The sequence below is a fragment of the Halobellus salinus genome, assembly GCF_014646875.1.
GTDB lineage: Archaea > Halobacteriota > Halobacteria > Halobacteriales > Haloferacaceae > Haloquadratum > Haloquadratum salinum.
This window is the reverse complement of the sequence record NZ_BMOC01000003.1, coordinates 1-55167: the sequence shown is the minus strand read 5'-3', so window position 1 is coordinate 55167 and position 55167 is coordinate 1. Positions and strand designations below refer to the sequence as shown.

Annotated in this window: 58 protein-coding genes, 1 tRNA gene and 1 pseudogene (1 of these 60 only partly in view); 21 read left to right on the top strand and 39 right to left on the bottom strand. The window is 66.9% G+C overall.

The window, feature by feature from the left end:
* From IEX72_RS03695 to IEX72_RS03685, 3 genes are all read right to left on the bottom strand, one after another.
* Positions 1-213, bottom strand: partial view of a M28 family peptidase gene (locus IEX72_RS03695; protein ID WP_188786041.1) — the 5' end (the start) only. 1524 nt of this gene lie to the left of the window's left edge; the window shows 213 of its 1737 coding nt (coding positions 1-213); its start codon is at positions 211-213; the stop codon falls past the left edge of the window.
* A 40-nt stretch (positions 214-253) separates the two neighbouring features.
* A complete protein-coding gene (locus IEX72_RS03690) occupies positions 254-1024 on the bottom strand; it encodes an SDR family NAD(P)-dependent oxidoreductase (protein WP_188786040.1) in 771 nt (256 codons plus the stop codon).
* 97 nt (positions 1025-1121) lie between these two features.
* Positions 1122-1886 carry an IclR family transcriptional regulator gene (locus IEX72_RS03685; RefSeq protein ID WP_188786039.1) on the bottom strand — a complete coding sequence of 255 codons (765 nt, stop codon included), beginning with the start codon at positions 1884-1886 and terminating at the stop codon, positions 1122-1124.
* A 360-nt stretch (positions 1887-2246) separates the two neighbouring features.
* Between IEX72_RS03685 and IEX72_RS03680 the strand changes: the two genes are divergently transcribed.
* On the top strand, positions 2247-3017 hold the full coding sequence (locus IEX72_RS03680) for an SDR family NAD(P)-dependent oxidoreductase (protein ID WP_188786038.1): 771 nt from the start codon (positions 2247-2249) through the stop codon (positions 3015-3017).
* Between the two features lie 215 nt (positions 3018-3232).
* Here IEX72_RS03680 and IEX72_RS03675 read toward each other — a convergent pair whose 3' ends face one another.
* The 8 genes from IEX72_RS03675 to citZ all read right to left on the bottom strand — a co-directional run bounded on the left by IEX72_RS03675 (position 3233) and on the right by citZ (position 10485).
* Positions 3233-4222: an ornithine cyclodeaminase family protein gene (locus IEX72_RS03675; RefSeq protein ID WP_188786037.1), complete on the bottom strand. Its 990-nt coding sequence runs from the start codon at positions 4220-4222 to the stop codon at positions 3233-3235.
* 218 nt (positions 4223-4440) lie between these two features.
* Positions 4441-6081, bottom strand: coding sequence for a thermosome subunit beta (gene thsB / locus IEX72_RS03670; protein WP_188786193.1), 1641 nt, complete (start codon positions 6079-6081; stop codon positions 4441-4443).
* 366 nt (positions 6082-6447) lie between these two features.
* The gene (locus IEX72_RS03665) at positions 6448-6621 is read right to left on the bottom strand and encodes a hypothetical protein (RefSeq protein ID WP_188786036.1); all 174 of its coding nucleotides are present in this window, start codon (positions 6619-6621) and stop codon (positions 6448-6450) included.
* Positions 6622-6726: 105 nt separating this feature from the next.
* Complete coding sequence (locus IEX72_RS03660) at positions 6727-7227, bottom strand: redoxin domain-containing protein (RefSeq protein WP_188786035.1); 501 nt, start codon at positions 7225-7227, stop codon at positions 6727-6729.
* A gap of 193 nt (positions 7228-7420) precedes the next feature.
* Positions 7421-7501 (bottom strand) — tRNA-Ser (locus tag IEX72_RS03655).
* A 27-nt stretch (positions 7502-7528) separates the two neighbouring features.
* Positions 7529-7729: a hypothetical protein gene (locus tag IEX72_RS03650; RefSeq protein ID WP_188786034.1), complete on the bottom strand. Its 201-nt coding sequence runs from the start codon at positions 7727-7729 to the stop codon at positions 7529-7531.
* Complete coding sequence (gene ilvA / locus IEX72_RS03645) at positions 7729-8937, bottom strand: threonine ammonia-lyase (RefSeq protein WP_188786033.1); 1209 nt, start codon at positions 8935-8937, stop codon at positions 7729-7731. Before ilvA ends, IEX72_RS03650 begins: the two co-directional genes overlap by 1 nt.
* 408 nt (positions 8938-9345) lie before the next feature.
* The gene (gene citZ / locus IEX72_RS03640) at positions 9346-10485 is read right to left on the bottom strand and encodes a citrate synthase (RefSeq protein ID WP_188786032.1); all 1140 of its coding nucleotides are present in this window, start codon (positions 10483-10485) and stop codon (positions 9346-9348) included.
* A 101-nt stretch (positions 10486-10586) separates the two neighbouring features.
* On the opposite strand from citZ, the gene IEX72_RS03635 reads away from it, so the two are divergent.
* Positions 10587-11807 (top strand): potassium channel family protein, encoded by a 1221-nt coding sequence (locus IEX72_RS03635; protein ID WP_188786031.1) that lies wholly within the window; start codon positions 10587-10589, stop codon positions 11805-11807.
* A 25-nt stretch (positions 11808-11832) separates the two neighbouring features.
* On the opposite strand, the gene IEX72_RS03630 is transcribed toward IEX72_RS03635, so the two are convergent.
* Complete coding sequence (locus IEX72_RS03630; protein ID WP_188786030.1) at positions 11833-12123, bottom strand: DUF7536 family protein; 291 nt, start codon at positions 12121-12123, stop codon at positions 11833-11835.
* A 227-nt stretch (positions 12124-12350) separates the two neighbouring features.
* On the opposite strand from IEX72_RS03630, the gene IEX72_RS03625 reads away from it, so the two are divergent.
* Together IEX72_RS03625 and IEX72_RS03620 are read left to right on the top strand one after the other, a co-directional pair.
* Positions 12351-13307, top strand: a complete 957-nt coding sequence (locus IEX72_RS03625) for a succinylglutamate desuccinylase/aspartoacylase family protein (protein WP_188786029.1) — start codon at positions 12351-12353, stop codon at positions 13305-13307.
* Between the two features lie 5 nt (positions 13308-13312).
* Positions 13313-14440, top strand: coding sequence for a pyridoxal-phosphate dependent enzyme (locus IEX72_RS03620; RefSeq protein WP_188786028.1), 1128 nt, complete (start codon positions 13313-13315; stop codon positions 14438-14440).
* 12 nt (positions 14441-14452) lie between these two features.
* Here the strand turns inward: IEX72_RS03620 and IEX72_RS03615 are convergent, their stop codons facing one another.
* The 4 genes from IEX72_RS03615 to IEX72_RS03600 all read right to left on the bottom strand — a co-directional run bounded on the left by IEX72_RS03615 (position 14453) and on the right by IEX72_RS03600 (position 18180).
* On the bottom strand, positions 14453-15256 hold the full coding sequence (locus IEX72_RS03615) for a protein-L-isoaspartate O-methyltransferase family protein (protein ID WP_188786027.1): 804 nt from the start codon (positions 15254-15256) through the stop codon (positions 14453-14455).
* Between the two features lie 171 nt (positions 15257-15427).
* Positions 15428-16081: a protein-L-isoaspartate O-methyltransferase gene (pcm, locus tag IEX72_RS03610; RefSeq protein ID WP_188786026.1), complete on the bottom strand. Its 654-nt coding sequence runs from the start codon at positions 16079-16081 to the stop codon at positions 15428-15430.
* 49 nt (positions 16082-16130) lie between these two features.
* Entirely contained in the window at positions 16131-16790 is a 660-nt protein-coding gene (locus tag IEX72_RS03605) for an HVO_0476 family zinc finger protein (protein ID WP_188786025.1), read from the bottom strand.
* 151 nt (positions 16791-16941) lie between these two features.
* Entirely contained in the window at positions 16942-18180 is a 1239-nt protein-coding gene (locus tag IEX72_RS03600; RefSeq protein WP_188786024.1) for an outer membrane protein assembly factor BamB family protein, read from the bottom strand.
* An 84-nt stretch (positions 18181-18264) separates the two neighbouring features.
* Here IEX72_RS03600 and IEX72_RS03595 point away from each other — a divergent pair, with 84 nt between their 5' ends.
* On the top strand, positions 18265-19500 hold the full coding sequence (locus tag IEX72_RS03595; RefSeq protein WP_188786023.1) for a PQQ-binding-like beta-propeller repeat protein: 1236 nt from the start codon (positions 18265-18267) through the stop codon (positions 19498-19500).
* A 138-nt stretch (positions 19501-19638) separates the two neighbouring features.
* Here the strand turns inward: IEX72_RS03595 and IEX72_RS03590 are convergent, their stop codons facing one another.
* The gene (locus IEX72_RS03590; protein ID WP_188786022.1) at positions 19639-20598 is read right to left on the bottom strand and encodes an aminopeptidase; all 960 of its coding nucleotides are present in this window, start codon (positions 20596-20598) and stop codon (positions 19639-19641) included.
* Between the two features lie 181 nt (positions 20599-20779).
* Between IEX72_RS03590 and IEX72_RS03585 the strand changes: the two genes are divergently transcribed.
* Positions 20780-21844 (top strand): type II glyceraldehyde-3-phosphate dehydrogenase, encoded by a 1065-nt coding sequence (locus IEX72_RS03585; protein WP_188786021.1) that lies wholly within the window; start codon positions 20780-20782, stop codon positions 21842-21844.
* A gap of 69 nt (positions 21845-21913) precedes the next feature.
* Positions 21914-22582: a DUF2391 domain-containing protein gene (locus IEX72_RS03580; RefSeq protein ID WP_229663726.1), complete on the top strand. Its 669-nt coding sequence runs from the start codon at positions 21914-21916 to the stop codon at positions 22580-22582.
* 99 nt (positions 22583-22681) lie between these two features.
* Here IEX72_RS03580 and IEX72_RS03575 read toward each other — a convergent pair whose 3' ends face one another.
* The 3 genes from IEX72_RS03575 to gap form a co-directional block, all read right to left on the bottom strand.
* On the bottom strand, positions 22682-23176 hold the full coding sequence (locus tag IEX72_RS03575; protein ID WP_188786020.1) for a metallophosphoesterase: 495 nt from the start codon (positions 23174-23176) through the stop codon (positions 22682-22684).
* 98 nt (positions 23177-23274) lie between these two features.
* Positions 23275-24516 (bottom strand): phosphoglycerate kinase, encoded by a 1242-nt coding sequence (locus IEX72_RS03570; RefSeq protein ID WP_188786019.1) that lies wholly within the window; start codon positions 24514-24516, stop codon positions 23275-23277.
* Positions 24517-24616: 100 nt separating this feature from the next.
* A complete protein-coding gene (gene gap / locus IEX72_RS03565; RefSeq protein ID WP_188786018.1) occupies positions 24617-25666 on the bottom strand; it encodes a type I glyceraldehyde-3-phosphate dehydrogenase in 1050 nt (349 codons plus the stop codon).
* A 215-nt stretch (positions 25667-25881) separates the two neighbouring features.
* Here gap and IEX72_RS03560 point away from each other — a divergent pair, with 215 nt between their 5' ends.
* On the top strand, positions 25882-26406 hold the full coding sequence (locus IEX72_RS03560) for a CinA family protein (protein WP_188786017.1): 525 nt from the start codon (positions 25882-25884) through the stop codon (positions 26404-26406).
* 197 nt (positions 26407-26603) lie between these two features.
* On the opposite strand, the gene IEX72_RS03555 is transcribed toward IEX72_RS03560, so the two are convergent.
* Complete coding sequence (locus IEX72_RS03555) at positions 26604-27098, bottom strand: hypothetical protein (RefSeq protein WP_188786016.1); 495 nt, start codon at positions 27096-27098, stop codon at positions 26604-26606.
* Positions 27095-27682 (bottom strand): DUF7344 domain-containing protein, encoded by a 588-nt coding sequence (locus IEX72_RS03550; protein ID WP_188786015.1) that lies wholly within the window; start codon positions 27680-27682, stop codon positions 27095-27097. Before IEX72_RS03550 ends, IEX72_RS03555 begins: the two co-directional genes overlap by 4 nt.
* 432 nt (positions 27683-28114) lie before the next feature.
* Between IEX72_RS03550 and IEX72_RS03545 the strand changes: the two genes are divergently transcribed.
* The 5 genes from IEX72_RS03545 (at position 28115) to IEX72_RS03525 (ending at position 31716) form a co-directional block, all read left to right on the top strand.
* Positions 28115-28762 carry a hypothetical protein gene (locus tag IEX72_RS03545; protein WP_229663725.1) on the top strand — a complete coding sequence of 216 codons (648 nt, stop codon included), beginning with the start codon at positions 28115-28117 and terminating at the stop codon, positions 28760-28762.
* Between the two features lie 15 nt (positions 28763-28777).
* Positions 28778-29479 carry a DUF1102 domain-containing protein gene (locus IEX72_RS03540; RefSeq protein ID WP_188786014.1) on the top strand — a complete coding sequence of 234 codons (702 nt, stop codon included), beginning with the start codon at positions 28778-28780 and terminating at the stop codon, positions 29477-29479.
* 3 nt (positions 29480-29482) lie between these two features.
* Positions 29483-29956: a hypothetical protein gene (locus IEX72_RS03535; RefSeq protein WP_188786013.1), complete on the top strand. Its 474-nt coding sequence runs from the start codon at positions 29483-29485 to the stop codon at positions 29954-29956.
* A gap of 110 nt (positions 29957-30066) precedes the next feature.
* The gene (locus IEX72_RS03530; protein ID WP_229663724.1) at positions 30067-30606 is read left to right on the top strand and encodes a hypothetical protein; all 540 of its coding nucleotides are present in this window, start codon (positions 30067-30069) and stop codon (positions 30604-30606) included.
* Positions 30607-31716, top strand: coding sequence for a right-handed parallel beta-helix repeat-containing protein (locus IEX72_RS03525; RefSeq protein ID WP_188786012.1), 1110 nt, complete (start codon positions 30607-30609; stop codon positions 31714-31716).
* Positions 31717-31918: 202 nt separating this feature from the next.
* Here IEX72_RS03525 and IEX72_RS03520 read toward each other — a convergent pair.
* Positions 31919-32114 (bottom strand): annotated as a pseudogene (locus tag IEX72_RS03520) (IS1595 family transposase); the annotation flags it as partial.
* A gap of 285 nt (positions 32115-32399) precedes the next feature.
* Here IEX72_RS03520 and IEX72_RS03515 point away from each other — a divergent pair.
* On the top strand, positions 32400-33209 hold the full coding sequence (locus IEX72_RS03515; protein WP_188786011.1) for a PKD domain-containing protein: 810 nt from the start codon (positions 32400-32402) through the stop codon (positions 33207-33209).
* 106 nt (positions 33210-33315) lie between these two features.
* The gene (locus IEX72_RS03510; protein ID WP_188786010.1) at positions 33316-33870 is read left to right on the top strand and encodes a metal-dependent hydrolase; all 555 of its coding nucleotides are present in this window, start codon (positions 33316-33318) and stop codon (positions 33868-33870) included.
* A gap of 3 nt (positions 33871-33873) precedes the next feature.
* Here the strand turns inward: IEX72_RS03510 and IEX72_RS03505 are convergent, their stop codons facing one another.
* Positions 33874-34602, bottom strand: a complete 729-nt coding sequence (locus IEX72_RS03505) for a PHP-associated domain-containing protein (protein ID WP_229663738.1) — start codon at positions 34600-34602, stop codon at positions 33874-33876.
* A 189-nt stretch (positions 34603-34791) separates the two neighbouring features.
* Between IEX72_RS03505 and IEX72_RS03500 the strand changes: the two genes are divergently transcribed.
* Complete coding sequence (locus IEX72_RS03500; RefSeq protein ID WP_188786008.1) at positions 34792-35094, top strand: DUF7565 family protein; 303 nt, start codon at positions 34792-34794, stop codon at positions 35092-35094.
* A gap of 24 nt (positions 35095-35118) precedes the next feature.
* Here the strand turns inward: IEX72_RS03500 and IEX72_RS03495 are convergent, their stop codons facing one another.
* The 12 genes from IEX72_RS03495 to dcd all read right to left on the bottom strand — a co-directional run bounded on the left by IEX72_RS03495 (position 35119) and on the right by dcd (position 46195).
* Positions 35119-35571 (bottom strand): transcription elongation factor Spt5, encoded by a 453-nt coding sequence (locus tag IEX72_RS03495; RefSeq protein ID WP_188786189.1) that lies wholly within the window; start codon positions 35569-35571, stop codon positions 35119-35121.
* A gap of 1 nt (position 35572) precedes the next feature.
* Positions 35573-35746, bottom strand: a complete 174-nt coding sequence (locus IEX72_RS03490; RefSeq protein WP_188786007.1) for a protein translocase SEC61 complex subunit gamma — start codon at positions 35744-35746, stop codon at positions 35573-35575.
* Between the two features lie 197 nt (positions 35747-35943).
* On the bottom strand, positions 35944-36537 hold the full coding sequence (locus IEX72_RS03485) for a type IV pilin (protein ID WP_188786006.1): 594 nt from the start codon (positions 36535-36537) through the stop codon (positions 35944-35946).
* Between the two features lie 236 nt (positions 36538-36773).
* Entirely contained in the window at positions 36774-37943 is a 1170-nt protein-coding gene (ftsZ, locus tag IEX72_RS03480; RefSeq protein WP_188786005.1) for a cell division protein FtsZ, read from the bottom strand.
* 108 nt (positions 37944-38051) lie between these two features.
* On the bottom strand, positions 38052-39527 hold the full coding sequence (locus IEX72_RS03475; protein ID WP_188786004.1) for a D-aminoacyl-tRNA deacylase: 1476 nt from the start codon (positions 39525-39527) through the stop codon (positions 38052-38054).
* A gap of 44 nt (positions 39528-39571) precedes the next feature.
* Positions 39572-40123 carry a hypothetical protein gene (locus IEX72_RS03470; RefSeq protein ID WP_188786003.1) on the bottom strand — a complete coding sequence of 184 codons (552 nt, stop codon included), beginning with the start codon at positions 40121-40123 and terminating at the stop codon, positions 39572-39574.
* A gap of 1 nt (position 40124) precedes the next feature.
* Entirely contained in the window at positions 40125-40898 is a 774-nt protein-coding gene (locus IEX72_RS03465; protein ID WP_188786002.1) for a nucleotide-binding protein, read from the bottom strand.
* 95 nt (positions 40899-40993) lie between these two features.
* Positions 40994-42697: a cobyric acid synthase gene (locus IEX72_RS03460; protein WP_229663723.1), complete on the bottom strand. Its 1704-nt coding sequence runs from the start codon at positions 42695-42697 to the stop codon at positions 40994-40996.
* A 4-nt stretch (positions 42698-42701) separates the two neighbouring features.
* Positions 42702-43433, bottom strand: a complete 732-nt coding sequence (locus IEX72_RS03455; RefSeq protein WP_188786000.1) for a cob(I)yrinic acid a,c-diamide adenosyltransferase — start codon at positions 43431-43433, stop codon at positions 42702-42704.
* A 60-nt stretch (positions 43434-43493) separates the two neighbouring features.
* Positions 43494-44489, bottom strand: coding sequence for a glutathione S-transferase family protein (locus tag IEX72_RS03450; RefSeq protein WP_188785999.1), 996 nt, complete (start codon positions 44487-44489; stop codon positions 43494-43496).
* A 201-nt stretch (positions 44490-44690) separates the two neighbouring features.
* Entirely contained in the window at positions 44691-45605 is a 915-nt protein-coding gene (locus tag IEX72_RS03445; protein ID WP_188785998.1) for a thiamine-phosphate synthase family protein, read from the bottom strand.
* Positions 45602-46195 (bottom strand): dCTP deaminase, encoded by a 594-nt coding sequence (gene dcd, locus IEX72_RS03440; protein WP_188785997.1) that lies wholly within the window; start codon positions 46193-46195, stop codon positions 45602-45604. Before dcd ends, IEX72_RS03445 begins: the two co-directional genes overlap by 4 nt.
* A gap of 149 nt (positions 46196-46344) precedes the next feature.
* On the opposite strand from dcd, the gene pth2 reads away from it, so the two are divergent.
* The 4 genes from pth2 to IEX72_RS03420 all read left to right on the top strand — a co-directional run bounded on the left by pth2 (position 46345) and on the right by IEX72_RS03420 (position 50065).
* A complete protein-coding gene (gene pth2 / locus IEX72_RS03435) occupies positions 46345-46683 on the top strand; it encodes a peptidyl-tRNA hydrolase Pth2 (protein WP_188785996.1) in 339 nt (112 codons plus the stop codon).
* A gap of 145 nt (positions 46684-46828) precedes the next feature.
* Positions 46829-47860 (top strand): PAS domain-containing sensor histidine kinase, encoded by a 1032-nt coding sequence (locus tag IEX72_RS03430; RefSeq protein WP_188785995.1) that lies wholly within the window; start codon positions 46829-46831, stop codon positions 47858-47860.
* A gap of 71 nt (positions 47861-47931) precedes the next feature.
* The gene (truD, locus tag IEX72_RS03425) at positions 47932-49296 is read left to right on the top strand and encodes a tRNA pseudouridine(13) synthase TruD (protein ID WP_188785994.1); all 1365 of its coding nucleotides are present in this window, start codon (positions 47932-47934) and stop codon (positions 49294-49296) included.
* Positions 49297-49339: 43 nt separating this feature from the next.
* On the top strand, positions 49340-50065 hold the full coding sequence (locus IEX72_RS03420) for a DUF2103 domain-containing protein (RefSeq protein WP_188785993.1): 726 nt from the start codon (positions 49340-49342) through the stop codon (positions 50063-50065).
* 186 nt (positions 50066-50251) lie between these two features.
* Here the strand turns inward: IEX72_RS03420 and IEX72_RS03415 are convergent, their stop codons facing one another.
* The 3 genes from IEX72_RS03415 to aspS all read right to left on the bottom strand — a co-directional run bounded on the left by IEX72_RS03415 (position 50252) and on the right by aspS (position 53610).
* The gene (locus IEX72_RS03415; RefSeq protein ID WP_188785992.1) at positions 50252-51013 is read right to left on the bottom strand and encodes a phosphopantothenate/pantothenate synthetase; all 762 of its coding nucleotides are present in this window, start codon (positions 51011-51013) and stop codon (positions 50252-50254) included.
* Positions 51014-51082: 69 nt separating this feature from the next.
* On the bottom strand, positions 51083-51967 hold the full coding sequence (locus tag IEX72_RS03410) for a pantoate kinase (protein WP_188785991.1): 885 nt from the start codon (positions 51965-51967) through the stop codon (positions 51083-51085).
* 338 nt (positions 51968-52305) lie between these two features.
* The gene (gene aspS / locus IEX72_RS03405) at positions 52306-53610 is read right to left on the bottom strand and encodes an aspartate--tRNA(Asn) ligase (RefSeq protein ID WP_188785990.1); all 1305 of its coding nucleotides are present in this window, start codon (positions 53608-53610) and stop codon (positions 52306-52308) included.
* Positions 53611-53856: 246 nt separating this feature from the next.
* Between aspS and IEX72_RS03400 the strand changes: the two genes are divergently transcribed.
* Positions 53857-54513, top strand: coding sequence for a hypothetical protein (locus IEX72_RS03400; protein ID WP_188785989.1), 657 nt, complete (start codon positions 53857-53859; stop codon positions 54511-54513).
* The last annotated feature ends 654 nt before the right edge of the window (positions 54514-55167 follow it).

The following is a 55167-nucleotide window of genomic DNA, read 5'->3' as shown; positions in this document are numbered from 1 at the left end:
GGGGACGCTCACCAGCGTCTCGTACTCGTGCAAAGTCGCGTCGACGCCGTACTCCCGGAGCGTGTCGACGACGTACGTCGCGGCCCGCCGCTCGTCGGCGGATCCCGAGACCCGCGTTAGCCCTTCAAGGGCGTCGACGTGGCGGTTGAGCTCGGCGGGGTCAACGCGCTCACGGAGCGTTCGTTCCGTCTGCCGGTCGGTGACGTCTAGCATTCGCTCGGAGATTGCGGGCGCGATTATATAAACGATATCGTTACTCCGGTTCGCGCGTCAGGAACTCCCGGCGGAGCCCCAGCCCGGCGCCGCCGTCGACGGTGTAGACGCTGCCGGTGACGTACGACGCGTCGGGGCCCGCGAGGAACGCGACCACGCCCGCAACTTCGTCGGGGCGGCCGCTCCGCCCGAGGGGGACGTACTCGTCCATCCGCTCGCGACCGCGGTCGGTCCAGAGGTCCTCGTCGCCGTCACCGATGTCAGTCTCGACCCGACCCGGGACGACCGCATTCACCGCAACGTGGGGGCTTAGCTGCTTTGCGAGCCCCTTGGTGAGTCCCAGAACGCCCGCCTTGGACGCCGAGTAGTGGACGCCACCGCTGACACTCCCCCGCAGGCCCGCGCCGCTGGAGACGTTGATCACTCGCCCCCGCTCGCGCTCGTACATCCCGGGCGTCACAGCGTGGGCGACGTTGTACTGCCCGGTCAGATTCACCCCGAGAACCCGCTCCCACTCCTCGGGGCCGAGCTCACCGATCCAGACCGACCGCGAGACCCCGGCGTTGTTGACCGCGCAGTCGATGGTGTGGTCCGCCTCGATGGTGCCAACGCAGTCGGCGACCGCGTCGTGATCGCTCACGTCGACGACGTATCCGAGACCGGCATCAAGTTCGGCCGCCAGGTCCAACACCGCGTTGTCGACGTCGAGACACGCCACGGTGTCGTATGTGTCGTCGTCGTCGAAGCGTTCGGCGATTGCCCGCCCGATTCCGCCCGCTGCGCCCGTCACGAGCACGGTATCCTGCGTCATGGGTGTGTGGTGTTGAGGTCATCGTCGGACCCGGATATATAATCAGCGGGTAACGGGGTCCCGCGGTGGCGGTCGGATCGGGCCCCACCGGGCGGGCTCACTGGTATTTGAGCCGGAGTTCCAGTTCGTTCGCGTGTTCGACAACCAACTGCGGAAGCTCCGACTCGTAGTAGTCGCCCTGAAGCCTGCTCTGGGGTCCCCCAACGGTGATCGCCCCCACGGTGTCGTCGTCGATAGCCACCGCAGCCCCCACCGCACGGACGTTCTCGACGGTTTCGCAGTCACACCGGGCGAACCCCCGCTCGCGGACGGTGTCGAGTTCGGCCCGGAGCGCCTCCGCATCCGTGGTCGTGTGGTCGGTGTAGGCGGGTAGCCCACGTTCGGCGACAACCGCGTCAATGCGGTCGTCCGGGAGCACCGCCAGCATGGCTTTTCCGGCGGCCGAACAGTGGAGGTGGACCTCCTTGCCCTCGCGGCCGAACGTCTGGATCCCCTCGGTGCCCACGGACTTGTACAGATTCACGGCAATCGTGCGTTCGGCGACCGTGAACCACACCACCTGTTTCGTCCGTTCCGCCAGGTTCGACACCGTTGACCGCACTGGACGCTCTGGGACTCTGGCCCGCCTGGTCTGGGCTCCCAGCCGGAGGAGCGTCGCGCTCGGCCGGTAGGTCTTGTCGTCTTCTTTCAGGACGTACCCGAGCTCCCGGAGCGTCGCCAGGTGCTCGTAGACGGTACTGACGGTGTAGGGTGTCTGGGCTGTCAGCTCCGAGACCGTACACCGTTCGGCCTCGATGAGGGTTTCGAGGATGCCGAAAGATCGACCGGCCGACTTGATCCCGGGTTCGTCGTTTCGTGGCATTCGTCGGTTTCTACTCCGACCGAAACACGCACTGTCGCTTAACCGTTCGCATTCAAGCAGCCCCTCTTTCGGCATAGAAAAAAGCCGATCCGAGACGAACACGTGTGGTGAACCCGAACAGCGACCGATTGCTGGGAGTTCCCTCCCGATTCGTCCAGATGATATGACACTCGTACGCTTGTTATACCACCCCGAGTGCGACTGAGAACCGACCGGATACTCGCCGCTAACCCACCGGCGGTGGCTGTCACCGTCTTTCGGCTACGAGAAAACGAGGCCGGGGGTAGGCGGCACGGAGGTCAGCGTCGGCGTCGGTGGTTCGACCTCAGTATTTATATTCGGGGGTGCGGAGTCAGACGTATGCGGACAGACCTGAGCGACCACACAGCAGTGGTGACCGGTGCGGCCGCGGGGATCGGACGGGCGACAGCGAGTCTGTTCTCCGACCACGGGGCGACCGTCGTTGGGTTGGATATTGACGCCGAACCGCACGACAGCGGTCCGAGGTTTGGGGACGTTGTTGAGCGCGGCGAACTCGTTGTCGGAGACGTCTCTGATCCCGAACGCGTCGACGAACTGTTCGCGGTTGCACGCGAGTACGCCGAGCCCTCGATCGCGGTCAACAACGCCGGGATCGGAAGCCGTGGGTCGATCTCCGACGTCGGACTCGACGCTTGGCGGGAGATGTACCGGGTCCACGTTGAGGGCGCCTACCAGGTGTGCCGGCGCGCGCTCCCGGCGATGGTAGAACGTGGGGATGGACGGATCGTGAACGTCTCCTCGGTCGGCGCTTTGGTCCCGTACGAGGAGTCCGTTGATTACGCCTCGGCCAAAGGCGCGCTCGTCAGTCTGACCCGGCAACTCGCGGGTGATTACTCCGCCGACGGTGTTCGCGTCAACGCGGTCGCGCCGGGGATCATCCGACCCGGGAAGACGAAGTCGGAGTTCGCCGGCAAGACCGCGGCGGAACTCGGCGACCAGGGCCGGCTCGTCAGCGCAACGGATCGGACTCTCCTGCCGTACATCGGCGACCCGGCCGATGTGGCTGCGGCCATCACCTTCCTGAGTAGCGACGCCGCCCGGTTCATAACCGCGCAGGTGCTCCCGGTCGACGGCGGCTGGTCGGTTTAGTTCAGCCAATACTAGACTTTGATGATATATAGGATAATATACCATCTCATCACTAGTAGCCTTTTACAGTCTGTAGAAGACCTGAAACCAAATCGAAGAAATAACTTTCAAATTATAGTTCTCGCTTTGTGTAGTATTTCTTATTTTTATTCGGCGCCACAACCACCGTCGCATCGACGCCGGGCGGGACCGACGCGTCCTCCGGACCGACCCCGTCACGCCACCCCGAGGAAATCGAAGGCGTACCCGACGTCCGCCTCCGTAGCGTGTTCGTAGGCCACGTGCGCGGCAGCGACGTCTTGGACCGCGAGTCCGGTGGAGTCGAAGACGGTAATCCCGTCCCCGTCGGTGCGGCCCGGTTTCTCCCCGGTCACGACCTCGCCGACGGAGCCGTAGATGTCGTCGTTGTCGAGCAGTCCCTGGCTCCAGGGAACGTTGATCTCCCCGGAGTGGGTGGTCTGCTCGTAGTCGTCGATGACGAGCCTCGAATCCAGCAGAATGTCGTCGTCGAGTTCGTGTTTCCCCGCAGCGTCGGCGCCGATCGCGTTGATGTGGGTGCGGGGGCCGACCGCGTCGCGGGGCACAATCGGGGACTCAACGGGCGTAACAGTCGAGACCACGTCGCACGACGCCGCCTCCGCGATTGACCCGCCGGCAGCGTCGAACTCGTCTTCGAAGGCCGCGACGAACGCCGCGACCCGCTCTGCGTCGTGGTCGGCGACCACGACTTCGTCGATGTCGCGGACCTGCGAGATTGCACGGAGTTGGGTGTACGACTGCACGCCCGCGCCGACGACTCCAAACGAGTCGGCGTCAACGACCGCGAGGTGGTCGGTTGCGACCGCCGCCGCCGCCCCGGTTCGGAGCCGCGTGAGTTCCTTTCCATCGAGGATCGCAAGCGGGAACCCGGTCTCGGGGTCGGAGTAGATCATCGTCCCCACCACCGTTGGGAGGTCGAACCGCTCAGGGTTGTCGGGGTGCACGTTGATCCACTTGAGCCCCGCAGCGTCCCACTCCGGCGTCGAGAGGGACGCCGGCATCGACCGGAAGTCGCCGTTGTACGCCGGCAGGTCGATGTAGGACTTCGCGGGCATCTGCGCGTCGCCGCGGGCGAACGCCGCGAACGACGCCTCCACCGCGGTGACGACCTCGGACAGCGGCGCGCTCATCCGGACATCGTCACCGCTCAGTAGCAGCGTCTCCATACCGGAACAGTCGGCGGTCGACTACTTAATTCGTAGGTGAGGGTGCGCTGTTCGGGGTGCTCGAGCGTCGAACGCGTGCCAGAGGGTGTCGAGTGTGAACCCCACCCGCCGTCGGGTACCGCCTCGCGACGGAACGAAAGGGCGTGGCCGTGGCCGGCCTTAGATCGGCTGCGTCAGGTGACGCCTGACGGCCTACGGAACGCAGTCTCCGAGCGCTTTCACATAGCGCCGCCCATACCACCCATACCGCCCATCCCACCGGCGCCGCCGGGCGCGCCGCCCTCGTCGCCGTCACCGCTGGTGCTCAGCTCGTCGGCGGCGATGATGTCGTCGATCTTGAGCACGAGGTTCGCAGCCTCGGTGGCCGACGACAGCGCCTGCTCCTTCGAGTGGGCGGGTTCGACCACGCCGGCGTCGAAGGTGTCCTCAACGTCGCCGGAGAACACGTTCAGCCCGGCGTGGACGTCACCGTCCTCGTGGGCTTCGCGGATGTTCACAAGCGTGTCGATGGAGTCAAGACCGGCGTTGCCGGCGAGAACGCGGGGAACGAGTTCGACCGCGTCGGCGAACGCCTCGATTGCGAGCTGCTCGCGGCCGCTGACGGTGCTGGCGTAGCTCCGGAGCTTCCGGGCGACCTCAACCTCGATGGCGCCGCCGCCGGAAACAACCCGGCCGTCGGAGACGGTGGTCGAGACAACGTCGAGGGCGTCCTCAACGCCGCGCTCGATCTCGTCGACGACGTGGTCGGTGGCACCGCGCAACAGCAGCGTCACGCCGTGTGCCTCGTCGCCGTGGCCTTCAACGTAGAACAGCTCGTCGTCGCCGTCGCGTTGAACCGAGCCGTGGCCGAGGTCGGCCTCGGTGACGCTCGTGACGTCGGAGACAACCGCGCCGCCGACCACGTCGCGGAGGAAGCCGATGTCGGACTTTTTCGTCCGGCGGACCGCGAGGACGCCCTCCTTCGCGAGGTAATGCTGAGCCATATCGTCGATGCCCTTCTGGCAGAAGACGACGTCAGCGCCGGAGTCGACGATGTGCTGGACCTTCTCGCGGAGTTCTTTTTCCTCTTGATCGAGGAACTGCTGGAGCTGGCCGGGAGAGTCGACGTTGACCGTCGTGTCGACGTCGGTCTCCTCGATTTCGATGGCCTCGTCGAGCAGCAGGATGTCGGCGTGCTCGAACTCCGAGGGCATGTTGTCGTGGACGGGGTCCTTGTCGACGACCGCGCCGTGAAGCAGCTCGGATTCGCCGGTACCGCGGCCGGTCTGGGTCTCGATGTTGGCGTTCTGGAGGTCGACAACGTAGGAGCCGTCGTCGGCCTCGACCGTGACAGCCTCTACAGTCTCGACCACGAGCCGCGCAAGCAGCTCCTTGTCGAGCTCGGAGCTCTTGCCTGTCATAGAGGTCTCGGCGACCTTCTGCAGCAGCTCGGTGTCATCGGGCGTGACCGACTCCGAAACCTCGTCGACCGCAGACCGGGCTTCCTGGCTCGCGAGGTGGAAGCCGTTGATGACCGCGGTGGGGTGGATCTCCTGATTGAGGAGTTCCTCGGCGTTTTTCAGGAGCTCGCCCGCGATGGCGACCGCGGTCGTCGTCCCGTCGCCGGCCTCGTCCTCTTGGGTCTCGGCGACTTCAACGATCATCTCCGCGGTAGGGTTGTCGATGTCCATCTCGGTCAGGATGGTGACCCCGTCGTTTGTGATGGTAACGTCACCCATCGAGTCAACGAGCATCTTGTCCATCCCTTTTGGTCCGAGTGTCGAGCGGACGGACTCCGCGACGGCCCGAGCCGCCTGAATGTTGTACTCCTGCGCGTCGCGATCCTTCACCCGCTGGGCGTCGTCGCCCATAATGATCATCGGCTGACCCTGTTGCATTCGCTGAGACATAGTCGACCGATGATTGTTTGTGATTCTATATAAATCCTTTGCTGCGAAGCGGCGTCGACCACGCTCGGGAGTGTGTGAGACACCCGCGCATTTCGGCCACGTCTCCTGTTTTCGCCGGGATCGGTGTGAGAAGTGGTAGCAAGAAACGACGTCGAATCACGCGGTGCCGACGGCTATTTATAAAATGCAGGGGGAACACCCGGGGCTTTGTGCGGGGTGAAGCTGACAGTCCGGACCGATCAGAGCCGCGGCCACAACCCGAGCGTCAACGATTTCACAGCGGCGGCTGTCCGGTTGGATGAATCTCAGTCCAACTGCGTCGACGCCGGAGTGCGGTCACTCGGCGTCGGGGAGTTCGTCCGCGAGGAAGGGTCGATCCCGGGTGGGCTCGAACGGCGGGAGGTCTTCGTCATCGTCCAGCGCGTCGACTTCAGCCTCGTAGAGTTCCTCTCGGCGCTGTGTCCGCTTGTTCCGCCCCTTCCGTTCGCGGCCGTTTTTCGTGTCTGGCATTGTCACCCGTGACAACACAACCCACGATAATGAACGTTCCGGCGTCTCGGGGGCACTACGGAACTGGTGACCTCGAGCGCCCGAGCCGGACACCTGTGTACCGGTTCACCCCAGAAGGTCCTGCAGTGTGTCGTTGATCGGACCGAGGTCGATATCTCCAGCGGAATCGGCGTCGACCACGGTTGCGAATCGGACGGTTTGCGTGTCGTCGACGACGAACACGGCCCGCTGGTGGACCCGGCGCATTCCCTCGTACTCCTCGCGGACCACGCCGTACTGCTCGGCGACATCTTTGCCAGTATCGGACAACAGCGGGTAGTTAATGCTGTACTGCGTCGCGAACTGTTTGTGGGAGTGGACCCCGTCACCGGAGACTCCGAGCGGCACGAGGTCCTCGTAGAGGTCGAAAAACTCCGCGTCCCGGACCGCACACATACCCGCGGTACAGATCGGGTTGAAATCGAGCGTGTAGAACATCAGGAACACCCACTGGCCGGCGTCGGTGTAGTCGCTGAGGCGGTAGGTATCGGAGTCATCATCGTGTGTCCCGCGTAACTCGAACCCCGGGGCGGTGTCGCCGACTTCCAAGATGTGTGTCCCGCTCATCGTCCGTCTGGAGGGAGTAGATGATAAAAAATCATTTGTTGTCCCTGGATCGGGCGTGACGAGGTCGGTATCGAACCCGGGTTGCTGCCCGGCTCGCTCTCCGGCGAACATCCGCCGCGTCGTTCGCTCCGTTCGTCTCGCGTGATGCAAATCCCGTAGGGTCGTCACTGCTCAGTTCGTTCGCAGAGACGAGCGCCGGGACGGGGATTTGAACCCCGGATCCCAGAGGGAACACGCTTTCCAGGCGTGCGCCTTACCACTCGGCCATCCCGGCTCGGTTCCAGCTACTCGACTGAGTCGCTTAAGACCTTCCTTTCGCCGTCAGCCGGGGTTCGAGCACGAACGACAACACCGTCACGAACCCGCCGAGCGCGAACGCGATGCCGACGGTCGGGACGAGCCCGATGCCGATCGGACCCACGAACAGCCGGAACCCCTGCAGTAGCACCAGAAACGACAGCACGCTGATGACCCCCCACACCGCCGCCGACCGCAACCCCATCAGGCCAACACCTCCACCTGGTAGCCCGCACGCTCCAGCGCGTCGAGCACCGCGTCGATGTGGTCGTGGCCGCGGGTTTCGATGTCGATCTCGATGTCGGCCTCGTTCACGGCGACGTCGCGTGAGGTCCGATCGTGCTGGACCGCGTAGATGTTCGCCCGCGCCGCGGCGATGATCTCGACCAACTTCTCCAACGCCCCGGGACGGTCCCTGAGTACGGTCCGGATCTTCAGATACCGGCCGGTCTCGACCAACCCCCGGACGAGTACTGTGGTTAGCTGGTTGGTGTCGATGTTGCCGCCGCAGAGCGCGGGGACAATCGTCTCGCCCGCGTCGTAGTCGAACGCCTCGAACAGCAGTGCTGCCATCGGCGCCGCGCCCGCGCCTTCGACGAGGGTCTTCGAGCGCTCCAGCAGGTAGGTCATGGCCACCGCGATCTCCTCGTCGGAGACGGTCACCACCTCGTCAACGCGGGTTTCGATCACCGCGAAGGGCCGATCGCCGACCTTCCGGGTCGCGATCCCGTCGGCGATGGTGTTGACGGCGTCGCGCTCGTGGATCTCCCCGGAGCGCAACGACTCCGGTAGCGACGCCGCACCCTCGGCTTGAACGCCGATCACTCGCGCGTCGGTCTCGGCCGTGACCGCGGTTGCGACCCCCGAAATCAGCCCACCGCCGCCGACCGGGACGACCACAGCATCGACTTCGGGACACTCGTCGACGATCTCTAGCCCGAGCGTGCCCTGCCCGGCCATCACCGCGTCGTCGTCGAACGCGTGAACGTAGGTGCGGTTCTCCTCGCGCTCGATCTCGTGGGCCTTCGCCTGCGCCTCGTCGTAGTCTGCGCCGTGGAGTACCGCCCGCCCGCCGTAGCGTTCTGTGGCTTTCACCTTCGAGATGGGGGCGTGTTCCGGCATCACGATCGTCGCGTCCACGCCCGACCGGGTGGCCGCCAGCGCGACCCCTTGGGCGTGGTTGCCCGCGCTCGCGGTGACGACCCCCGCCTCGCGTTCCGCCGCCGAGAGCGTCGCGATCCGGTTTGTCGCCCCACGAAGTTTGAACGCGCCGGTGCGCTGGAAGTTCTCCAGTTTCAGTCGGACGTCGGCGCCGGTGATATCCGAGAACGCACCGGAGTACTCCAGCGGCGTCCGACGGACCACGTCGTCGATCCGGTCGCGCGCCGCTTCGACATCGGAGAGCGATATCATACGCCCGGATTCCCCGCCACCGGTGCTAATTCTGTCGGCCTGGCAGGCCGGCGATGCTGCTCAACTGTCACGGGTACTCGATCCAAAGGGGGAATGCACGCGTGTGACGTGCACTTGTGCGTTTGCCGGGGAGGAACATAAACATCCGCCACGCGGAGTGAAAGTAAAAACCGCAGTACTGCAACGCCCTCGGCGCCATCGTCTGACGGTTGTCCGCCGCACGTCACGCCGCGAACCTCCATCCGACTCCGACTGCGGAGCGTCGGAGGGCACCGGCCCCAAGACGTCGTCGTCGGTCAGTGCGGACGAATGGATTTCGGCCGACTCCGGAGGGTGTGGCGGCGGGGGTGCTCCGGGAGCCTGTCGATCGAAGACGACTGCCGGGAGCGCAGCGACGCCCGACGGGGGTTACCGCTCGCCGACCGCCGGGAACGGAAGGTCCGCTTCGCCGACGTACCGCGCCCGAGGCCGGATCAGCCGGTTGTCCTCGTACTGCTCGAGAACGTGGGCGATCCAGCCTGCGACCCGGGACATCGCGAAGATCGGGGTGTACGCGTCGATCGGAATCCCCATCTGGTAGTATGTCGATGCGGAGTAGAAGTCGACGTTGGGCGCGAGCGCTTTATGATCGGCGATGTACGCCTCGATTGTGGTGGAGTAGTCGTACCACTTTGACTCGCCCGCAGCCTCGGCGAGTTCCTTGGATTTCGCGCCGAGGATCTCCGCTCGCGGGTCCTTCACGTCGTAGACGCGGTGGCCGAACCCCGGGACGCGGCGCCCATCCGCCAAGGCCGTCTCGACCCACGTTCGGGGGTCGGCGTCGCTCTCGTCGACCTCCTTCAGCATCCGCATGACGTTGGCGTTCGCGCCGCCGTGGAGCGACCCCGCCAGCGTCCCGATCGCGGCGGTGACGGCGCTGTGGAGGTCCGACAGCGTCGAGGCGGTCACCATCGCGGAGAACGTCGACGCGTTCAACCCGTGGTCAGCGTGGAGCACCAAGGCCATATCGAACGTCTCCGCCAGCACCTCGTCGGGCACCTCGCCGTTGAGCATGTACAGGAAGTTGGCGGCGTGGTTGAGGTCCTCGCGGGGGTCGACCGCCTCCTTGCCGTTCCGGAACCGCTCGAAGGCCGCGAGGGCGGTGGGGATCTTGGCGGTGATCCGGCAGGCCTTCCGGAGGTTGGCGTCGAGGTCGGTCACGTCGTCGTGAGTGGCGTCGTCGTCGTACGCCGACAGCGCCGAGACGATGGTGCGCAGCGCCGCCATCGGGACCTCATCGGCCGCCGCCAACTGCCGGATCTCGGTCACCACCTCGTCGTCGAGCGGCCTGGCGCCGGCCATCCACGTCGAGAAGTCGTCGAGTTCCTGGGCGTCGGGGAGTCTCCCGTGCCACAGTAGGTAGACGACCTCCTCGTAGGACGCCTCGCGGGCCAGATCCTCGATGGAGTACCCCAGGTACCCCAGCTTCCCGGCGTCGCCGTCGATGTAACTCAGATCCGATTCGGCGACGAGGACGCCTTCCAGCCCGCGTTGGACGTCGTCTGACATACCTATCGGCTTTCCGGCCGCGTGAAAAAAGCGTTACCGTTTCCGGGTGTCGGTGCTCACGCCCGCGAAGGATTATGCGTATCGGCCGCGAACACCGGCGTATGGTCCCAGGGGACGCGGCGTACGAACCGGTCAGTGTCAAGGAGGTGCTCGCGGAGATGAAAGACACCGCGGAGCTTTTGATTGACCTCTCGTACTCCGCCGTCCTCAGCGGGAGCAACGAGATCGCCCGGGAAGTGCTTGCCCTCGAAGACCGAGTCGATCTCCTCCAGCTTCAAGGCCGGATGAGCCTGCTCATGGCGGCCCGGAGCACCGAGGACGCCGAACAGCTCGCGCCCGTTCTGGGCGTGATGGGCGCCGCCGAGAAGATCTCTAACGCCGCCGGCGACATCGCCAAGATCGTCCTCGACGACATCGGGACCCCGGACGCGCTCCGGACCGCCATCCCCGAGGCCGCGGAGGCGCTGGTCCGCGCGACCGTCGCGCCCGACTCCGAGTACGTCGGTCGGACCCTCCGGGAGATAAATATGGAGACCGAAGCCGGCGCTCGGGTGATCGCGATCCGCCGGGCGTCGGCCACGGGCAAGCGCCGGTGGGTGCTTAGCCCCGGCGCCGACGACGCACTCCAGGCGGGAGATTCGCTACTACTCCGGGGTCCGAGCGGCGGGATCGAGTCGGTGTACCCGGCAGCGACCGGTGGCCCCTACGACCCGCCGGTCCCCGTCGACCCGCCGATCGACGACCTCGGACGTGCGGTCGACTCGATTATCCTCATGAAAGACATGAGCGAACTCGCTGTCGACCTGGCGTACGGGTCGGTGCTGTTCGATAGCGAGGGCGTCGCCGAGGAGGTCCGGGAGCTAGAAGCGGAGGTCGACGCGCTGAAATCCCGGTTCGAGGCGTGGACGCTGCGGGCGGCAGGCCGGGTCGAGGACCCGGTCCGACTCCGGGGACTCGTCCACCTCGCGTCGGCGACAGAGGTCATCTCTGACGCCGCCTTGGAGATCAGCGAGGGGGTGCTTCGCGGGATCGACGCCCACCCCGTTGTCGCGGCCGCAATCGAGGAATCCGACGAGGTGATCGTCCGGCTGTCGGTCGCGGACGGCACCGCGCTCGCGGGCACGACACTCGGTGACGAGGCGGTGAAGACCCAAACTGGGATGCGCGTGATTGCGGTCCGCCGCGGCGACGCCGAGTGGGTCGTCCAGCCGGGGTCAACCACCGAACTCCGCGGCGGCGACATCATCATCGCAAAGGGGACCCGCGCTGGCGCCGAGCGACTGGGCGAACTCGTCGGCGACGAACAGCGGTTCGAGGCGTGATCGACGGCGGTCCCGTTCGGGCGTGTCAGAGCCGCCGCGCCAGCCGGGCCGCCTCGATGACGGTCAAAACCGACGTCACCAGAAGCGCCGTCGACGTCGCGAGCACGAACGCCAGGATCAGGAACCACCCTTCGGGTCCGACTCCGGGGTACTCTCGCGTCCCCGCGAACGGGCCGAGCAACTCGAAGACGCGCGCCAGGTAGGCGGAAACCGCGATGGCGACGCCGACCGCGACACCAACGGCGCCGTTGCGCGGGACGCGAAGCGCTTGGACCAGCCCCGATCCCGGGGGCCGTTCGGGTACCTCGTCGCTCACGTCCGGCGTTCGGGCGGCGGCGACAAATCCTCACCGGTCCGCGGCCGCGGCACCCGGAAGCTTCGACGCTGACCGGCGGCAGTTGGGTACGCGATGGCCGACCGAGGATCCACAGCCGGGGGCCTTTCGAGTTCGTTCCACCGCCACCCGCGCGGACGACACCCGTATCCGGACAGTCTCACCCCGAGACCGAACCCCTAAAGGTTGAAGGCTTCGAGAATCGGGTAATGACGACGCTCGGCACAGCGAGTGCACCCCCCGGCGAGGTCGACACGGGCCGTCTCGCGGTGGGCGAGACCCGCGACGGGACGGCAGTGGGGCTCCCCTGCGCGGTCATCAACGGCGCGTCCGACGGACGAACCCTCTACCTCCAGGCGGCGTCGGACGGCGACGAACTCAACGGAGTCGGTGTGATCAACCGGGTGGTGCCCCGGCTCGATCCCGCGGCTCTCTCGGGGACGATCCTGGTGGTCGGGATCGTCAACTACCACGCGTTCCAGACCGCCGAGCACCGGAACCCGATCGACGACACCAAGATGAACCGCGCGTACCCCGGCGACGACAACGGCACCTCCTCCGAGCGGATCGCGGCCGCGACGTTCGACGCCGCGACCCGCGCCGACCTCGCGTTGGACCTCCACCAAGGCTCCACGTCGCGCATGATCGACGAGGTCCGAGTTCGGTGCGGTCGCCGCCACCGGCTCCACGACGAGTGTCTGGCGCTGGCGAAGGCGTTCGGGTGCGGATACGTCCTCGACCAGAAAGGCCCCGGCGGCCAACTCGCCCGTGCCGCCCCGGATGAGGGCGTCCCGACGATCGACCCCGAACTCGGCGGGTGCGTCGGGTGGGATCAAGAGAGCATTGACCTCGGTGTCGAGGGCGTGTTCAACGTGCTCCGGGAGTACGGCTTCCTGGCTGACGACGCGACGGTGAGCAGACAGACCCGCGCGAAGGGGTTCGACCAGTTCGGCTCCCCCGCTGGAGGATTGGTCCGGTTCCGGGCCGCGCTCGGCGACCGGGTCTCGGCGGGCGACCTGCTGTTCGAGGTCACGAGCGTCTTCGGGGAGACCAAAGCCCGCGTGACCGCGAACAACGACGGCGTCTTCTGGCGCACCCGCCGGCTGCCGCAGGTCGCGACCGGCGAGTACGTCTGCTCTGTCGGCACCAACATCGACACCTACTGAGACCGATGTCCGGGACCCACCCGCTTGACCTCGCGTGTTCTGTCTGCGACCGCACGTACGACCGCGAGTCGTGGCAGTGGCAGTGTGCCTGTGGCGCCCCGCTTGAGTTCGCGACGAACCCGTGGGACGGCGACACCGCGTTCGGTGCCGACGTCGACGCCGACCCGCCCGAATCGTGGACCGACACCGCGGCAGGGCTGTGGTCGTTCGAGGCGTTTCTCCCCGTCACCCAACGCGTCTCACTGGGCGAGGGGCTCACCCCGCTTGTCGACGCCCCCGCGTGGGACGCGGAGTTCAAACTCGAATACGTCTCGCCGACGGGGTCGTTCAAGGACCGCGGCGCGACGGCGACCCTGTCGGTCGCGGCGGCGCTGGGCGTCGACCGCGTGGTCGAAGACTCCTCCGGGAACGCGGGCGCCGCGATCGCGACCTACGCGGCCCGGGCCGGCATCGACGCCGACATCTACGTGCCGGCGTCGGTCAAACCCGCCAAGCGCCGGGCGATCGAGCGAGCGGGCGCGACCGCGGTCCCGATCGAGGGGAGCCGAGAGGCCGTTACCCGTGCCTGTGTCGACGCCGTTGAGTCGGGCGACGCGTGGTACGCCTCTCATGCGTGGAACCCCGCCTTCTTCGCCGGCACCGCGACGTTCGCCTACGAGGTCTGCGCCCAGCGAGGGTGGACTGCGCCCGACGCGGTCGTGCTCCCGGTGGGCCACGGCACGCTCTTTTTGGGCGCGTACCGCGGGTTCCGCGCGCTCGAAGCGCTCGGGTGGATCGACGAGGTCCCCCGGCTGTTGGGCGCGCAGGCCGCGGGCTACGCTCCGATCGTCGCCGACATCTACGGTCAGGACGCGGCAGCCGGGGACAACGACGCCGCCGACGGGATCCAGATCCGCGAACCCGTGCGGAAGACACAGATCCTCAACGCGATCGACGCGACCGACGGCGACGCGATCGCGCTGTCGGAGTCGGCGGTCGCCGAGGCGCTCGACGCGCTCCACCGGCGGGGGTTCTACACCGAGCCGACCTGCGCGGCCGCGCCGGCTGCACTCGACGTCTACCGCGAGCGGGGGACGCTCTCGCCCGGCGCCGACGTGGTGGTGCCGCTCACCGGCAGCGGGTTGAAATCCTGACCGACGGCCGGGTCAGCGGCGGCCCCGCCGCCGAGTATGGTTCCGCTGGTCGTCCCAGTCGATCCACCCCTGTTCCCACCCGGTTTCGGCGAAGTAGCCCTGGGTCTCGCTGCGCTCTCTGTCCTCCCGGACGGTCCGGTTCCGCACGGGCGCGCTGCCCTGCTCGCCGTCGACGAGCAGCGGGTCGAACGCGACCGGACCGGCGCGCTCGCGGACCTCGCCCGCGGCGTCAACGACACCCAGGCTCTGGTCGGGCCCACCCAGCGGGAGCACGAGCCGGCCGTCGGGAGCGAGCTGGTCGATCAGGCGCTCGGGCGGGGCGACTGCGGCGGCCTCGACCAAGACGCGATCGAACGGCGCGTACTCCGGGAGGCCGTCGGCGCCGTCGCGGGCGTCGACGAGCACACCGGGGTACCCCGCGGAGTCGAGGTTCGACCGCGCGATGTAGACCAGCTGCCGGTCGATGTCGACCGCGTGGACGCGGGCCTCGCCAACCAGTTCGGCCAGGAGTGCGGCGGTGTAGCCCACGCCCGCGCCGACGACGAGCACGTCGCCGGTGGGGTCGGTGTCGGCCGCGCCGGCGTCCGGTGTCCCTGCCGCTCGCGGGGTGACGTCGAGCGCGGTCAAGAGCCGCGCCACGGTCCCGGGGGCAAGCACCGTGGTGCCCGCAACGTCTTCGCCCTGGCCGCGGTAGGGCGCGTCGTCGACGAACGTTCTGCGCGGGACCGTCCGCATGGCGAGCGAGACCGCAGCGTCGATCGAGAGGCGCGCCTCAAGTCCGTCGACCATCTCGTCGCGCAGGTCCCCGGGATCCATACCCGGATTCAGGAGTGCGGCCTAATCAACTGCACGCTCCGGCCGTGGGACTGTGTCCGGGGCTCGGGGTCGACGAACCCCCGCGTGGTCTCATACTGTCGGCTATAACTACGTGAAGATTTTCGACACCCCGGGGTGTCGAAATACGTCACGCGACTATAGCCGACAGTATCACCCCCGGATCCGCACGAACCGCACGCCGCCGTGCTCGCTCCGCTCGAACGACCCTGCCTCGCGCTTGTCGAGCGTGACGAGCGTCTGGTGGGCGGTTCCGACGGGCGCGATCACGCGGCCCCCCTCGCGCAGTTGCTCTCGGAGGGCATCCGGAACTCCGGGAACGGCGCAGGTGGAGTAGACACAGTCGAAGGGGGCGTGTTCGGCCCACCCCTCCCGGCCGTCGCCGATCCGGACGGAGATCCGGTCGTCGTAGCCCACCCGCGCGAAGGTGTCGCGGGCCGTCGCCGCGAGGTCGGCGTCGTACTCGACGGAGTAGACGTGTCCCGCGACGCATTCTGCGGTCACCGCCGCGTGGTAGCCACACCCGGTGCCGACCTCCAGGACGTCGGCGGCGTCGGCCGGGAGGAGGTCGCACATCACTCCCACCATATGCGGCGCGCTCACGGTCTGGCCGTTCCCGATCGAGAGCGGCCGGTCGTCGTACGCCCGGCCGCGAACCCCGCTGGGCAGGAACTCGTGGCGCGGGACGGCTCCCAGCGCGTCGGCGGCGCGGTCGCTACTGAGGTGGCCCCGCTCCCGGAGCCGCTCGACGAGCGCGTCGCGTTCCGCCGCACGGCCGTCGCTCACGAGTTGGGCTTCGTCCGCCACCGAATCGAATCTTTCAGCTGTCGAACAGAAGCTCGACGCCGCGGACGGCCTACCAGGCCGACCACGCTGAGGTCGTCCTGTCGGTGCCGTAGAGCCGTTTGATGTCCCGCGCGTAGACCATGTCCCCCTCGTGGTCCAGCTTCCCGTGGCGGTACTCGGGCGCGTCGTCGCGCACCTGGATCGCCTTCACCGCGAACTCCTCGTCGCCGAACGACTCGGCCTCGCCGACCGCGAACTCGTAGTCGCCCGGGACCTGGAGGTCGAAGCTCCGCGTGGACTCCCGGTCGCCGGTGCCCTCCTTGGGGTTGAGCGTCGTCTTCACGGTGACGTTGTCAATCTCGCGGGTCCAAATGGTCGAAACGTCCTCGGCGCGGGCGTCTTCGGCGCGCTCTTCGGGGCCGAGTTCCAGTCCCGTGACCCGGACCTGGACAAGCGCCTCCGCGCTGTCGACGATGAAGTCGTCGCCGACCGAGAGGGTCTCGGCGGGCGGTATCTCCGTGCGGGTGGAGAACGATTCGTCGTCCTGGGAGACCACGACGTCGCGCTCGATCCGGGATTCGGATTCGATCCGGACCTTGTGGACGTGGCCGCACTCGGTACACCGGACGGTGTTGCGGCCGCTCCCCTGCTTCAGTACCTCGTGGACGGTCGGTTCGGCGGACGAACAGGACGGACAGTCGACCGCGAGGCGGTCCTGTGGCGTACTCATACGTTCTCGTAGCCTGTCACGCGGTAAAAGTCCGCTCTTCCGCTCGTCGGCGTGGTAGGCGCTGGCGTGCGCCGATGATCCGACGCTATCGGCGGCGGATGCTCTGCTCAGCCTCGGCGGATGCTCTGCTCAGCCTCGGCGGATGCTCTGCTCAGCCTCGGCGGATCTCGTAGGCGGTGTCGCGCTCGTCGTCGTTGAGGATCCCATCCAGGACCGTGAACTCGAACCCCGGGGCGATCTCCTCCTCGTAGAGCAGTTCGCCGGTCGCCTCGGCGAACGCCGAGAGGTCGCCGCGCTCGCTCGCGATCCAGACGACGCCGTCCGCGACGACCGGCGGGTGTTCGACGACGCCGTCGACGCGGCTCTCCCACAACGCGTCGCCGGTCTCCCGACCGTACCCCAGCACGAATCCGCTCTCCGTGCCGACGAACACGCCGGTTTCGCCGACGCCGACGCCCGTGTTCACCGACCGACCCGTGGAGACCGACCAGCGCTCGTCGCCGGCGGGGAGCGTCAACGCGCGAACCGTCTCGCCGGGAACGAAGAGCGTCCCGTCGGCGGCGGCGAACTGGCTGAACCCCGCCGTCAATCGTCGTTCTTCGAGCAGTTCCCGCGTCGAGAGCCGGTATATCGACAGCCCGAACGTCTGCTGGACGAACAGTCGGTCACCGCGGGCGACGATCCCGTTGATGAACCCCTCCGAGAACTGGATCCGCCACCGCTCCTCGCCGCTCTCGGTGTCGACGCCGCGGACGATCGGCTCCTGTTCGTCGCCGCTGCCGCTGCTCTGACTCGCGAAGATCACGGTCCCGTCGGTCACCGTCACCGCCAAGGTCTCGTTGTGCAGTCCGTCCCCCGGCTCCTCGTGCATCCAGCGTTCCTCGCCGGTCTCGGGATCGAGTGCGTACACTCTCCCACCGGTATCGACCTCGTCTCGGGCCCTCGAACCGACGTACACGCCCGTGTCGTCGGCGTACAAGCCGTTCCGGAACGTCCTGATCGAGAGGAGGTACCCGTCCGCAACCTCGGCCTCGAAGACGGCCGTTCCGTCGGGGCGGACTCGCCTGAGGCGGGTGAACGACGGCCGGAAAAAGAAATTGCCGGCGGCGGCCGCCACCGCGCTGCTCGACCCCGACCAGGCCGGGACGAGTTCGATCTCGGAGGCGGATCCGGCTGTCGTGGATCCGCCGGGGGCGTCCGTCGGCGCCGCTTCTGTCGAACCAGTCGTCGCCGACCCGGCCTGTCCGCCCGCCTCCGTGCCGCCCTGTCCGTCCGTCGGTGTCCCCGTCGACCCGTCGGTGAGTCGGAGACACCCCGCGGTCGCGACAACTCCGACGCCAGCACTCCCGCGCAGTAGGCTCCGGCGGGACCAGGTTGGTTCTCTCGTCATCTGTCCCCGTCTTGGCGCGTCCCTTCTTAAATACTGATCACGCCGTGTGGGAGTTTTTATTATACGCACCTGACGTGCTCCTGTATGAACCGCCGCCAGTTGCTGGCGACAGTCGGGGCCGGAGTCGGACTCGGGGGAACGAGTGGGTGTCTGCGACTCACGGACGAGGGCAACGAGACGACATCGGCCCCCGAGACGGCGACAACAACGGAGCGCCAGTCGACGGGGACGACGGCGGGCGAGGGGTCGGCGGGTGCGGTGACGCTGACGGAAAACTGGGTCGGGGATCCGGGCGTTGACTTCGCCTGGACGGCGGGCGGCTCGATCTACTTCAACGACTTCAATGGGGCGGGGAGGGCGAGTCACGGCAGCGGCGTCAAATGGGAACAGGAGACGACGTACGACGGGTTCGAGTCCAACCTTGGGGCGGACGCGTTCGCGGTCGACGAACAGTACGTCACCTTCGGCTATCGGCCGGATCCCGAGGATAGCGACACGCTCGGGAGCCACTTCCACACCTTCGACGAGGCGACCGGCGAGAAGCTGTGGGCGTTCGGTGCTCCCGCGGACGGGAAACACAACACTGCGGCGGGGGCCACAACCGTTGACGGGACCGTCGTCGTCGCCGCGAGCAGTTACGGAGCGAGACGTGAGCAGGAACCGCTCGTTGTCGGACTCGACGCCGAGAGTGGCGAAGAACAGTGGCGAACCGAAACGCCGACCCTGCCGGCCGGGTTCGTCACGTACGTCGGCGAATACGCGGGAGCGGTGTACGTGGGGCTGGGGTACCAAGGGGTTCGGGTTCTCGACCCCGACACCGGCTCGCTGGCTCGCGTCGAGGAGTCGTGGCCTGTGAGTCGGTCGTTCGCAGCGAGCCGCGGGCAGATACACGGGGATACACTCTTTAGCGTCCAGCGGAGCGGCCCCGAAGACGGATCCAGCCTCAATGCGTATCCGCTCGGAACGAACGGCCGCGAGTGGTCGGAGACGTTCGACGGAACCGCCACGGCCGGCCCGGTGGTCGACAACTCCCTGGTCACGGTCGGGACGGAGGCCGGACGCGTGTACGCGTTCGACCGCTCGACCGGCGAATCGGTGTGGAATATCCGAATCGACGGCTCCGTCGGCGCGATCGATACGTCAGGGCTCCGCGTGTGGGTCGCCGACGAGGAGACGGGAGTCACAGCGTACGACCGTGCCGACGGAACGCGGTTACACCGGTCGACAAAGCCGGTGAACGGCTCCGATATCGCGGTTTCCGACGACGTACTGATCCTCGGCGGGAACGGGATCCGGGGGTATTCGATCGAGGCGGAGTGACCGGGTCGGTCGAGAGCGGCTACGTCCCCGCGGTCTTCTGGTGCTCCCGTCCGACTGTCGGGCGGTCGACGACCTCGCCTGCTCGCGGCTCCGCCGTTCGCTATCGAGGAAGTTCCACTGCCTCGCCTGCTCGCGGCGCTACCGCTCGACTTCCGGGAGGTCGACGACCTCCCCATCTGCGTACACTGTCGGCTCCCGCACGATCCCGTCGAGATGCAGCGGCGCGTCGGTGTCGCCGCCGATCCCGGCGTTGTCGCCGATGGCGATGTGGACCGTTCCGGCGGCCTTCTCGTCGAGCAGCACCGATCCCACGAGGTCGGTCACTCCCACGTTCGTTCCGATCCCCAGCTCCGCGAGGGTGTAGGCGTCGCGGCCGACCTCGTCGGCGGCGGCCTCGACCTGGCCGCGGATCTCGTCGTCGGAGATCTCCGTCACGTAGCCGTTCTCGACCTCGAACCGGAGTTGCTGCCCGTCGTCGAGCAGCCCGTGGGGGCGCATCGTGCCGTCGACGACGTAGGTGCCGTTCGCGGTCTCGGGCGCCACGAACACCTCCCCCGCGGGGAGGTTCGAGAAGTCGCCGTCGTCGCGGACGATCCCCGTGTCGTCGTGCCACGGCCGAGTACCGGGCTCGACGACGATATCGGTGCCCGCCGGGGTGGTGACCCGGATCTCGTCGGCGTCGGCGACCTGGTCGAGTACGTCCGCACAGTGGGCGGCGATGGCGTCGTAGTCGGCGTCGAGCCCCGTCACGAACACCTCCTCGGTGATCCCGGGGAGTGTGGCGCCGCGGGCACCCGCGTCGCAGGCGTCGCCGCGGGCCCGGGTGTGACTGAGGCTCTTTGTCGTCGGCGCGAGGAACGCGTCGGCGTCGGCCATCGCGGCAGCCACCGCCCCCGGCGGCTCCTCGCCGTGCTGGTCGCCCGGCGGATACTGGAGGACAACGGTGTCATCAGCCACGGCCGTGGCGGCGTTGTACAGCGCCTCGCCGATCGGCCGCCGTTTGTCGTCGGTGATCACGATGCACGACTCGTCGGCGCCGAGTGCCAGACACTGCTCGACCGCCGTCGTCGCGGCGGTTCCGAGTCCATCAGTCGACATACCACGACCTGGGCCCTCCGCGGAATTAGACGTTTCCATCGGGACGGTCGAGCGGACTCGTCGACCACGCTCCCCCCGGTACTCGGCTCCGAAACAATCGCCCGCGTTACTCGCCGCGGAGTTAATTTCCGGCAAATAGGCTTCGAAATAACTATGCGTGTCCCCCGCCCACCGTACGGTAATGATACGAGTGGGCGTCAACGGGTACGGAACGATCGGCAAGCGGGTCGCCGACGCCGTCGCGGCCCAGCCGGACATGGAGGTCGCCGGCGTCGCGAAGACCCAACCCAACTTCGAGGCCCACACTGCGGTCGACCTCGGCTACCCGATGTACGCCGCGATCCCCGAGCGCGCGCCGCTGTTCGCGGAGGCCGGGATCGAAACCGCCGGCGCCGTGGACGAACTCGTCGCCGACGCCGACGTGATGGTCGACTGTACGCCCTCGGGTATCGGCGCGGAGAACAAGACGATGTACGCCTCCTACGACACCCCCGCGACCTTCCAGGGTGGGGAGGACGCCACCGTCGCCGAGACGAGTTTCAACGCCCGAGCGAACTACGACGACGCCCGCGGCGCCGACACCGTCCGGGTGGTCTCGTGTAACACCACGGGGCTCTCCCGGCTGGTCGCGCCGCTGTCGGAGGCGTACGGCGTCGAGACGGTCCGCGCGACCCTGGTTCGCCGCGGCGGCGACCCGACGCAGGACTCCCGCGGCCCGATCAACGACATCCTCCCGGACCCGATCTCGATCCCCTCCCACCACGGACCAGACGTACAGACCATCTTCCCCGACCTGTCGATCGAGACGATGGGGCTGAAGGTTCCGGCGACGCTGATGCACGTCCACGCGCTCAACGTCACTCTCGAATCCGATGTGACGGCCGCACACGTCCGGCAGCTCCTCGAAAACCAGTCCCGGGTGTACGTCATCCCCGAGGGCTTCGGGCTCGACGGCGCGGGGACGCTGAAGGACTTCGCGCTCGACGCCGGCCGCCCCCGCGGCGATATCTGGGAGAACTGCGTGTGGGGCGAGTCGATCGCGGTCGAGGGACGGGATCTGTACCTCTTCGAGGCCATCCACCAGGAGTCCGACGTCATCCCCGAGAACGTCGACGCGATTCGGGCCATAACCGACGCCGCCGACGCCGCCGAGAGCATCGAGCGCACGAATCGAACCCTCGGCGTCGGGCTCGCGGGCGACCCGACGGGGTTCGACAGCGCCGAGCCGGTCGAGGCCGACGACTGAACCGGACCGCTGCCGTCAGCCCTCGCGCCACCGCACACGTTTCTGCCTCCGACCCGAGTGGTCGCGGCTGTGAACGACGACCGCCGCGACAGCGATCCGGGCGACGACGGCGGACACAGCGGCGACAACGCCCCGGCTGCTTCCGGCGACGACGAGCGCCCTCCCGACGACGACAAGCGCCCTCCCGACGACGGGGACGAGGAGCTCCGCCGACTGCTCGCGGAGTTCGACGCGCTCGCGGAGACGGTCGACTCCCCCGAGGAGCACGAGCGGGTGCGCGCCGCCCGCAACGCCGCGGTCGTTGCTGCCCAGGACGACGAACTCTTCGGGCAGGTCATCACGGGGTACGACCGCGCGGACCTCGCAGAGGCGTTCGTCGGAAGCCTGCTCTTCGGGATCCCGATGTTCGTCGAGGGCGGCACCAACGAGGTCGGCGCGTTCCTGGCGTCGCACCCGGTCTCGCTGGTCGGAACCCTCGTCGGCGCGGTGGGGCTCGTCGTCGGTATCCTCTACGTCGCGGACATCCAGGACATGTGGGTCTACAAGCCCATCCTGGGCGTCGTCCCCCGCCGGCTGGTCGGCGTGCTCGGGGCGTCGGTCGTGACCGCCCTGGTCGTGATGACCGCGTGGGGCCGCGTCGAGTGGTCGGACCCGGTGTTGGCGCTCGCGACCGTCGTCGCCGCGTTCGTCCCGATGAGCGTCGGCGCCGCGCTGGGCGACATCCTCCCGGGGTCGTGAACCGTCAGGGGCAAGCTCCCAGACGCCCGCCCCGTTCACGTGTCGGCGACGGCTCGATCGCGGATCCGAGACCCGCCCGCCGCCTGCTGCGGGCGGACGCTACGGGTCGACCGCGTGGAAGCGCACCTCGCCCGACTCCGTGTCGAGCGTCGCCACGTGGTAGGTGTCGTCGACGCCGGGGAACGGCAGACCGCCGGGGTTCACGTGGACGGTGCCGTTGCGCTCCTCGTGGGTCCGTTCGTGTGTGTGGCCACGGACGACGTAGTCGTACTCGCCGCAGTCGATCAGGGCGTCGACGAGCTGCTCGCTCGTGCCGTGGTAGACCGCAAGGTCGACGCCGTCGAACGTGAGGTGGGCGCTCTCGCCGTGGTGGATCCCGAACTCCCCGACCGCGTCGGCGAGTGCGGGTTCGCCGTCGTTGTTCCCGTAGACCGCGTGGAAGTCGATCCCGACGTCGAACTCCGCGGCGGTGAACGGCGCGACGACGTCGCCGCAGTGGACGATGGCGTCGACGCCCACCGTCTCGAACGTGTCGACCGCGCCGCGGGCCAGCCCGAGGTTGTCGTGGGTGTCCGAACAGAGGCCAAGCAGCATCGGGCGGTGGTTCGAACCGGGGTCGCTTCAGTGCTGGGTCGCTCCGACGCCGGGTCACAGACGCGGGACGAGTCGTCGCGTCGGTTCTGGTTGGACCGCTATCGACCCGCCGCCCGCTGCAGCGCCTCCACGCCCGCGAGCGACTGGCCGGTCAGCGCCCGGATGTACGCCCCGCCCGCGATCGACACGTGGTCGAAATCAGCCTCGCTGAGCCCGTACATCCCGATCGCACGCGAGGTGTCGCCGCCGCCGACGACCGAGAAGCAGTCGGTCTCGGCGATCGCCTCCAGGACGGTGACGGTCCCCACCGAGAACGGTTCCTCCTCGAAGACGCCGAGGGCGCCCTTCACGAACACGGCCTCGGAGTCGCGGATCACGTCGGCGTACGATTCCGCGGTGTCGGTTCCGATGTCCAGGAACGAGACGTCCTTTTCGTCGATATCGTCGACAGCGACTTCGGCGCGCTCGCCGTCGCAGTCGCCTTCGCCCGCGGCGTACGCGAGGTCGGTCGCGAGCGTGACCGCCCCACCACGTCCGTCGAGCACCCGTTCAATCAGGTCGTGGTTCCGCTCCCATTGGGAGTCGTACCGGTCGGCCTCGGGGTCAAGATCGAACCCGACCGGGTGGCCGGCAGCGCGGAGGAACAGTTCGCCCGCGATCCCGCCGAGCAGGAAGTCATCGACCGACTCACCCAGCGCGTCCATCACCTCGATTACGTCGGTGGCTTTCGTGCCGCCGACCACCATCGTGACTCGGCCGTCAAACTCCCGGTTCGCGATCGCGGTGTTGGCGGCGTACTCGGTCGCCATCACCCGACCGGCGTACGACGGCAGCACTTCGGGAAAGCCCACGAGCGAGGCGTGCGACCGGTGGGCCGCGGAGTAGGCGTCGTTCACGTACGCGTCGACGTGCGCGGCGAGTGTCCGCACGAACTCGGAGTCGGCCTTGGTCGTGGGGTCGGCCTCGGGGAGTTCGTCGTCGCACATCCGGGTGTTTTCGAGCAGCAGGATCTCCCCGGGTTCGAGCGCGTCGATGGCGTCGACCGCGTCGTCGCCGTGCGTGTCGGCGACGAATTCGACATCGCGACCGACGCGGTCGGCGAGGATTTCCGCGTGGCCCGACAGGGAGACGAAGTCGTCCCGACCGGGCCGGCCCTGGTGGGCCAGAAGGACCACACGGTGGCCCGCGTCGGCGAGTTCCCGCACCGTCTCGGCGTGGCGATCGAACCGGCGGTTGTCCTGCGGTTTCCCGTCCTCGACCGGCGAGTTGAGATCGAGGCGGACCAGCACGCGCTGGTCGGGCGCGAGGTCGTCGAGGGTGTCGAAGCCGTGTGTGGACATCGTGGGTGGGTGTGAGTCGCCCGCGCACAAGTAGGTGGTCGATTCGGTTCCGGGAGCCGGCGCTCGGAGAGCGGCGGCGTGGGCGGTCGCTCGGGCGCGGCTACTCGGCGATGTACGCTGCGACGTCGAGCATCCGGTTGGAGAACCCGAACTCGTTGTCGTACCACGTCAGGATCTTGTAGAGCCCGCCGTCGCCCACCTGGTTCGTCGATTGCAGATCGACCGTCGAGGAGAACGGCAGCCCCAGGATGTCCGAGGAGACCACTTCCTCGTCGGTGTACCCCAACACGCCCGCGAGCGGGCCGGCGTCGGCGGCGTCCCGGAACGTGTCGTTGAGGTCCTCGACCGAGGGTGACGCCGACAGCGACACCACGAGCTCCGTGATCGACCCGTTGGGGACCGGCACCCGCACCGCCATCCCGTCGAGTTTCCCCTTGAGTCGGGGGAGGATCGTGGTCGTCGCGTCCGCCGCGCCCGTTGAGGTCGGGACGATGTTCTCCGCCGCCGCCCGGCCCCGACGCGTCTTCGTTTTCGGGCTGTCGATCAGGGTCTGGCTCCCGGTGTAGGCGTGGACGGTGGTCAACATCCCGTGGTCGATGCCGTATTCGTCGTCCAAAAGCATCGCAACGGGGCTGATGGAGTTTGTGGTACACGACGCGTTCGAGACGACGTCTTCGCCCTCATACTCGTCGTGGTTCACGCCGTAGACGATCTGTCGGACGTATTCGTCGCCTTTCGGCGGCGCGGAGATCACCACCGTGTCGGCGCCGGCGTCGAGGTGCGCCGACGCGTCCTCTTTTGTACGGAAGATCCCGGTGCATTCGAGCGCTACGTCGACCGCGTGGTCGTCCCACGGGAGTTCAGCGGGGTTCTGGACGTTGTACAGCGGGACCGAGGTGTCGCCGACGACCAGAGAGTCCTCGACGCGGGTCACGCTGTCGAGCCGTCCCATCACGGTGTCGTGCTTCGCCAGATACGCCATATCGGCAACGTCCACGACGTCGTTGATGCCGACGAGTTCGATCCGGGGATCGTTGAGGGCCGCCCGGAAGACGTTCCGCCCGATCCGGCCGAACCCGTTGAGCCCGACCCGGACCGCCTCCGACTCCGCGACGCCGTCGCCCGCACTCAGGTTCGATCGTTCACTCATAACCGAGTACTACTCCACCCCCCTACTTGAATCCCCGTGTCACGGAATCGGCAGGAAACCCTGAAATCGGGTGTGAGAACGCCTATATCGACGTGATTCTAGGTGTTCTTCCACAGGGACTGGAGCGGTGCCCCCGGGGAATGCCGCCCGGCGAGTGCGGGTCGAACCCCCCGACGGCCGGACGGGTTTTTGTTGCCACGCCCCCGACGCCGCGTATGCGCGAGTTCGCAACGGAGCCGCCTGTCGAGGCCCGCGTCGGCGACGCCCTCTGTGAGGCGGGCGCGTCGGTCGCGGTTGCGGAGTCCTGTACCGGCGGGTTGATCGGATCGCTTCTCACAGACGTGCCCGGGTCATCGGCGTATTTCGACCGGTCTGTCGTCACCTATTCGTATGACGCGAAACTGGCGGCACTGGGCGTCTCCCGGGAGTCGCTCGACGATCACGGCGCGGTCTCGGAGCCGGTTGCGGGCGAGATGGCCGCCGGCGTCCGCGACACCGCAGGCGTCGACTGGGGGGTCGCGACCACCGGGATTGCCGGCCCCGACGGCGGTACCCCCGAGAAGCCGGTCGGCACGGTGTACATCGGCCTCGCGTCCCGCGGCGAGTGGGGGAGTGGCGAGTCATACACCACCGTCGACCGCTACGTCTTCGACGGCGACAGAGTCGAGATCAAAGAGCGGATCGCACGGCGGGCGCTGGAGACGCTTCTCGACGCGGTCGAGTCGGAACACGACGGGTAGCGTCGGTATCGCGGTCGTAGCTCGGACGGCCACCGGCCGGTGTGGGGCCATCCGTCGGGGAGCCACGGTAGCGTTTGCAACTGATTGCTCATCGGGCCGCACGACTGCGTGCGACCAAGTGAGGACGGACTTACACACGCTACGAGAGACGGCGCAGCACCCCCTGTGTGACCGGCCGCCCACCGACCCTGCCCCTATCAGTCCGGGAGACACCGGACCGTAAGGGTGCGGTCCAACGAGACGCGCACCCCTGGCCCGGTGCCGGTCGCCGCGAACTCGAGCGAAACCGTTCGCTCGGTGGAACAGCTCAGAGTGACGTGGACGGGACCGGCGGCCCCGCGACCGAGTCGGTCGGGGGCATCGGAGCTTTCGACCGCAACGGCGGCTCCCGGATTCGCGCGCGACACGTCCACCGTCACGCTATCCAGGTCGACACCGAAGCGGTTCCGATACGAAACGATCGGTGTGGATTCGTTCGCGGGGATCTCCGGGATCCCATTGACGGTCGGTTCGTAGCCGAGGTACGCGTCGTCGTCTCCGGTCACGTTGACTTCGACTCCGCGGTCGGCGTCGACCGCGGCGAACCCGGCCGTCCCGAGGACGAGTCCCGCGGCCGCGACACACGCGAGAAGGAGGCCAATGGCTTTGGGTGTCCCACCACGAGTCGACAGCGCCCGAGCAGTTGGTCTCATTCCTGTCGGTGGAGTTCGGGCGGTTTTTCCGTGTTGCCGAGGTGCGTGTTATGGCTGGTGACGTGGTGAACGACTGACGAGACCCCGAAGGACGTCACGGTGAACAACCCGACGTCCAACGGGTCAAGTGCGGCGAACATCAGCGCGTCAACTACGACCGCAAGCAGGAGTACGACCGCGACACCCGCGAGCCCGACGTAGTAGAGGCTCCACGGGATCTCGTTCCGACCGAGCGCTTCGATGTAAATGTCGAGGTCTTGCAACGTCGACGTGGCACGAACCGCGTTCTCGTCGGTGTCGACGGTCACGACACCCTTCTGCTCTAGCTTCGGGAGGTGCGTACGCCGGAGGGTGGTGTAGACGCTCCGGCGGTCGTCGTAACACACCTCGTCGGGATCCTTTTTAAGCTCCCAAGCGGTGACGTGCGCCGAGATGTCGGAGATGTCGACTGGCCCGTCTGTACGTTTCAGCGCGTGTATCACGAACCGGCGTCGACGGTTCGACAGGATGTCGTAGATCTCACCGTCGGAGAGTTCACTCCCGTTGGTGTCCGATTCATCGGTCGCTGTGGTAATGAATGACATTACGTGGTTCCCCTACCGTCCCCCGACCCTGGGCCGCCGGAGGTGGGCTCAAGGTGTGAACCAGCATACAATAAATGGACAGTATATTTTATCTGCTCGCGAGTGGAGCGGGATGCGCTCAGGCTGTCCTTGTCCGACACACAAGGAGTGGTTACCGTGTCAAGGCGTTTTCCCCCGGCGTTTCAATCAGGGCTTGACCCATCCAAAACGACGGACTACACGCCACAATCCGACCCCGATCCGAGTCAGGCCCTGCTTGAAACGGGCGATGAGGTGTGCTTGCTTCGTATCAACCCGAGGTTGTGATCCATCGACTCGCCCCCGAACTTGCCACGAGGACTTCATAACGAAGTATGTCCCCCCGTATGTCTCACCCGAGCATTCCCGGTCCGAACGGTCGGTCGGGGTGCCAGACGACAGGTGAGATAGACTATGCAACGACGCAAATTCGTGGCCGGACTAGGTGCATTGACAACAGGTAGCGCAGCTGCGATGGGAACGGGAGCGTTCACGAGTGTGGAAGCGGATCGGACCGTCGACGTCGAGGTCGCCGGCGACTCGAGTGCGTACCTCGCACTGCGGAAGGCGGCAGGCCCCAACGCTGACCCCGGGGCGAACTCGGACGCGTACGTGGACGACAGTGGCGCCGAGATTTCGCTCGACTTCACCTCGAGTAACGCCTCGGTCAGCGGTAACGGATTCAATCCAAACGCTGTGACCGAGGTTGACGATCTGCTCGAAGTACAGAATCAGGGCACCCAGAGCGCGTACCTCAGCGTGGACACGGCCAATCTGGATCTGTCAGACGGCTCCGGCAACCAGGCCGGTGTCGGACTGGCCGTCGTGGCAGACGAAACCACTGGTAGTAACCTGAACGACAATATCGCGTTCGACAGTAGCACCACCCCCAATCCCGACGTTGGTGTGATTGCCGACCCGACCGTGAACGGCGCGTACGAGCTCACTCAAGGTGAATCCGTTCACCTCGACCTGACAGTCGACACGACGACGTTCGACAACGCGAACGTGAGCACGTCAGGGACGATCACCTTCATCGCTGACCAATCCGGCAGCCTCTAACGAGCGTGAGCTAGGATGAACCGAAGACAACTGCTGGTCGGTCTGGGCGGACTCGTCGGTGGCGGTGGCGTCATCACCGGCACCAGCGCGTTCACGAGCGTCGACGCCGACCGGCAGGCGAACGTGCAGGTCAGCGACGATGTGAACGGGTTCTTACAGATTTACCCAAGCGACAGGGGGAGCCTCGATCAGCCGAACGGAACGTTCGCCCTCAGCAACGGTGTCCCGGGTAATCAACTCTCGATCGATATCAACGACGCAAGCGGGACTGCTACCGGTGGTGTTGGTGTCGGCGTCGACTCGCAGTACGTCTTCGACGACGTGTTTCGGGTCCGCAACGAGGGTACGCAGGACGTGTTCGTCCAGGTTGATTCGCTGGTCGTCGACACTGACCCGGCAGGCCCTGGTAATACTGGCGGCGAAGTTCGGATTGATTTCTTCGCTTCCCAAGGCGCAGACACGAACGCGACCGGCCCGTCGTTTTCGGGCGCGGACGTGATCGATGGAGTCAACAACGAGTTGACGGTGCCTGTCGGTACCTCCCGAGCCATCGGTATACTGATTGAGACGGTTGACGGGAGCAACTACGACGGTGTAAACAATCCGACTGGCACCGTGAACGCCCCTCCAGGGACGACGACAACGATTACCGCGGACGCTGCCGACGACGGTGGCGCCACGAACGTTGACCCAGGCACACCGAGCGACACCCTCTGATCGATGAATCGACGAACACTCCTCGCAACGGTCGGGAACGCCGCAGGCAGTGCCGCTTTGGGCGTCGGCCAGTTCTCGGAGTGCCAGTTCAACAACGTGTTCACCGTCGAGAATCAGGGCACCCAGGACGTGTTCGTCAGCCTCGCGCCGACCACCGGAATTCCGATCGACAGCGGTGCCGACGGCGACGACATCGATGTCAAGTTCTTTGTTACTGATAACGGCAACCCGACTCCGGTCGAAAACGGGCAGGGACCGGGACCGATCAGTGGTGGGTCCGGATCACCGCAGAACGTCTTGGAACTCTCGACCGGAGAGGATCAGGGAATCGGGATGTTCATGACGACGTTCGGCCACAGCAGTGTGGACAGCAACAGCGTGAACAGCGGCTCACAGACGACGACCCCTGAGGCAGACGAAGAGCAACCAAGCGGCTCGAACGCAATCGACTCCAACAGTCCAGGAATCGGTCCGTAACCGCACGCTCCGAAGTTCCCCTACCCACGGATGGTTTCGCTCGCGGTTCCATCGCGACACGGCGGTTCGATTCCGCCGGTGGGTTTCCCCGACACAGGGGACCAGTAAATATGAATCGGCGCAAGATGTTGGCCGCGCTCGGCCTGCTCAGCGGCGGTGGAGCTGTCGTATCAGGAACCGGTGCGTTCACGAGTGCATCGGCAGACAGAGACGTTGCGGTCCAGGTGGCAACCGACGCCACTGGGTACTTGGCTATCGACGACACCGGAAACGCAAACGCGGAGTACGTCACCGAAAATAACGGGTCGTCGAACAGTGAGTTCGGACTCGACTTTACCAGCGGGAACTCGACGACTGGCGGCGGCGGAGGTGTCAACGCCGACGCCATAACCGTCTTCGCGGATCTCTTCGAAGTCCGGAATCAGGGGACACAGGACGTCGACGTACAGGTGACGCCGCTGTCGTTCATCGAATCGAGCGGCGGCAACACGACGCTGATCGTTCTCGTTGTGCCACAGTCGGGTTTCCCGAACGTTACGGTCAGCCCCGGGAATGCCGAGACGTACGATGTGCTCGTCACGGCGACCGACGACGCGACGACGAGTACCAGCCTGAGCGAGACGATCACCGTCAGCGGGGAGGCTCCGTAGATGCCACTTACGATTACCGACTTCATCGAACAGGTGGATGGTGTTTCAACCGAGGATATCCCGTCCGACGAGCGTGAGCGGATCAACGACAAGCTCGGCGATCTGACGGGCGGTCCGGGTGGTGGAGGTGCCCCGGTCAACAACGACGCGATTCTCGTCAGCAAGAGCCTCGACGGTCGCGCCGGATTCACCAGCATCCAAGACGCGATCGATGGGAACAATCCACAGAACGGGGCGTCCGGTGCCGGTCAGGGCGACACAATCTTTGTTGAACCCGCCTCATACAGTGAGTCAGTCAGTATTGACATAAACAACCTGACGCTCGAAGGCCCGAACGCAGGCATCGATGGTAACAGCAGCGGGCGTGGCGACGAAGCGACGATTACCGGCGGTGTGTTCGTTGATGGAAACCCGAGTGACGTTGTTATTGACGGCCTCGCAATTGAACGGACCGTTGGAGAGGCCGAAGGTGTCGTCCAAATCGGCTCGACGTCCAATCCCGGAGCGAACAACCCGGTCATCAAAAACAACGTCATCACAGCGACTTCAAATGCATCGAGGAATCTGGGGACCATCCTCATCGAGCACATTGACGGAGAAATTCGGATTCAGGATAACTTGCTGACCCAGACTGGTGATGATAGTGTTCGTGGCCTCGTCCAAGCGGTCCAGCTTGAGAACACTACAATCGTGGTCAATGGTAACACAATTAAAACCGACTTCGGCGTCGTGCCGTCCGGCCTCGACACACCATCCCCCGAATACACAATCACGGACAACGAGTTCGTGGAAAACGATGTCGGAGTGTCCCTGGCCGGTAACTACAACGGCGAAGTCGAGATTTCGGGGAATACATTTGAAGACGGCCGCGTACAAATAAGACATCTGACCGGCGCTACTACTGACATCACAATCGAATCTAACACATTTACTCAGACTGCAAATGGTGATGTGGTTGCATTCGTCTCTGACCGGCGAGGTGGAGACGGCAGCACTGTTGGACTTGACCGGGATGCCATTGAAGCGAATAATAACTTCAGTCCAGGCTCCACGCAGGTCGGTCCAATCGACTTCGACGGTAAAGACCTGTTCGACATCGCACCGTCATAAGCCACTGGCCCACCACCTCACCGTGACCGCTCGCTAACTGACCGCAATTTTCCAATCGGCGCCGAGCGCACCCGCAACCGACTCAACCCACCGACGCTGACGGCGGTTCGATTCCGTCGGTAGGCCTGCCCGCGAGGGCAAAAGACATACACACAACGCTCTTGTGTAGAGGATCGCTCTTGTGAAGTACATTGTTGGTGAGTCAGAGAACCTCTCGGACAATCTGTTCCAGCGTTTCTTGAGCCGGGTTACGGGAGATTTGTCGCTGAAGCTGGAACGGTCTGCGATCTGCCGTGAGCTTGTCCTTTGAGACGTCTCAATGCGGCGAGAGCCACCGTCGCGCCGGCGCGACGGTGGCTCTCGCACGTGTTCACGTGCGCGTCTGCATCGACATACTGCCGGCTTTGCCGTTGAACGTGCGGTCGCAATCCGTATACAGATGCCGTTGATCCAGGGGTGTTCACTGTCGCCGCCTGCTCCTCTGCCGCCATCACTACCAGCCATCGCGGTATTGACAGATAAAAGACATCAAGCACCGCTCAAGCCACATCAACGATCTCATAACTATCATTCACCCCGTTCTCACCTGTGTGTGGGATCAGTATGACCGACCGCTGCCCCGCCACGACCGCAGAGTCCACCACTGGAGGCCTGGCTACGACGAGCGTTCCCGGAGGGCTTCGATGACGACGTTCGAGGACTTCCTCAACGCATCGAACCTCGACTTCGAGCCGCCGCCGGAACTACGAGAGCAGATCAACGAGACGCTCGCAGAGCTCAACTCTGAGCTCTACGGTGAGAACGACGGTAACGGCGGTGGCATTATCGGAAACCCCCCAAAACTCCTGCGTATTGATGTCACCGACCAGTCGGGGGCGACATACGAATTCAGCGCTGTCGCTAACGACGCCGAAGACGCAGACCCGCAACTGAGCTACGAGTGGCAGATCGACGGCACAGTCGTCGGAAGCGACTCTTCGACGCTCACGCACGCCTTCCAGTCCGAGGGCGACGTGGACGTGACCGCCACAGTCACCGACACTGACGGGAATACCAATACGCAAACAAAGACAGTAACAGTCGCGTTACCGGACCCCGTCGACCGGTTCACCGTTGACACGTTCAAATTCGTTGACGACAACGGTATGCCCGTCCAACAAGGACAACCGGCAAATATCGAATATGCAGTGTCGGATGCCGATGGTGACGACGACCTGTTGGCGTTGCGGATAACATTCGGGTACAGTAGTTCGTCTCCCACCGATCAGTCCAGCGGTGCCGTTGAGACGCTGGGTGGCACTTTCATCTATGGCCCTAGCAGTACAGGAACGTACGATGTCACACTCGAAGCGATGGACAGAGATCTGTACACTGGAGACCCGATTGACGACAACGGTGATTTGCCTGACGGAAGCAATTTTACCGGAGGATATGCTGACGACAACGGTAGTTTTGTGACACTTCAAGAAGAGACGTACACGATACAGGACTGAGTGCGGCTTCGGACTCCGTGCGTGTCAGGTTCGCTGGCTCCGTCCGCGTCCGAGCGGCACCACCCAGACACAACGCTTGTAACCGCCCGACCGAAACCCGGGTTCGATGAACAAAAGCGGACACGTGCTGAACGGTGCACTTCTCGCGATGGGGTTGGGCGCGATCCTCGCGGTCGACCCGACGGCGGGACCGATCCTCACCGGGCCCGACGGAACCGTCACCGCCGAATCGACCGCAGCGGTCGCCGGCGACGTCGGGGTGTCGGTCGCAAAACTCTCACTGCCTGTCATCCTGGGCGCGCTCTTCCCGGACGTCGACACCGCGTTCGGCCGCCACCGGAAGACGTTACACAGCCTCCCGGTGCTCGGAATATTCCTCGCGTTCCCGCTGCTCTTCGGGAATCTCCAGTACGTCTGGATCGGCGTGGCGACCCACTACTTCCTGGACGTGGTTGGCTCCAAGCGGGGGATCGCGCTGTTTCATCCCCTCTCCGACACCGAGTACAACCTCCCGACCGGCGTGGCGACCTCCAGCGCGTGGGCCACGCGGGTGACACTGCTGATCACCGCGGTCGAACTCACGGTGCTCGGTGCCATCCACTACTACGCGTTCGCGCTTGACACGTCCCTCGCGGACGCGACGACCGCCATCGGGATCTAGCGGTCAATACTCCCGCACGTCGTCGAACCGACCCTCGTAGGCCACGTGACTGGGGTGTGTCGGCTCCGTCCCGGAAAGAAACAGCCGGTCGACCTTCCCCCAGGAGTTCTCATAACCCAGGTGCGCGAACTCCGCGGCCCCTCTGAGGGTGTGACCGAGGGTGTCGCGTCGGAGCACCCGCCGCGGCGCACCCGTCCGCAACGCCGCGACGAGGTCGGACTCCGAGTCGAGCTCGCGCTCGAAGGCGGTCCACACCTCGCCGACGCTCCCGGCGAGGTGGGCGTACGACGAACCGAACGCCGGAAGTCCCGTCTCCCGAACGAGTCCCCGCGCCCGGCGGTTCCCACGCGGAAGCGTCTTGAAATTGTGCGTCTCAACCGCGTCGATCGCGTCGGCGTGTCGGGTGATGGCCTCCCGGTCGAGGCTGACGTTGAGAAACTCGGGATGTGGCACGAGTACCGCCGCATTCTGGCGCTCGAACGCCGCGAGAGCGCCCGGAAGCGAAATGAAGTCCGGAACGGGTTCCGACAACCCCACACCCAGGACGTGCTGTCGGTTCCGCCACGTTCCAGTGAACACCTCGCGGGCGGGCACCACGAGCAGGTCGTCGTCGGAGAATCGCGCCGCTCGGGCACGGATGTCGGGCAGTCGGGTGAAATGCGGGGCGTACACCAGGGCATCAAGCCCCCGGGCCCTCGCGCGGTCGACAACCCGCTCGTTCAGCACCTTCACGTGGGGGTCGACGAGCGTCCCGTTCTCGGGGGCGCCACGCGAGGCTGTCCCCGTCGCCGTGTCCTCTCTCCGTCCGGCGTTGCCCCCCTCGGTCCCGGTCACGCTCACCGGTCCGGACGGGGTTCTGTTAGTGGTTGCTATTTCCCGCGACCCCGAACGGTTTTGTCACCCCTCTCCGTGGCTCCCGGTATGTCCCTGTGGACGTGCGGCATCGGCGGGTGCGAGGAGCGGTTCGAGGACGCCGAGGCGGCGATCATCCACCAGACGGTCAAGCACGAGCGACACCAGTGTACGGTCTGCGGAAACATCGTCCCCGACGGGTACTTCGCGATCCGCCACGCCTTCGAGGAACACTCCAGAGCGGAGTACGTCCGGGCGTACGACGCCGACTCCTCGGCGGTCCGAACCCGCGAGGACGTCAAGCAGGCGGTCGAAGCCGAGGCGGATCTCCACGCGGTCGTTGCGGAACTCAAACAGCGCGACGCGCTGTAGCCGGCGTCGAAGAACCCCGTGCGGTCACCGCTCGTCGCTGTCGAGCACCCGGATCTGGTCCCCGCGAACGGTGACCGGGATCGGAACAGTCGCCTCGTAGAGTTCGACGGTGACCTGGTCTTTCGTCTCGTCGATCCGCTGGACGCGGGCTTTCTCGCCCTTGAACGGCCCGGCGATCAGTTCGACGATGTCGCCCTCGGCGATCCCCTCGACGTCCGGGGTCGGCGACAGGAAATGTTCGACTTCCGCCATCGAGGAACTCCCGGCCTGGCCGCCGCTCTCAACGAGCCCGCGGGCGTGGGGGATCTCCTCTAAGGCGCGGGTGATCGCGCCGTCGCTGTCGGCTTCGACCATCACGTAGCTGGTGAGCGAGTCCGGCGCCAACACCGCGTGGATGTCGTCGGCCTCGCGGTTGGCAATCATGTCGGCCACGGTCCGCTCCTGGCTGGCGGTGGTCTTGACCGCGAAGATCGGCACGTCAGACACCCCCGGGGAGGAAACTCATCACCGCGAAGATCAGAAAGCCGAGAAAGCCGACGAGCACGATACCAGCGCCGGCGATGAGACTGATCTGCGAGAACTCCTCCCACCCAGGAGTGCTGGCCAGCTTCAGCACCCGCACGTAGCTGGTCAGGTCGTACTTGACATCCATCGTTACCGGCCGTAGACGGCCGAGCTTTTTTTGTCTATCGATGCCCGCTGCGGGGACGGAGTCGGGAAAGACGGTGCGAGAGCGGCGAGAAAGCCGGTACAACGGATGCTCGGCGCTATTACAGAAAATCAAGGAGAAAGCCTACGACTTTACAGGCTGTTCGAGGCGAATGCCACGGGGCTTGACCCCGAGGCGGTTCACTGTATAGTATACTCTGTCAGGGTGTGGCTGTTTAGTCTCGACGGAGAGGTCCAGATGAGGCGAACGGTATCACCCGGACGGAGTTCGTTTGCACGCTCTGGCTGCCGTTGATCCGTTACGTCTTTTTTTAATGTGCTAGGATTATTGAATAGTGTGCCTGGATCCTTGGTATTGTTAACAAACCCGTAGACGACGATACGGAGACGTGAACCAGCACTGAACGTAGACTGAACCGGTGGTCGAGCTAATGTCGCGTACCCCGGGTCATTAGCGTCGTACACATCGTACGCTGGGTACCCGTTGACCGTCACCGACAGTCGGTCGGGGTCAACTGCTGCACCCGAGGTGTGAGTGAACGTTATTGAAACGTTCTCTTGCGCGCCCTGTTTGGAACCGTTGAATTTGTTCTCGACGACAACCCCACGTTGCTGGTCGGTTTCGACTGTCACCGTAGGAGGAGGATTCTGTACTTCGTCGACAAGAGTAAGTGTTGCTGCTCCAACTACTGCGACGAGAATTATTGTGATACCCACGATGAGTATAGTCCCGATAACCGATGTCACACCTCGTGTGTTCAGGCGGAAACTCATTGATTAACCACCTGCTTATAATTATATTGATACCTGGGTATAAGTATATCATCGAGATACTGGAGCGTGTTACACAACAGTTCCTGATAATAATATTCCGTGTGTCTGGACAAAAATCCAAAATACGGGATCTGCCTGAATCAGAGTACCGTTACACGCGGGAATATCGCTCCCGCGGACTCAGACGACTGCGACTCCCACGAGAGGAATCCCACGACTTCAGTCGTAGGTGGATGTCAATCGACGTAGTCGATCTCGGTGCCGCCCTGCTCTCGGGTCGCCGGCTCGGGTTCGGGTTCCGGCTCGGGCTGGGCGCTGTCGTCCTCGTTGCGGCCGTAGATCTGCGGCGATTCGACCCCGGTGACGACCACCATCGTCCGCATCTCGCCCTCCAAGTCCTCGTCGACGGAGGTGCCCCAGATGATCCGGGCGTCGGGGTCGATCCGGTCGTAGATCTCCTCGACAACGCCCTCGGCCTCCTCGATGCTCATGTCCTCGCCGCCGGTGACGTTCACTAACGCGGAGTTGGCCCCCGAGATGTCGACGTCAAGCAGCGGCGACCGGAGGGCGTCCTTCACGGAGTCTTCGGCTTTGTGTTCGGAGTCGGAATCCCCGAGGCCGATCATAGCGACGCCGCCGCGTTCCATAACGGTCTTCACGTCGGCGAAATCGAGGTTAACGAGGCCCGGCTTGGTGATGAGTTCGGTGATTCCCTTCACCGACCGCATGAGCACCTCATCGGAGATTTTGAACGCTTGTCGGATCGGGAGCTTCCCGACCGCGTCGAGCAGCCGGTCGTTCGGGACCACGATCACGGTGTCGGCCACGTCGCGGAGGCGCTCCAAGCCGGCTTCGGCGTTGGTACGCCGGACCTCCCCCTCCGCGGTGAACGGTGTCGTCGCGATGGCGATGGTGAGCGCGCCGGACTCCTTTGCGGCTTTCGCCACGATTGGGGCCGACCCCGTTCCGGTGCCGCCGCCCAGTCCGGCGGTGACGAAGACCATATCCGACCCCTCGACGGCGTCGTAGATCTGGTCTTGCGACTCCACGGCGGCCTCCTCGCCGACCTGTGGAAGCGACCCCGCACCGCGGCCCCGGGTCTTCTCCTTGCCGAGCAGGATCATCCGGTCGTAGTCGATCTCGTAGAGGTGCTGGGCGTCGGTGTTGGCGGCGACCAGTGTCGCCCCCTCGATGCCCTCCTCGTACATCCGGTCGACCGTATTGCCGCCGGCGCCGCCGCACCCCACGACGGTGATGTCGGTCTGGAGGTCCACCAGCATGTCCTGGAGTTCCTCGTCGGTGGTCGGCTCGGTTCCTCCAGACCCGCCGCCCGTTGGCGCGTCGACGGCCTCTCCGGCCCCCGTCTCCTCGGCCTCATCAATCGCGTCGTCGACGATGGAGTCCATTGTATGGTGTTCCGTATCAAACACAGCCACATTACTGTTCCCCCTTCTGTCTGACGTGTGTCTGACGCTGACGGGGCCGAATACGGGGTCTCACGCCGATCCCGGCGCTCACTCCACCCGGAACGACACCGTCTCGTCGGTGTGGACCTCCGCCGGGTCTACCGTCCGGCCGTCGACCTCCACGGCGTCACCTGCGGACAGCCGACCGAACGCCGGCCCCTCCGGGACCCCGGCGGCGGCCGCCGCCGCGGGATCGAACGTCCGCCGGGTCGCGACAACTCGGCCGTCGGTCCGGGCGACCGTGTCGTATTTCTCCCGAAGGACCGCCGCCACCGCCTCGGCGATCCCGTCGACGACCGCGGCGTCCGCGACGGCCGCCCGGCCGCGGGGTTTGGTCCCGCCCTCCACCGTCTCGAACGCCACCGCGTGCTCGACGAGCGCGTCGGCGACCGCCTCCCGGTTGATCCCCGACGCTTCCGCCAGGAGGTCGTCCGGAAGCGAGACAACCTCGAACCCCTCTGGACCGGGGGCGTCCGGGGCTGCCGCGGGAGCGCCGAACCGGAGACCGTCGCCGATCGGCTCGAGCGCCGATTCGAGCGCCGCCACCAAGCCGAGATCGACCCCGGTGGTCTCACGGAGCCACGTCTCGCCGACGACCCGGTAGCCGAGGCCCTCGACGACGGCCGCTAGTTCGGGGTCGTCGTCGACGACGACCGCCCGGGTCGCCGCCGACTCCTCGAACGCCGCCGCCACGAGGTCGGCGTTGGCGTCGGGGGCGCCCATCGACGACAACCCCCAGTCGGCGGCGACGTGGCCGACCCGCCAGTCGGTCTCCCTGAGGATCCGCTCGAACTGCGGGACGTAGTGGCCTCCGCCGAACCCGACGACGTGACGGGTCCGATCGAGGGTACCGTTGCCGTCGCCGTTGCCGTTGCCGTTGCCGTCGCCGTCGCCGTCGCCGTCGCCGTTGCCGTCGCCGTCGCCACCGGACGTCCCGACTGCGCCCGTTTTCACACCATCTGCCGGCACCGCGTCCGGCCGGACGCCCGACAACTCCAGCACCGAGCGGGCGACCGCCCGGGCGCCCTCGGGGTCGGTCCACTCGGCGTCGCTGCTTCCGAGTTCGACGAACAGCGAGGGTGCGCCAACGTCGGTGGGGCCGTGGTGGGTGCACTCGAGGCCCACCTCGTAGCGCTCGGGAGCGTACCGGTCGAACCCGTCGATAACGGCCCGCTGGACGTTCGGGCACGCCCTGGCGAGTTCCCCCGGGTCGCCGCCGTACTCCGCGGGCCCGAAGTTCCCCGTGAAATGCGCTGACAGCAGCGGCCCGGTTTCGCCCGCGTGCCGCGAGAGGAACACCACGAACGCTGGGGGTTCCGAGAACGCGTCGGCGACGCCGTCGAGTTCGAGGTGCCACTCGTCGAACGCCCGGAGCTCGAAGTCGCCGTGGCGGCGGTAGGTCCCGCCACCGTCGGCGTCGCTCCGTCCCGGGTCGTCGCGTTCGTCCCACTCCACGAGCGACACCAGTGCCTCCCCGATGGCGACCGATGCGTCGTCGGCGCGGCTGACCACGAGTCCGATCACACGCCGACGTGGCCGCTGCCCGGTATAAAACCCCTCGGAGCCGGTCACCCGTCGTCGAGTTGGTCGGTCAGCCCCCACTCCGCGGCGCGCTCTTCGGCCTCCGCGCGGGCTTCCTGCCTGATGGCTTCGATCCGGTCGGGATCCGAGAGGAACTCCGCGACTGCGCCGGCGTCCGCCCCGTCGTCGACCCGGTCGTCGGGCGCGGCCTCGCGGGTCCGCTTGACCAGGGTGTCGTCGTCGGCCAGCCGGTCGGCCGGCGCGGTCGGCGGGATCTCGAAAGCGTCGACCCGGTGGGCATCGGCGAGGGCGTCGGCCGGGAGCTCGTAGGACTCGGCGTGGAACAACCCGCCCGAGAGCGCCCCGAGCGCGTCCGTGCCGCCCGCGTCGGTCGGCGCGTGGTACGCCAACACCGGAACCCCTTCCTCGAACGTTAGGACCGCGCGCTCGTCGCCGCCGCGGAGGATCGACCCCTGCGGCTCGAACACGACGTACCCCGTGAGTCCCCGGTCGAGTACGCCCGCGAGCGTCTCGCCGACGTCGGCGTCGGTCCGGGAGCGACACAGCCGCCCTTCGGGGATGTGGCCGTCGACGACCATCTCAGGGGCGGTCCGGGACGACGGCGCTCCGGAACCGGTCGGCCACGCCCGCGGCGTCACCCGAACGGACGTCGAGCGTTGCGGCAGCCTCGTGGAAGGCGTCCGCGGCCGGGTCCTCCGGGGCGTGTGCCAAGAGCGGTTCCCCGGCGCGTCTGGCCGCGCGGACCGCGTCGCTCTCGGGGACGCTCCCGAGGGTGGTCCCGCCGAAGTACCGCGCGGCACGGTCGGCGACGGCGTCGACATCCTCGTCGGGTCGGACGCGGTTGAACAGCACTCCCGCGGTACTGGTTCCGTACGACCGGGCGTACTCCTGGACCTTCAGCCCGTCCGACAGCGACGGGACGGTGGGCTGGAGGACGACCACGATCCGATCCGCGAGCACGACCGGGAGCACCGCGCTCTTCGAACCCAGCGCCGCAGGGGAGTCGAGCAAGAGCACGTCGGTGTCGGCCGCGAGATCGGCCACGACGTCGCGAAGCCGTCCGGGGTCGGCGGCCGCAAACCCGTCGAGGCTGGTGCCGCAGGGGACGACGGACATCCCGAAGCGGTCGTAGACGGCCTCGTCGACGTCGACACCGCTGCTCTCCACCAGGAGGTCGTGAAGCGTCACGTCGGCGTCGTCGAGCCCCGCGTGAAACAGGAGGTTCGCCATCCCGGTGTCGGCATCGATGACGGTCACGTCGTACTCGTCGGCGAGCGCCATGCCGAGCGCCAGCGTACTCGTCGTCTTGCCGGTGCCGCCCTTCCCGCTCGCGACGGCGAACGCCTCGACCATACTGGGGCGAGACGGCGGCGGGTCAAAAATCTTCGAGTCCGATGTTCGGCACTGATCCCGGCCGCGGCGGGGACGACGTCGGCTGTCGACGAGCGTCACTCCGGGGTGAGGACGCGGTCCAGCGGGACCGCTCCCACGAGGTCGGCGGCCCGGTCGTAGGGATCGGCGTCGGCGCGGCCGCCGTCGCTGGCTCCGCCACCGCCTTCGGGCCGCGACACCCCTGCGTGCCCGAAGACGGCGTCGACGAACGCCTCCCGGGCGTCGTCGTTCTCGAAGAGGCCGTGGAGGTACGTGCCGAGCACGTTCCCGGCCGCGGCGCCGAGGGTCACGCCCTCGCGGTTCGGCGCGGCGAACGGGAACGACACCGGCTCGGACGCCGCGGTGTCGGGACCCGCACCACCGCGGCCGTCGACCGCCCCCGACGACGACACCCGCGTCTCGCCGCCGTGGATCTCGTAGCCCTCCACGGGCCCCGACGCACCGGCCAGCGGCCCCGTGCCGTCGAGGTCCCAGATCGCTGGCGCGACGCGCTTCCGCGGGGAGAACCCGGTTTCGATCGGGAGCAGCCCCACGCCGCGGAGGGTCTGCTCGTTGTCGACCCCCTCGACGTCGGCGTCGACGAGCCGTTCACCCAGGAGCTGGTAGCCGCCACAGAGCCCCACAATCGGGCCGTCGAAGCCACACAGCCGGTTGTAGAGCCCCGCCTCACGGAGCGCGCGAAGGTCGTCGACGGTGTTTTTCGTCCCCGTGAGCACGACCGCGTCGGTGTCCCCGACCCGGGCGTCGAGCGGCCGGAACTCGACCCGGACGCCCGGCGTGGCGGCAAGCGGGTCGAGGTCGGCGGTGTTCGACGCGCGGGGGAGCCGCGGGACGGCGACCGTGACGGTGCGATCTTCCGCGACCCCGTCGTCGCCGCCGCGGACCGCCCGTTCGCCCGGATCGGGGAGCGAGACGCTGTCTTCCTCCGGGAGCCCGGGGTCGTCGTACGGCAGCACGTCGAGCACCGGCACGCCGGTCCGGGATTCGACCTCCTCGATCCCGGGGTCGAGCAGCGAGCGGTCGCCGCGGAACTTCGAGATGACCACGCCGGCGACCCGCTCGCGGACGTCGTCGGGGAGGAGTTCCAGCGTCCCCACGATCGACGCGAAGACGCCGCCGCGCTCGATGTCGGCGACCAGCAGGATCGACGCGTCCGCAAAGCGGGCGGCCTCGACGTTCGCCAGGTCGCGGTCGTGGAAGTTGATCTCCGCGATCGACCCCGCCCCCTCCGCGACGACCACGTCGTGAGCGGCGGCGAGACGGTCGTGAGCCGCCTCGGCCGCTGTGCGGGCGTCGTCCCAGCAGTCGGCGTAGTAGTCGGCCGCGGCGTGGTGGCCGACCGCGACCCCGTCGATCACGAGTTGTGACTCCCCGCCGCCGCGGGGTTTCAGAAGCACCGGATTGTGGTCGGTGGTCGGCCGCACGCCGGCGGCGTGGGCCTGGACGTACTGGGAGACGCCGACTTCGCCGAACACGGCGGCGGCGGATCGGCCGGTGTCGCCGGCGTCGCCGTGTGGCCCCAGTTCCGAGACTGCCTCGCCCCGGACTGCAGTCGGCCGCACGACCGCCCGCGCCTCGTTGCTCATGTTCTGGGCTTTGAACGGCGCGACGTCGACCCCGGCGTTGACGAGTCGGCGACACAGCCCTGCGGCGACGGTGCTCTTGCCCACGTGGCTGGCGGTGCCCGCGACGAGGACCGTTTCGGCCCCGTCGTCGTCGGGGTCGAATCCGGCGTCGTCGAGTGGGGTCGGCCCGGTCACGGCCTCAATACTCGGTTCCCTTCCGCGCGCGGATCCCCGCATCGAAGGGGTGTTTGACCTTCCGAACCTCAGTCACGAGGTCGGCGGCGTTGAGCAGGTAGGTCGGCTCGGTGTGGCTCCCGGTCAACACCAGTTCCAGGTTGCCGGGCTTCGACTCGACGAGCCCCAAGACGTCGTTCTCGTCAATCAGGCCTTGGTCGACGGCGTAGAGCACCTCGTCGAGCACGAGGAGGTGCACGCCCGCTTCTGGATCAGCGTCGAGCGGGAGCGGCTCGGTCAGATCGGCGTCGGCCGCGGCCGCGAGCAGTTCCTCGGCGCGCGCCATCGCGCCACGGGCCTTCGCGCGGTGGTCGTCCTCGTCGCTTCCATCACGCATCCCGTGCCACCCGTAGTGGCCGGTGTTCTCGTAGGAGATTCCGGGGACCGCCGCGATGGTGTTGTACTCCCCGCGGACGTCTTCGACGGAGTCGGCACCGCCTTTCATAAACTGGAGCAGATGCACCCGGTAGCCGTGACCGACGGCGCGGAACGCCATCCCCAGCGACGCGGTGGTCTTGCCCTTGCCGTCGCCCCACCACGCCTGGACCAGCCCGAACTCGTCGGGGGCCGATGGCTCGATGGCGTCCGCGGCGGGGCGGACCCCGCCACCGGGGGTGTTGCGCCGCGTTTCAGCCGGCGTCCGCTCATCGGGGGCGGACGCGCCAGCGGATGTGGCGGACTCGTTGGTGTCGGTCATACGCTTGAGAAAGACGCGGCCGGACAAGAAGGCGGCGGGTGCGGCGCGCCGGAGCGGTGCTCAGTCGTCGGCGACCGGGGCCTCACCGCGGAGCGCGGCGGGGAGGTCCGCCGGCAGCCGGTCGCGATCGTGCGGTTCGGTGAAGTCGATGTCGGGGCCGACCGGGACCAGCCGCTTGGGGTTCACGTCGCCGTGGGTCTTGTAGTAGTGCCGGGTGATGTGGTCCATGTTCACCGTCTCCGCAACGCCGGGGAGCTGATAGACCTCCTTCGTGTAGTTCCAGAGGGTGTCGTACTCGTGGATCGCCCGCCGGTTGCACTTGAAGTGGGTGTGGTAGACGTGATCGAACCGGACCAGGGTCGCGAACATCGCGATGTCGGCCTCGGTGAAGACGTCGCCCGCGAGGAACCGCTGGTCGTCGAGCACCGACTCCCAGTGGTCGAGCGCCTCGAAGAGTTCCTCGGCGGCGCGTTCGTGGGCGTCCTGGGCGTCCGCAAACCCGGTGCGGTAGACGCCGTTGTTGATCGGCTCGTAGATCGAATCCAGGATCTCGTCGACCTCGTCCCGATACCCCTCGGGCCAGAGGTCCACGTCGGTGTCGCCGTCGAACGCCGTGTTCAGCATCCGCATAATCTCCCGGGACTCGTTGTTGACGATGGTCTCCGTCTCCGTGTCCCACAGCACCGGCACCGTCACGCGCCCGGTGAACCCCGGATCCGCGCGGGTGTAGAGCTCGCGGAGGTAGTTTTCATCGTACAGGGGGTCGGGGTTCGTCCCGGAGAACCGCCACCCGCCCTCGTAGCGCTCGGCGTCGACCAGCGACAGCGAGATGTCGTCGGTCAGCCCGGTGAGTTGGCGGGTCATCGCCACCCGGTGGGCCCACGGACATGCCCGGGAGATGTAGACGTGATACCGGCCGGATTCGGCGGGGAACTCCGCGTCGGGGTCGTCCTGAATCCGATCCCGGAAGGACGTCTCCTGTCGGTCGAACTCGCCGTCGTCGTTCGTGGTCTGGTACGCGTCGGTCCGCCACTCGCCGTCGACGAGCATGTTCATCGCAGATCACTTGTCATACACGCAGTAGGTTTCCCGGGCGGGTAAACCGTTCGGGTTGATGCGCGACGTGCACATCCCCGAGCGCGTGCCGTCGGGGTTCTCATACTGTCGGCTATAGTCGCGTGACGTATTTCGACACCCCGGGGTGTCGAAAATCTTCACGGAGTTATAGCCGACAGTATCAGGCACGAAGGAGTCTTCTCACGCACCAAGGAGTCCCACCACCGCCGCCGCGACCGCGTCGGCTTCGGGCCCGACCACGTAGGTGATGGGCTCGATGCCGTACCCCCCTGTCTGGTAGGCGACGAACGTCGAGGTGAGTGTCTCCGGGCCGGCAGCCGCGAGCGCCTCGGTGATCGGGTCGCCGGACGCCTCGGCGTCGAACTCGACCGCGTCGTACCCCGCGGCTTCGAGGTCGGCGAGGAGGTCGGGATCGTACCGGACGTTGATAACTGCACGGGCGTCGGCCCCGGCCGCGCGGGCCGACAGCAACACCGACGCGACGTGCTCGCTAACGCCGAACTCCGGGTCACCGGGAACCGTCGCCCGACCTTTCACATCGAAGATCCGACCGGGGACGCCCGCAACGTCGTCGACGGCGGCCGCGTCGGGGAGACACGCCACGAGGTTCGAGCCGACGTTCGGGATCAGCCCCGCGAACCCGCTGGTGTTGGTGAGCCGGCGGAGCGCCCGCCGGAGCGACGCCCGGACGGCCTCGCTGGCCCGGAGGTCGCTGTCGGGGTCGTGGATCCGGACGTAGCCGTCGTGGGCCGCCAGCTCGGGCATCGCGTCCTCGTGGAGCCGGGCGAGCAGGTCGCCCTCCTCCAGCCGCCGGATCAGGACCTCGGCCTCGACCAGCGCCCGGACCCGACTCGTGTCGCCGGTCGCGAGCCCTTCGGCCACCTCCTCGACGAGCCGCCGGACGCGCTCGTCGTCGAGCACCTCTGCCCGCCGGCTCACGTCGCCGTGGGCGTACTTCGATACGGCGCTCTGGCTGATCCCCAACGTTTCGGCCACCTCGTGTTGGGTCAGCCCCCGGTCGCGGAGCGCCTCCGCCAGCATCGACCGAAACGTGGGGAGGAACTCCTCAACCACAATCTCCTCGACGAACTTCATTTCTCGCCCTGGCCCGCGAACTCCGGATCGGACCCGATCCGGGAGGCCTGCGGCCCCGACTGCCCCTGGTACTTCGAGCCGCGCTCGGCACCGTAGGGCCGCGCAGCCGGGCTCTTGAGTTCGGTGAACGTGAGCTGTGAGATCCGCATCCCCGGGGTGAGCGCCACGGGCGCGGTGCCGAGGTTCGAGAGCTCCAGCGTGATCTGGCCCTCGTAGCCGGGGTCGGCCAGCCCCGCGGTCGCGTGGACCACGATCGCGAGCCGCCCGAGCGACGACCGCCCCTCAACGTGGGCAACCAGGTCATCCGGGATCGCGACGCGCTCCTTGGTGGTGCCGAGCACGAAGTCCCCGGGGTGGAGGATGAACTCCTCGCCCTCCGGGACCACGGTCTCCTCGACGTACTCGGAGATCTCCTCCTCGCGATTGGGGTGGATGCACGAGATGTTGGCGCGTTGGAACTCCAGGAACTCCTCGCCGAGCCGGAGGTCGACGCTCGCGGGCTGGACCTGCATATCGATGTCGTCGAGGGGGTCGACGACGAGGTCGCCGGCCTCCAACCGGGCCAGGATGTCGTCGTCCGAGAGGATCATACCCGACCGACGGACCGGCACCGACGTAAAGTGCGGGGCTTTGGCGTCGGAAGGGATAATGTGCGGGGCTTTGGCGTCGGAAGGGATAATGTGCGGGGCTTTGGCGTCGGAAGGGAGGACATATACGATCGCACGCGCCACCGTGAGGTATGAAACAGGCCATCGTCGCCCGGACGGACCTCGGGATGGGCCGGGGCAAACTCGCCGCGCAGGTCGCCCACGCGTCGCTGTCGGCGTACGAGGACACGAGCGACCGGACCCGGAAGCAGTGGAAAGGAGAGGGTCAGAAGAAGATCGTGCTGAAGGCCGACGGCGAGTCCGAACTGTTCGGGCTGGCCGACGCCGCCGAGCGCCGGGGGCTTCCGAACGCGATTGTCCGCGACGCCGGCCACACTCAGTTGGAACCGGGGACGGTGACCTGCCTGGCGGTCGGGCCCGGCGACGAGGACGAGGTTGACCGCGTGACCGGCGATCTGTCGCTGTACTGAGTGCGGTTGCGGGTCGGTGCGATTCTCCCGACTCGACTGGGGTCGGAACGGGAGTCCACACTGAATCCCACGACTTCTGCGGTGAGTAGCTCAGACGCATCACGGCCAAACAACTTACCACGACCCCGTCCCCACCTGGTAGTAGATGAGGGACACACCGTCCGGGAGCGGCGCGCTCTCGGGGACCGTTGACGACATCGCCGACGCCGTGATCGTCACCGACGCCGACACCGGCGAGGTCGTCGCGGTCAACGACGCCGTTGAGCGGCTGTTCGGCCACCCGCCGGCGGCGTTCCGGGACCTCACCCTCGACGCCTACGCCACGACTCCCGACGCCGTCCGCGACGCCCGCGCGGACGCCCGCCGGGCGGCTTCGGAGACCGGGTCGGCGACGTTCCGGTGGACCGCTCGGCGGCGCGACGGCGGCACGTTCCGGGTGGAGTCAAGCGTCTCGGTGACGACCGTCGAGGGTCGGACCTGCCTTGTCGCCGTCGTCCGGGACGTGACCGACCGCGCCGAGCGGGAACGGGAGCTCGAGCGGTTTGCGGAGGTGTTGACCCACGACCTCCGAAGCCCGCTGAACGCCGCCGAAGCGCAGGTGGAGATCCTCCGGTCGGAGGCCACCGGCGGCGAGGAGTGGCTGGACCGCCTCGAGGGAGTCCACGACCGGATGGCGGACATCGTCGACGACGTCCGCACGCTCGTCAACGGAGACCGACACGTCGGCGACCCCGAGCGGATCGATCTGAACGGGGCGGTCGAGGAGACCTGGGCGGCGGTAGCGGGCGACCGCGACGGGACCGCCGGACTCGTCGTGAGCGGCGACCTCGGAACCGTCGCCGCTGATCCGAAGCGGCTGTGCCGGTTGCTGGAGAACCTCTTCGAGAACGCGGTCAGACACGTCGGAGACGGCGTGACGGTCACAGTGTCCCCGCTGTCCGGCGGCGACGGGATCGCTGTTGAGGATGACGGTCCGGGGATCCCGCCAGACGCCCGGGAGCGCGTTTTCGAGTACGGATACACCACCGCGACGGCGGGGACCGGCTTCGGGCTGAACATCGTGGCGGCCGCCGCGGACGCCCACGGGTGGGACGTCCGCGTCACCGAGGGCGCCGACGGCGGCGCACGGTTCGAGCTCACCGGGATGGAGCGCGTTGAGCGGCTCCCGGAGGAGTGACGGTCGGCGCGAGGGGTCCCGCGCCGATAGCCAACGGTATTACGCCCCGGCCGGTACGCCAACCAGAGCAGATGCGCGAGGCCCACCCCGCTGAACGGCGCGTCGGGATCGAGTACTACCGGAGCGACGCCGCCGGCACCGGCGGACGGCTGCGAACACGCCCGGAGGACTTCCGGGTCCGCGAACTGGAAACCACCTCGCCCGCACCACTCGACGCTGACACCGGCGACTACCCACACCTGCTCGTTCGGGCGACGCTCCGGAAGTGGGACACGAACGACTTCGCCAACCGGGTCTCGAACGCGCTGGGGATCAGTCGCGAGCGGGTCTCGTGGGCGGGGACCAAAGACAAACACGCGGTCACGACCCAGCTTTTCACCCTCGCGAACGTCGCTCCCGACGATGTCCCCGCGGTCGCCGCCGCCGACATCGAACTGGTAGGCCGGGTCGGGCGCGCGCTGTACTTCGGCGACTTGGCGGGGAACGCGTTCGAGATCCGCGTCCGTGACGCCACCCCCGAGACCGTCGACGAAGTCACCGCCGCCCTCCGCGTCGGTACTGGAGACGAGAGCCACGACGACCCCGCTGACGTCGCGGTCCCCAACTACTTCGGTCACCAGCGGTTCGGAAGTCGGCGGCCAGTGACCCACAAGGTCGGGCTCTGTCTCACCCGCGGAGAGTGGCGGGAGGCCGTGCTGGCCTACGCCGGCACCCCCGCCGACGCGGAGCCCGAGGCGACCCGGGACGCCCGGACCTTCGTCGACCAACAGGCCGAAACCGACGACCCCGACTGGGCGGCCGCGGTCGAACGGATGCCCGGCGCGCTCCGGTTCGAGCGGTCGATGCTTCACCGGCTGAACGAGGACGGCGACGCGACCCCCGAAGCGTGGCGACACGCCCTGGAGGCCGTGCCGACCAACCTCCAGCGGCTGTTCGTCAACGCCGCGCAGTCGTACGCGTTCAACCGAATCGTGAGCGAGCGGCTTCGGCGCGGGCTTCCGATCGCGCGGCCGGTCGAGGGCGACGTCGTGTGTTTCGCCGACGGCGACGCTCCAGCGGACCTCTCCCGCCCCGACACCGACCGGACCCAGGTCGCAACCGGCCGGCGGGTTGACGTGATGACGCGCCACTGCGACCGCGGCCGGGCGTTCGTGACCGCGCCGTTGGTCGGTGTCGACACCGAGTTCGCGGCGGGTGAACCGGGCGAGATCGAGCGGTCGGTGCTCGACGACCTCGGACTCGCGCCCGCGGACTTTGACCTGCCGGGTGCGTTCCACTCCACGGGGACGCGGCGAGCGGTGCTGCTCCGAACGCGCGTCGGCGTCGAGACCGACCCCGCGGGCGATGCGTACGACCTCTCTTTCTCGCTGCCGTCGGGGTCGTACGCGACGGTGCTGCTGCGTGAGTATCTGAAAGTACCGCCGACGGAACTGTAGAACGCATAGCCGCGCTTTTGTCCGTTCGCCCTCTGCGTCAGCCATGGACTGTCGTCGGTGCGGGACCCCGCTTGAACGCCCCGGCGACTACTGCCTGGTCTGTAACACCGGAAACTGCGACGCCGTCGTGGTCGTCTTCGAGCGCGACCGCGCGGAGCTGACGATGCTCGACGGCGAGAAGGTGGTCGGCCGGACCGCGCTGACGACAGTCCCGGAGGACGACCCCGAGGCCGAGACGGTCGAACTCCGGAACTTCGCCGGCCGGGTCGCAGACGACATCCGCCGGAAGCGGCCCGAGACCGTCTTCGCCGCGGGTGACCGCGCCGTACTGCGTGAGACCCGCGCACAGCTCCACCACGAGTTCTACCGGGTCGCGGCCGACGACCCCGTCGAGCGGGTGTTGGAACGCCGCGGCGAGCGGTCCCTGGAAGTCGTCGACACCGCCCCCAGAGAGAAACTCGGCGGGTCGCACTCGACGCTCATCGGCGGCCGGAACGGGCGGCGAGCCATCGGTGTCGTCGCCGACCATCCGCACGTGAAGAAGATCGTCCCCGGGCCGATCGACGCCGGCGGCACCGGGTCGCAGACGGGGCTGCGGGCGAAGGTGACCCGCGCCGGCGACAACGGTAACCTCCGGCTCCTCCTCCGGGACGGGTCGAGCGTCCAGGAGAACCGGGTGGTGACCACCGCGATGGACAGAGAAACCGGGGAGTTCGTCCGCGAGGATCTCAACGACGCGCTCGCCGAGGCCGAACTGCGAGAGGAGTGACGGCGTCGCTCGCGATTCCCCCCAGTCCGAGGGTTGATATCCGATCCCGGGAGCAGCGAGCGCATGCGCTGACGGCAGCCCCGCGCCGGAGAGCGGGTGTTCGGCACACCGGCGTGGGATCGACTGTGGGTGCCGACTGCTCGCTCCCCTACCTGGTCGTCGCCGCACCGTCCAGCAGTCGCGTACTCAGCCCAACTCCCCCGACCGGATCGCGTCCTCGGCGGCCCCAAGCGCCCCGTCGGCGTCGAACCCCCGGACAGTCGCCTCCAACTCCGCGCGCGACGCCCCAGAGAGGTCGCGGGCGTGGCCGGTGATGTTCGGCACCGCACGCACGACGTTGTCGATAATAGGGACCGTCGCAGCCTGCGCCGACCGCGACAGCGGGTTCAGGTCGATCACGACCTCGGCTTTCCCCATCGCGGCCAGCGCCGCCGCCCGGTCACCGTCCTCCAGGGGAACCACGACAACGTCCGCGTTGCCGATGCCGTCGGCGTCGACTGTCGCGCGCTCGTGGTCGAGCCCTGGGATCCGGGCATCGGCGTCGAGTCCCCGTACCGCGACGCCCGCCTCGTCGGTACCGTGCTCTCTGAGGTGAGCGACGATCGACCGCATCCGGTCGTCCGTCCGGTTGAACAGGTTCACTTCGACGTCGGCGTTGACGGCGGCTGCGAGGTCGACCGTCTCCGCGGGGACCAAGGCGGCCACGTTGCCGTTGACCGAGATCGCGGGGCGCTCAGCGAGCAACAGGAGCGCGGCGGCCACCCGGGCGGCGTCGTCGGAACTGGAAATCGTGCGCTCCCCGAGCAGGTAGTCGAAGGCCTCGCCGCGGCCCTCCGCGATGAGCCCCTGTCGGGTCGTGATGCCCCGATCGACCCCGTCTTCGATCCGATGGCGGGTGAGCAACGACTGGTACCGGGGGTGGCTCTCCGGAACATCGATCTCGCTCATACCCCCTGGTCGACGGGTGGAGACAAAAGCCGGCCGGTTCGGGACGGCGACGCATCCACCTGTCGCGCGTCATTCCACGTCGGGCGGCGTCGACTCGGCGTGTTCCGCCGCGCGGAGCGTCGCTCCGCCGGGATGGACGGCACAGACTTCTGGGTCATACCCCGCGTCCGAGAGGCCGCTCCCGAACGCGAAGGCGGTGTCACCGAGCATCGCCATCGCGGCGTCACCGCCGGCGTCGCGGACGGATTCGATGACGTCGGCAACGCGGTCGGTCAGGAGGTCCGCCTCGCGGGCGAACCGCCGGGAGAGCTCGACCAGTCTGGACGGCGTCGGTGCGTCGCGGAGGTCGGCCAGCGCCCGCCCTCCGGCAGCGGTCAGCCGGGTCGTGTCACCCGAGAGGACGGCCTCGGTCGACACCGACCCGAACGTCACGTACTCGACGCGGGGCGCCGCCGGAATCCCGTCAAGCCGGCCGTGGTCGGGGCCGCCGGGTTCGAGCCGGATCGGAAGCCCGCCGCGGGCCTGGGCGACGACGTCGCCGAGTCCAGTCCTCGCCGTGACCTCGGCGCAGTGGGCGATCGAAACCAGGTCGTTCTCGCCGCGGTGGCGGTCGTACACCGCGTTGATCCCGTAGGCGGTGCCGAGTGCGACCGCCCCGGAGACACCGAACCCGGCCCCGAGTGGCAGCGTCGTCTCCACCGTCACCGCTGCGTCCGAAGCACCGAGCGCGTCGCGGACGCCGGCAACGGCATCGACCGCGACAGACTCGCCGTTCAGCGTGACGACCGAAGCGTCAGCGCCGCTGTGGCCGCCGGGGCCGACACGCACGTCGACACCGTGGGATAGCGTCACCCCGCCTCCGCGAGATCCGGAAGCAGACGGGTTCGTCTCCGGGTGTGCGCTGAAAAACCCCGTGAGGTGTCCGGGGACGAACACCCTCGCCTCGTCTGTCATCGACTGCCGGTTGTACCGGCCGAGTTAAATCGGGTGCGGTTCGGGGCCAGCCAGGGTCCGTTCGGCGCGTTCCAGTCGCCGACTCCGGACTCAGCCACTGTCTACCGCGCGGGAACGCCGTTGGGCTCAGTGCGTTCGTTCAACGAATCCCCTCCCGGTCGCGACGACCTCGCCTTACAGCGAGAGCCGTTGTCGATCTCGCGGGAACAAAGAGAGACTCGCTGCGCTTGTCGCTCCGGTTCCCCCTCGAATCGCAGCGACCAGCCCTACGGGCCGAGTCGCTGGCGGTCTCGCGGGAACAAAGAGAGACTCGCTGCGCTCGTGGCCGCGCCGTCGCCTTACGGCGACAGGCGCTGCCGGTCGCGTGGGAACAACACGGCTTCCCGGATGTTCTCCAGTCCGAGCATCGTCATCACGAGGCGCTCGACTCCCAGTCCCCACCCGGCGTGCGGCGGCATCCCGTATTTGAACATCTTGGTGTAGTAGTCGAACTGGTCGGGGTCAAGCCCCTGCTGCTCGAATCCCGTGACCAGGTGGTCGTAGCGGTGTTCACGCTGGCCGCCGGAGACGAGTTCCATCACCGGATGCATCATATCGAATCCTGTCGAGAGATCCGCGTCGCCGTCGTGGTCCTTGATGTAGAACGGCTTGATCTCGCTGGGCCAGTCGGTGATGAAGTAGTGTGAGCCGACGTCGTCGCCCAGCGCGCGCTCGCCCTCGGTCGGGAGGTCGTCGCCCCACACGAGCTGCTCGTCGAGTTCGCCGGTCGCGTTGATCCGCTCGATCGCCTCCTGGTAGGTCAGCCGGGGGAACGCCTCGTCGGGCACCTCGAAGGCGTCTTCGAGCCCGAGGAGTTCGAGTTCCCGCTGGCAGTTGGCCGCGACCCCGTCGTAGGCGTTCCTGACGACGTGCTCGCAGGCGTCCATCGCCTCGGTGTGGTCGAAGAACGCGGACTCGAAGTCGATCATCGTCGCTTCGTTGAGGTGCCGCGGGGTGTTGTGCTCCTCCGCGCGGAAGATCGGGCCGATCTCGAAGACCCGTTCGAGGCCCGACCCGACCATCAGCTGTTTGAACAACTGGGGCGACTGGTTCATGAACGCCTCCTCGCCGAAGTACGTGATCGGGAACAGTTCGGTGCCGCCTTCGGTGCCGGTGGCGACGATCTTCGGCGTGTTGATCTCGGTACTCCCGAGGTCGTAGAACGCCTCGCGGACCGACCGAAGGACCTCCGCACGGATCTCGAAGATCGCTTTCACCTCCTCCTTCCGGAGGTCAAGCGTCCGGTTGTCGAGCCGCGTCGAGAGGTCGGCGTCGACCTTCCCCGAAGGGTCGAGCGGGAGTTCAGTATCAGACTCGGCGAGCACCTCGACGGACTCAGGTGTGACCTCGACCCCGCCGGGGGCGTTCGAGTGCTCCTCCGCGTCACCGGTAACGGTGATGACGCTCTCGCGGGCGACACCTAGACCAGTTCCGACGAGGTCGGCGTCCATTTCGTCTTCTTTGAAGACGATCTGGATCTTACCCGTGGTGTCACGGAGAATCAGAAAGGCGATGCCGCCGAGGTCGCGGACCTCGTGGACCCATCCGGCGACGGTGACTGTCTCACCGGGGTTGACATCCACAGTGTGCGTTCTACCGTCCATACAGGGTGTTCCAGCCGCCCGATGTTAAAAACGGGCGGTTCGGGCACGAGGGTTCAAATACCGGAATGGAACCACTCAGGCGCGATGCAGCGACAGACCGCAGCCGACGCCCTAATCGACGCCGGACGGAGAGTAGTGACCGCCGTCGGGGCTGGAGGAGACCGTTCCGCGCGAACAGGGAGCGCCAGTCTGAGCAGGACACTCGTGATCGGGACACTCTTGATACTCGCCGTTGCGGTGGCCCCAGTGCTCGTCGTCGTACTCGTCGGGCACTTCATCACAACCGCGCGCGATGATGACCGTTCGGGTTCTCGGGTCGGCGACTGGACGGCAGTCAGTGCGGCCGGCGTGCGCGGAACCGGGCTCCTCGTCGGCGCTGCACTCCCGGTGGCGGCGGCGCTTGCGGGGTCGGGGCTACTCGAAATCGAGGCAGGGTCGATCGCTCTCGGAGGCCCGCCGGGTCCGATCCTCGGGGTCGCGATCGGGGCGCTTGGGGTCGCGACGTGGCACGTCGCGGCTGTCGGCGTCGCCGCCGTCACAGCCGGAAGCGGTTGGAGCGCCGCCCGGGGCGTTCGGTTCGGGCGATCCGCCGCGGGGGTCCGTCTCTCGTCCGCACTCGCCGGGCTGACCGGCGGGGTCGGCATCGTCGGGTTCGGTCTCACTGCGATCCCGGTCGTCGGGTCGGTGGCGGCAGCCGGCGTCGGTGCTATCGGCGTCGCCGTCGGCGGGCGTCTCGTCAGCCGAGCCATCGCCAGATCGGACCGACAGAATGGGTCGATCGGAGCGGAGGCGAGCGAGGAGCGACTGGCCGTCCCGACCGACGGCACGGCGGCGCTTCACCGCGCCCACCTGGATGGACAGCGGGGCCGCCACGACCCCGGTGAGGGTTCCGGGCGGGTATGACCGACGGTTACGGAGAATCGAGGAGAAAGCCCCGTGGTTTAGCGCTGTCTCTTACCCATAAGTTAATCGAGTCCCAAACGGACGTTTTAGACGCTGTCGAACCCAATCTGTCATCGGAAGATCGAGGTAAGGAGTGAGTCGGGCGGTGATCTCGGCAGTCGGGGGTTACTGAACACGGGTAACCAAGATCGCCAAAATCGGTCCATAACGGTATAACGCCCGCAGATATCGATATTTTGCCCGAAGTAATCGACCTCGGCAACAACTCGATTTGTGGGTAAGAAACAGTGGTTTAGCGCGGGGATGAATCCGACAATTGATGACGCAATCCACTGACGATGTTCATCTGAGTTTGAAACGGGAGTTTAAATCGGCTTCAAGCATACCGTATGGTGATGGTCTTCCCCACCCACGTCACGACGGTTTCACCGTCATCTGGTCTTCGACCAGTGGCCGTGGTGGGTACCAAAACCAGACCCACTCCGCCACGTCCTCTTCACGGAGACACGACTGGCGGTACCCAGTCGGCTGAATACCCGACCGTTGATACTGTCGGCTATAGTCGCGTGACGTATTTCGACACCCCGGGGTGTCGAAAATCTTCACGTAGTTATAGCCGACAGTATGAGGGACTCGGTATTCCTGTTGACGCGT

Excerpts from the sequence above, each read along its gene's own strand:
- IEX72_RS03690 (WP_188786040.1), bottom strand. The coding sequence starts at position 1,024 with ATGACGCAGGATACCGTGCTCGTGACGGGCGCAGCGGGCGGAATCGGG.
- IEX72_RS03685 (WP_188786039.1), bottom strand. The coding sequence starts at position 1,886 with ATGCCACGAAACGACGAACCCGGGATCAAGTCGGCCGGTCGATCTTTC.
- IEX72_RS03680 (WP_188786038.1), top strand. The coding sequence starts at position 2,247 with ATGCGGACAGACCTGAGCGACCACACAGCAGTGGTGACCGGTGCGGCC.
- IEX72_RS03675 (WP_188786037.1), bottom strand. The coding sequence starts at position 4,222 with ATGGAGACGCTGCTACTGAGCGGTGACGATGTCCGGATGAGCGCGCCG.
- thsB (WP_188786193.1), bottom strand. The coding sequence starts at position 6,081 with ATGATCATTATGGGCGACGACGCCCAGCGGGTGAAGGATCGCGACGCG.
- IEX72_RS03665 (WP_188786036.1), bottom strand. The coding sequence starts at position 6,621 with ATGCCAGACACGAAAAACGGCCGCGAACGGAAGGGGCGGAACAAGCGG.
- IEX72_RS03660 (WP_188786035.1), bottom strand. The coding sequence starts at position 7,227 with ATGAGCGGGACACACATCTTGGAAGTCGGCGACACCGCCCCGGGGTTC.
- IEX72_RS03650 (WP_188786034.1), bottom strand. The coding sequence starts at position 7,729 with ATGGGGTTGCGGTCGGCGGCGGTGTGGGGGGTCATCAGCGTGCTGTCG.
- ilvA (WP_188786033.1), bottom strand. The coding sequence starts at position 8,937 with ATGATATCGCTCTCCGATGTCGAAGCGGCGCGCGACCGGATCGACGAC.
- citZ (WP_188786032.1), bottom strand. The coding sequence starts at position 10,485 with ATGTCAGACGACGTCCAACGCGGGCTGGAAGGCGTCCTCGTCGCCGAA.
- IEX72_RS03635 (WP_188786031.1), top strand. The coding sequence starts at position 10,587 with ATGGTCCCAGGGGACGCGGCGTACGAACCGGTCAGTGTCAAGGAGGTG.
- IEX72_RS03625 (WP_188786029.1), top strand. The coding sequence starts at position 12,351 with ATGACGACGCTCGGCACAGCGAGTGCACCCCCCGGCGAGGTCGACACG.
- IEX72_RS03620 (WP_188786028.1), top strand. The coding sequence starts at position 13,313 with ATGTCCGGGACCCACCCGCTTGACCTCGCGTGTTCTGTCTGCGACCGC.
- IEX72_RS03615 (WP_188786027.1), bottom strand. The coding sequence starts at position 15,256 with ATGGATCCCGGGGACCTGCGCGACGAGATGGTCGACGGACTTGAGGCG.
- IEX72_RS03605 (WP_188786025.1), bottom strand. The coding sequence starts at position 16,790 with ATGAGTACGCCACAGGACCGCCTCGCGGTCGACTGTCCGTCCTGTTCG.
- IEX72_RS03600 (WP_188786024.1), bottom strand. The coding sequence starts at position 18,180 with ATGACGAGAGAACCAACCTGGTCCCGCCGGAGCCTACTGCGCGGGAGT.
- IEX72_RS03595 (WP_188786023.1), top strand. The coding sequence starts at position 18,265 with ATGAACCGCCGCCAGTTGCTGGCGACAGTCGGGGCCGGAGTCGGACTC.
- IEX72_RS03590 (WP_188786022.1), bottom strand. The coding sequence starts at position 20,598 with ATGTCGACTGATGGACTCGGAACCGCCGCGACGACGGCGGTCGAGCAG.
- IEX72_RS03585 (WP_188786021.1), top strand. The coding sequence starts at position 20,780 with ATGATACGAGTGGGCGTCAACGGGTACGGAACGATCGGCAAGCGGGTC.
- IEX72_RS03575 (WP_188786020.1), bottom strand. The coding sequence starts at position 23,176 with ATGCTGCTTGGCCTCTGTTCGGACACCCACGACAACCTCGGGCTGGCC.
- IEX72_RS03570 (WP_188786019.1), bottom strand. The coding sequence starts at position 24,516 with ATGTCCACACACGGCTTCGACACCCTCGACGACCTCGCGCCCGACCAG.
- gap (WP_188786018.1), bottom strand. The coding sequence starts at position 25,666 with ATGAGTGAACGATCGAACCTGAGTGCGGGCGACGGCGTCGCGGAGTCG.
- IEX72_RS03560 (WP_188786017.1), top strand. The coding sequence starts at position 25,882 with ATGCGCGAGTTCGCAACGGAGCCGCCTGTCGAGGCCCGCGTCGGCGAC.
- IEX72_RS03555 (WP_188786016.1), bottom strand. The coding sequence starts at position 27,098 with ATGAGACCAACTGCTCGGGCGCTGTCGACTCGTGGTGGGACACCCAAA.
- IEX72_RS03550 (WP_188786015.1), bottom strand. The coding sequence starts at position 27,682 with ATGTCATTCATTACCACAGCGACCGATGAATCGGACACCAACGGGAGT.
- IEX72_RS03545 (WP_229663725.1), top strand. The coding sequence starts at position 28,115 with ATGCAACGACGCAAATTCGTGGCCGGACTAGGTGCATTGACAACAGGT.
- IEX72_RS03540 (WP_188786014.1), top strand. The coding sequence starts at position 28,778 with ATGAACCGAAGACAACTGCTGGTCGGTCTGGGCGGACTCGTCGGTGGC.
- IEX72_RS03535 (WP_188786013.1), top strand. The coding sequence starts at position 29,483 with ATGAATCGACGAACACTCCTCGCAACGGTCGGGAACGCCGCAGGCAGT.
- IEX72_RS03530 (WP_229663724.1), top strand. The coding sequence starts at position 30,067 with ATGAATCGGCGCAAGATGTTGGCCGCGCTCGGCCTGCTCAGCGGCGGT.
- IEX72_RS03525 (WP_188786012.1), top strand. The coding sequence starts at position 30,607 with ATGCCACTTACGATTACCGACTTCATCGAACAGGTGGATGGTGTTTCA.
- IEX72_RS03515 (WP_188786011.1), top strand. The coding sequence starts at position 32,400 with ATGACGACGTTCGAGGACTTCCTCAACGCATCGAACCTCGACTTCGAG.
- IEX72_RS03510 (WP_188786010.1), top strand. The coding sequence starts at position 33,316 with ATGAACAAAAGCGGACACGTGCTGAACGGTGCACTTCTCGCGATGGGG.
- IEX72_RS03500 (WP_188786008.1), top strand. The coding sequence starts at position 34,792 with ATGTCCCTGTGGACGTGCGGCATCGGCGGGTGCGAGGAGCGGTTCGAG.
- IEX72_RS03490 (WP_188786007.1), bottom strand. The coding sequence starts at position 35,746 with ATGGATGTCAAGTACGACCTGACCAGCTACGTGCGGGTGCTGAAGCTG.
- IEX72_RS03485 (WP_188786006.1), bottom strand. The coding sequence starts at position 36,537 with ATGAGTTTCCGCCTGAACACACGAGGTGTGACATCGGTTATCGGGACT.
- ftsZ (WP_188786005.1), bottom strand. The coding sequence starts at position 37,943 with ATGGACTCCATCGTCGACGACGCGATTGATGAGGCCGAGGAGACGGGG.
- IEX72_RS03470 (WP_188786003.1), bottom strand. The coding sequence starts at position 40,123 with ATGGTCGTCGACGGCCACATCCCCGAAGGGCGGCTGTGTCGCTCCCGG.
- IEX72_RS03465 (WP_188786002.1), bottom strand. The coding sequence starts at position 40,898 with ATGGTCGAGGCGTTCGCCGTCGCGAGCGGGAAGGGCGGCACCGGCAAG.
- IEX72_RS03455 (WP_188786000.1), bottom strand. The coding sequence starts at position 43,433 with ATGACCGACACCAACGAGTCCGCCACATCCGCTGGCGCGTCCGCCCCC.
- IEX72_RS03450 (WP_188785999.1), bottom strand. The coding sequence starts at position 44,489 with ATGAACATGCTCGTCGACGGCGAGTGGCGGACCGACGCGTACCAGACC.
- IEX72_RS03445 (WP_188785998.1), bottom strand. The coding sequence starts at position 45,605 with ATGAAGTTCGTCGAGGAGATTGTGGTTGAGGAGTTCCTCCCCACGTTT.
- dcd (WP_188785997.1), bottom strand. The coding sequence starts at position 46,195 with ATGATCCTCTCGGACGACGACATCCTGGCCCGGTTGGAGGCCGGCGAC.
- pth2 (WP_188785996.1), top strand. The coding sequence starts at position 46,345 with ATGAAACAGGCCATCGTCGCCCGGACGGACCTCGGGATGGGCCGGGGC.
- IEX72_RS03430 (WP_188785995.1), top strand. The coding sequence starts at position 46,829 with ATGAGGGACACACCGTCCGGGAGCGGCGCGCTCTCGGGGACCGTTGAC.
- truD (WP_188785994.1), top strand. The coding sequence starts at position 47,932 with ATGCGCGAGGCCCACCCCGCTGAACGGCGCGTCGGGATCGAGTACTAC.
- IEX72_RS03420 (WP_188785993.1), top strand. The coding sequence starts at position 49,340 with ATGGACTGTCGTCGGTGCGGGACCCCGCTTGAACGCCCCGGCGACTAC.
- IEX72_RS03415 (WP_188785992.1), bottom strand. The coding sequence starts at position 51,013 with ATGAGCGAGATCGATGTTCCGGAGAGCCACCCCCGGTACCAGTCGTTG.
- IEX72_RS03410 (WP_188785991.1), bottom strand. The coding sequence starts at position 51,967 with ATGACAGACGAGGCGAGGGTGTTCGTCCCCGGACACCTCACGGGGTTT.
- aspS (WP_188785990.1), bottom strand. The coding sequence starts at position 53,610 with ATGGACGGTAGAACGCACACTGTGGATGTCAACCCCGGTGAGACAGTC.